General features: G+C 42.9%; 61 protein-coding genes and 3 tRNA genes (2 of these 64 only partly in view). 36 read left to right on the top strand and 28 right to left on the bottom strand.

Annotated features, from left to right (window positions below; genetic code table 11):
* From FLM48_RS11145 to FLM48_RS11125, 5 genes are all read left to right on the top strand, one after another.
* On the top strand, positions 1 to 656 hold the 3' end of the coding sequence (locus FLM48_RS11145) for a glyceraldehyde-3-phosphate dehydrogenase (protein ID WP_028775157.1). The gene continues 781 nt to the left of window position 1, outside the view; the window shows 656 of its 1437 coding nt (coding positions 782–1437); its start codon lies off the left edge, out of view; it ends in the stop codon at positions 654 to 656.
* Between the two features lie 409 nt (positions 657 to 1065).
* Positions 1066 to 1141, top strand: a tRNA-Gly gene (locus FLM48_RS11140).
* 9 nt (positions 1142 to 1150) lie between these two features.
* Positions 1151 to 1224 (top strand) — tRNA-Cys (locus FLM48_RS11135).
* 38 nt (positions 1225 to 1262) lie between these two features.
* Positions 1263 to 1348 (top strand) — tRNA-Leu (locus tag FLM48_RS11130).
* Between the two features lie 291 nt (positions 1349 to 1639).
* Positions 1640 to 2842, top strand: a complete 1203-nt coding sequence (locus FLM48_RS11125) for an amino acid aminotransferase (protein WP_179024690.1) — start codon at positions 1640 to 1642, stop codon at positions 2840 to 2842.
* 83 nt (positions 2843 to 2925) lie between these two features.
* On the opposite strand, the gene yvcK is transcribed toward FLM48_RS11125, so the two are convergent.
* Positions 2926 to 3822 (bottom strand): uridine diphosphate-N-acetylglucosamine-binding protein YvcK, encoded by an 897-nt coding sequence (gene yvcK, locus FLM48_RS11120; RefSeq protein WP_179024689.1) that lies wholly within the window; start codon positions 3820 to 3822, stop codon positions 2926 to 2928.
* Positions 3823 to 3982: 160 nt separating this feature from the next.
* Between yvcK and FLM48_RS11115 the strand changes: the two genes are divergently transcribed.
* Positions 3983 to 4807, top strand: coding sequence for a glucosaminidase domain-containing protein (locus tag FLM48_RS11115; protein WP_179024688.1), 825 nt, complete (start codon positions 3983 to 3985; stop codon positions 4805 to 4807).
* The gene (locus FLM48_RS11110; RefSeq protein WP_179026348.1) at positions 4785 to 5414 is read left to right on the top strand and encodes a DUF2987 domain-containing protein; all 630 of its coding nucleotides are present in this window, start codon (positions 4785 to 4787) and stop codon (positions 5412 to 5414) included. The genes FLM48_RS11115 and FLM48_RS11110 overlap by 23 nt, the downstream gene beginning before the upstream one ends.
* Before the next feature lie 69 nt (positions 5415 to 5483).
* Here the strand turns inward: FLM48_RS11110 and ttcA are convergent, their stop codons facing one another.
* The 11 genes from ttcA to ccoN form a co-directional block, all read right to left on the bottom strand.
* Positions 5484 to 6443, bottom strand: a complete 960-nt coding sequence (gene ttcA, locus FLM48_RS11105; protein ID WP_179024687.1) for a tRNA 2-thiocytidine(32) synthetase TtcA — start codon at positions 6441 to 6443, stop codon at positions 5484 to 5486.
* 74 nt (positions 6444 to 6517) lie between these two features.
* Positions 6518 to 7450, bottom strand: coding sequence for a universal stress protein UspE (uspE, locus tag FLM48_RS11100; RefSeq protein ID WP_179024686.1), 933 nt, complete (start codon positions 7448 to 7450; stop codon positions 6518 to 6520).
* Between the two features lie 92 nt (positions 7451 to 7542).
* Positions 7543 to 8292 (bottom strand): electron transport transcriptional regulator EtrA, encoded by a 750-nt coding sequence (gene etrA / locus FLM48_RS11095; RefSeq protein ID WP_028772235.1) that lies wholly within the window; start codon positions 8290 to 8292, stop codon positions 7543 to 7545.
* A 55-nt stretch (positions 8293 to 8347) separates the two neighbouring features.
* Complete coding sequence (locus FLM48_RS11090; RefSeq protein WP_179024685.1) at positions 8348 to 9040, bottom strand: sulfite exporter TauE/SafE family protein; 693 nt, start codon at positions 9038 to 9040, stop codon at positions 8348 to 8350.
* Positions 9037 to 9228: a cbb3-type cytochrome oxidase assembly protein CcoS gene (ccoS, locus tag FLM48_RS11085; protein ID WP_037470555.1), complete on the bottom strand. Its 192-nt coding sequence runs from the start codon at positions 9226 to 9228 to the stop codon at positions 9037 to 9039. The genes FLM48_RS11090 and ccoS overlap by 4 nt, the downstream gene beginning before the upstream one ends.
* A complete protein-coding gene (locus tag FLM48_RS11080) occupies positions 9225 to 11615 on the bottom strand; it encodes a heavy metal translocating P-type ATPase (RefSeq protein WP_179024684.1) in 2391 nt (796 codons plus the stop codon). Before FLM48_RS11080 ends, ccoS begins: the two co-directional genes overlap by 4 nt.
* A gap of 7 nt (positions 11616 to 11622) precedes the next feature.
* Positions 11623 to 12102 (bottom strand): FixH family protein, encoded by a 480-nt coding sequence (locus FLM48_RS11075; protein WP_028772232.1) that lies wholly within the window; start codon positions 12100 to 12102, stop codon positions 11623 to 11625.
* A 109-nt stretch (positions 12103 to 12211) separates the two neighbouring features.
* Positions 12212 to 13168 carry a cytochrome-c oxidase, cbb3-type subunit III gene (gene ccoP, locus FLM48_RS11070; RefSeq protein ID WP_028772231.1) on the bottom strand — a complete coding sequence of 319 codons (957 nt, stop codon included), beginning with the start codon at positions 13166 to 13168 and terminating at the stop codon, positions 12212 to 12214.
* Positions 13168 to 13338, bottom strand: a complete 171-nt coding sequence (locus tag FLM48_RS11065) for a CcoQ/FixQ family Cbb3-type cytochrome c oxidase assembly chaperone (RefSeq protein ID WP_028772230.1) — start codon at positions 13336 to 13338, stop codon at positions 13168 to 13170. Before FLM48_RS11065 ends, ccoP begins: the two co-directional genes overlap by 1 nt.
* Positions 13339 to 13352: 14 nt before the next feature.
* Entirely contained in the window at positions 13353 to 13979 is a 627-nt protein-coding gene (gene ccoO / locus FLM48_RS11060; protein WP_028772229.1) for a cytochrome-c oxidase, cbb3-type subunit II, read from the bottom strand.
* 12 nt (positions 13980 to 13991) lie between these two features.
* Complete coding sequence (gene ccoN, locus FLM48_RS11055) at positions 13992 to 15419, bottom strand: cytochrome-c oxidase, cbb3-type subunit I (protein ID WP_028772228.1); 1428 nt, start codon at positions 15417 to 15419, stop codon at positions 13992 to 13994.
* Between the two features lie 264 nt (positions 15420 to 15683).
* On the opposite strand from ccoN, the gene FLM48_RS11050 reads away from it, so the two are divergent.
* Positions 15684 to 16145: a hypothetical protein gene (locus tag FLM48_RS11050; RefSeq protein WP_218645336.1), complete on the top strand. Its 462-nt coding sequence runs from the start codon at positions 15684 to 15686 to the stop codon at positions 16143 to 16145.
* Between the two features lie 10 nt (positions 16146 to 16155).
* Here FLM48_RS11050 and FLM48_RS11045 read toward each other — a convergent pair whose 3' ends face one another.
* Positions 16156 to 17724 carry a DUF3369 domain-containing protein gene (locus tag FLM48_RS11045; RefSeq protein WP_179024682.1) on the bottom strand — a complete coding sequence of 523 codons (1569 nt, stop codon included), beginning with the start codon at positions 17722 to 17724 and terminating at the stop codon, positions 16156 to 16158.
* Positions 17725 to 18283: 559 nt separating this feature from the next.
* Between FLM48_RS11045 and FLM48_RS11040 the strand changes: the two genes are divergently transcribed.
* Positions 18284 to 19576, top strand: coding sequence for a site-specific integrase (locus FLM48_RS11040; RefSeq protein ID WP_179024681.1), 1293 nt, complete (start codon positions 18284 to 18286; stop codon positions 19574 to 19576).
* A gap of 1384 nt (positions 19577 to 20960) precedes the next feature.
* On the opposite strand, the gene FLM48_RS11035 is transcribed toward FLM48_RS11040, so the two are convergent.
* Complete coding sequence (locus tag FLM48_RS11035) at positions 20961 to 21260, bottom strand: hypothetical protein (protein WP_179024680.1); 300 nt, start codon at positions 21258 to 21260, stop codon at positions 20961 to 20963.
* A 332-nt stretch (positions 21261 to 21592) separates the two neighbouring features.
* On the opposite strand from FLM48_RS11035, the gene FLM48_RS11030 reads away from it, so the two are divergent.
* The 21 genes from FLM48_RS11030 to FLM48_RS10930 all read left to right on the top strand — a co-directional run bounded on the left by FLM48_RS11030 (position 21593) and on the right by FLM48_RS10930 (position 33465).
* Positions 21593 to 21979 carry a hypothetical protein gene (locus tag FLM48_RS11030; RefSeq protein WP_179024679.1) on the top strand — a complete coding sequence of 129 codons (387 nt, stop codon included), beginning with the start codon at positions 21593 to 21595 and terminating at the stop codon, positions 21977 to 21979.
* On the top strand, positions 21967 to 22176 hold the full coding sequence (locus tag FLM48_RS11025; RefSeq protein WP_179024678.1) for a hypothetical protein: 210 nt from the start codon (positions 21967 to 21969) through the stop codon (positions 22174 to 22176). The genes FLM48_RS11030 and FLM48_RS11025 overlap by 13 nt, the downstream gene beginning before the upstream one ends.
* A complete protein-coding gene (locus FLM48_RS11020) occupies positions 22176 to 22349 on the top strand; it encodes a hypothetical protein (RefSeq protein ID WP_179024677.1) in 174 nt (57 codons plus the stop codon). The genes FLM48_RS11025 and FLM48_RS11020 overlap by 1 nt, the downstream gene beginning before the upstream one ends.
* A gap of 3 nt (positions 22350 to 22352) precedes the next feature.
* Entirely contained in the window at positions 22353 to 22520 is a 168-nt protein-coding gene (locus tag FLM48_RS11015; protein ID WP_179024676.1) for a hypothetical protein, read from the top strand.
* A complete protein-coding gene (locus tag FLM48_RS11010; RefSeq protein ID WP_179024675.1) occupies positions 22513 to 23097 on the top strand; it encodes a hypothetical protein in 585 nt (194 codons plus the stop codon). The genes FLM48_RS11015 and FLM48_RS11010 overlap by 8 nt, the downstream gene beginning before the upstream one ends.
* The gene (locus FLM48_RS11005) at positions 23094 to 24974 is read left to right on the top strand and encodes a hypothetical protein (protein ID WP_256871120.1); all 1881 of its coding nucleotides are present in this window, start codon (positions 23094 to 23096) and stop codon (positions 24972 to 24974) included. Before FLM48_RS11010 ends, FLM48_RS11005 begins: the two co-directional genes overlap by 4 nt.
* A 10-nt stretch (positions 24975 to 24984) precedes the next feature.
* Complete coding sequence (locus tag FLM48_RS11000) at positions 24985 to 25170, top strand: hypothetical protein (RefSeq protein ID WP_179024674.1); 186 nt, start codon at positions 24985 to 24987, stop codon at positions 25168 to 25170.
* A 13-nt stretch (positions 25171 to 25183) separates the two neighbouring features.
* A complete protein-coding gene (locus tag FLM48_RS10995) occupies positions 25184 to 25504 on the top strand; it encodes a hypothetical protein (protein WP_179024673.1) in 321 nt (106 codons plus the stop codon).
* A 234-nt stretch (positions 25505 to 25738) separates the two neighbouring features.
* A complete protein-coding gene (locus FLM48_RS10990) occupies positions 25739 to 26113 on the top strand; it encodes a hypothetical protein (RefSeq protein WP_179024672.1) in 375 nt (124 codons plus the stop codon).
* Between the two features lie 3 nt (positions 26114 to 26116).
* The gene (locus FLM48_RS10985; RefSeq protein WP_179024671.1) at positions 26117 to 26710 is read left to right on the top strand and encodes a hypothetical protein; all 594 of its coding nucleotides are present in this window, start codon (positions 26117 to 26119) and stop codon (positions 26708 to 26710) included.
* Positions 26710 to 27411: a hypothetical protein gene (locus FLM48_RS10980; protein ID WP_179024670.1), complete on the top strand. Its 702-nt coding sequence runs from the start codon at positions 26710 to 26712 to the stop codon at positions 27409 to 27411. Before FLM48_RS10985 ends, FLM48_RS10980 begins: the two co-directional genes overlap by 1 nt.
* Positions 27412 to 27649: 238 nt before the next feature.
* The gene (locus tag FLM48_RS10975; protein WP_179024669.1) at positions 27650 to 28465 is read left to right on the top strand and encodes a major capsid protein P2; all 816 of its coding nucleotides are present in this window, start codon (positions 27650 to 27652) and stop codon (positions 28463 to 28465) included.
* A gap of 11 nt (positions 28466 to 28476) precedes the next feature.
* The gene (locus FLM48_RS10970; RefSeq protein ID WP_179024668.1) at positions 28477 to 28833 is read left to right on the top strand and encodes a hypothetical protein; all 357 of its coding nucleotides are present in this window, start codon (positions 28477 to 28479) and stop codon (positions 28831 to 28833) included.
* Positions 28834 to 28966: 133 nt separating this feature from the next.
* Entirely contained in the window at positions 28967 to 29176 is a 210-nt protein-coding gene (locus tag FLM48_RS10965; RefSeq protein WP_179024667.1) for a hypothetical protein, read from the top strand.
* A complete protein-coding gene (locus FLM48_RS10960; RefSeq protein WP_179024666.1) occupies positions 29146 to 29517 on the top strand; it encodes a hypothetical protein in 372 nt (123 codons plus the stop codon). The genes FLM48_RS10965 and FLM48_RS10960 overlap by 31 nt, the downstream gene beginning before the upstream one ends.
* Entirely contained in the window at positions 29510 to 30322 is an 813-nt protein-coding gene (locus FLM48_RS10955; RefSeq protein ID WP_179024665.1) for a hypothetical protein, read from the top strand. The genes FLM48_RS10960 and FLM48_RS10955 overlap by 8 nt, the downstream gene beginning before the upstream one ends.
* Positions 30319 to 31863, top strand: coding sequence for a sialidase family protein (locus FLM48_RS10950; RefSeq protein WP_179024664.1), 1545 nt, complete (start codon positions 30319 to 30321; stop codon positions 31861 to 31863). Before FLM48_RS10955 ends, FLM48_RS10950 begins: the two co-directional genes overlap by 4 nt.
* A gap of 230 nt (positions 31864 to 32093) precedes the next feature.
* A complete protein-coding gene (locus tag FLM48_RS22760) occupies positions 32094 to 32495 on the top strand; it encodes a virion protein (RefSeq protein WP_256871119.1) in 402 nt (133 codons plus the stop codon).
* On the top strand, positions 32449 to 32835 hold the full coding sequence (locus FLM48_RS10940) for a hypothetical protein (RefSeq protein ID WP_179024662.1): 387 nt from the start codon (positions 32449 to 32451) through the stop codon (positions 32833 to 32835). The genes FLM48_RS22760 and FLM48_RS10940 overlap by 47 nt, the downstream gene beginning before the upstream one ends.
* Positions 32835 to 33302: a hypothetical protein gene (locus tag FLM48_RS10935; protein WP_179024661.1), complete on the top strand. Its 468-nt coding sequence runs from the start codon at positions 32835 to 32837 to the stop codon at positions 33300 to 33302. The genes FLM48_RS10940 and FLM48_RS10935 overlap by 1 nt, the downstream gene beginning before the upstream one ends.
* Complete coding sequence (locus tag FLM48_RS10930; protein WP_179024660.1) at positions 33289 to 33465, top strand: hypothetical protein; 177 nt, start codon at positions 33289 to 33291, stop codon at positions 33463 to 33465. The genes FLM48_RS10935 and FLM48_RS10930 overlap by 14 nt, the downstream gene beginning before the upstream one ends.
* A 178-nt stretch (positions 33466 to 33643) precedes the next feature.
* Here the strand turns inward: FLM48_RS10930 and FLM48_RS10925 are convergent, their stop codons facing one another.
* The 4 genes from FLM48_RS10925 to FLM48_RS10910 all read right to left on the bottom strand — a co-directional run bounded on the left by FLM48_RS10925 (position 33644) and on the right by FLM48_RS10910 (position 38552).
* Complete coding sequence (locus tag FLM48_RS10925) at positions 33644 to 34156, bottom strand: phage protein (RefSeq protein ID WP_256871118.1); 513 nt, start codon at positions 34154 to 34156, stop codon at positions 33644 to 33646.
* Between the two features lie 1379 nt (positions 34157 to 35535).
* The gene (locus FLM48_RS10920; protein WP_179024658.1) at positions 35536 to 35679 is read right to left on the bottom strand and encodes a hypothetical protein; all 144 of its coding nucleotides are present in this window, start codon (positions 35677 to 35679) and stop codon (positions 35536 to 35538) included.
* A 5-nt stretch (positions 35680 to 35684) separates the two neighbouring features.
* Entirely contained in the window at positions 35685 to 35855 is a 171-nt protein-coding gene (locus tag FLM48_RS10915) for a hypothetical protein (protein ID WP_179024657.1), read from the bottom strand.
* A 435-nt stretch (positions 35856 to 36290) separates the two neighbouring features.
* On the bottom strand, positions 36291 to 38552 hold the full coding sequence (locus FLM48_RS10910) for a collagenase (RefSeq protein ID WP_179024656.1): 2262 nt from the start codon (positions 38550 to 38552) through the stop codon (positions 36291 to 36293).
* Positions 38553 to 38834: 282 nt separating this feature from the next.
* On the opposite strand from FLM48_RS10910, the gene FLM48_RS10905 reads away from it, so the two are divergent.
* Complete coding sequence (locus FLM48_RS10905) at positions 38835 to 41231, top strand: Lon protease family protein (protein WP_179024655.1); 2397 nt, start codon at positions 38835 to 38837, stop codon at positions 41229 to 41231.
* 52 nt (positions 41232 to 41283) lie between these two features.
* Here the strand turns inward: FLM48_RS10905 and FLM48_RS10900 are convergent, their stop codons facing one another.
* From FLM48_RS10900 to FLM48_RS10885, 4 genes are all read right to left on the bottom strand, one after another.
* The gene (locus FLM48_RS10900) at positions 41284 to 42204 is read right to left on the bottom strand and encodes a manganese-dependent inorganic pyrophosphatase (RefSeq protein ID WP_028772222.1); all 921 of its coding nucleotides are present in this window, start codon (positions 42202 to 42204) and stop codon (positions 41284 to 41286) included.
* 122 nt (positions 42205 to 42326) lie between these two features.
* On the bottom strand, positions 42327 to 44903 hold the full coding sequence (locus tag FLM48_RS10895; protein ID WP_179024654.1) for a M1 family metallopeptidase: 2577 nt from the start codon (positions 44901 to 44903) through the stop codon (positions 42327 to 42329).
* Between the two features lie 214 nt (positions 44904 to 45117).
* Entirely contained in the window at positions 45118 to 47004 is a 1887-nt protein-coding gene (locus FLM48_RS10890) for a S8 family peptidase (protein WP_179024653.1), read from the bottom strand.
* 443 nt (positions 47005 to 47447) lie between these two features.
* Positions 47448 to 47999 (bottom strand): GNAT family N-acetyltransferase, encoded by a 552-nt coding sequence (locus FLM48_RS10885; protein ID WP_179024652.1) that lies wholly within the window; start codon positions 47997 to 47999, stop codon positions 47448 to 47450.
* A 260-nt stretch (positions 48000 to 48259) separates the two neighbouring features.
* Here FLM48_RS10885 and FLM48_RS10880 point away from each other — a divergent pair, with 260 nt between their 5' ends.
* Positions 48260 to 49408 (top strand): serine hydrolase, encoded by a 1149-nt coding sequence (locus FLM48_RS10880; RefSeq protein ID WP_179024651.1) that lies wholly within the window; start codon positions 48260 to 48262, stop codon positions 49406 to 49408.
* Positions 49409 to 49443: 35 nt separating this feature from the next.
* On the opposite strand, the gene FLM48_RS10875 is transcribed toward FLM48_RS10880, so the two are convergent.
* Positions 49444 to 49617 carry a hypothetical protein gene (locus FLM48_RS10875; RefSeq protein ID WP_179024650.1) on the bottom strand — a complete coding sequence of 58 codons (174 nt, stop codon included), beginning with the start codon at positions 49615 to 49617 and terminating at the stop codon, positions 49444 to 49446.
* 406 nt (positions 49618 to 50023) lie between these two features.
* Here FLM48_RS10875 and FLM48_RS10870 point away from each other — a divergent pair, with 406 nt between their 5' ends.
* The gene (locus tag FLM48_RS10870) at positions 50024 to 51334 is read left to right on the top strand and encodes an amidohydrolase family protein (protein ID WP_372847461.1); all 1311 of its coding nucleotides are present in this window, start codon (positions 50024 to 50026) and stop codon (positions 51332 to 51334) included.
* Positions 51335 to 51524: 190 nt separating this feature from the next.
* The gene (locus FLM48_RS10865) at positions 51525 to 51704 is read left to right on the top strand and encodes a hypothetical protein (protein ID WP_028772216.1); all 180 of its coding nucleotides are present in this window, start codon (positions 51525 to 51527) and stop codon (positions 51702 to 51704) included.
* Between the two features lie 97 nt (positions 51705 to 51801).
* Here the strand turns inward: FLM48_RS10865 and FLM48_RS10860 are convergent, their stop codons facing one another.
* The gene (locus tag FLM48_RS10860; protein WP_179024649.1) at positions 51802 to 52287 is read right to left on the bottom strand and encodes a MarR family winged helix-turn-helix transcriptional regulator; all 486 of its coding nucleotides are present in this window, start codon (positions 52285 to 52287) and stop codon (positions 51802 to 51804) included.
* A gap of 223 nt (positions 52288 to 52510) precedes the next feature.
* On the opposite strand from FLM48_RS10860, the gene hmgA reads away from it, so the two are divergent.
* The gene (hmgA, locus tag FLM48_RS10855; protein ID WP_179024648.1) at positions 52511 to 53803 is read left to right on the top strand and encodes a homogentisate 1,2-dioxygenase; all 1293 of its coding nucleotides are present in this window, start codon (positions 52511 to 52513) and stop codon (positions 53801 to 53803) included.
* Between the two features lie 90 nt (positions 53804 to 53893).
* Here hmgA and FLM48_RS10850 read toward each other — a convergent pair whose 3' ends face one another.
* The 4 genes from FLM48_RS10850 to FLM48_RS10835 form a co-directional block, all read right to left on the bottom strand.
* Complete coding sequence (locus tag FLM48_RS10850; RefSeq protein ID WP_179024647.1) at positions 53894 to 54157, bottom strand: hypothetical protein; 264 nt, start codon at positions 54155 to 54157, stop codon at positions 53894 to 53896.
* A 220-nt stretch (positions 54158 to 54377) separates the two neighbouring features.
* A complete protein-coding gene (locus FLM48_RS10845) occupies positions 54378 to 55121 on the bottom strand; it encodes a tRNA-uridine aminocarboxypropyltransferase (RefSeq protein ID WP_179024646.1) in 744 nt (247 codons plus the stop codon).
* 108 nt (positions 55122 to 55229) lie between these two features.
* Positions 55230 to 56543: a CDP-diacylglycerol--serine O-phosphatidyltransferase gene (gene pssA, locus FLM48_RS10840; RefSeq protein ID WP_179024645.1), complete on the bottom strand. Its 1314-nt coding sequence runs from the start codon at positions 56541 to 56543 to the stop codon at positions 55230 to 55232.
* 11 nt (positions 56544 to 56554) lie between these two features.
* Complete coding sequence (locus FLM48_RS10835) at positions 56555 to 56887, bottom strand: DUF1904 domain-containing protein (protein WP_179024644.1); 333 nt, start codon at positions 56885 to 56887, stop codon at positions 56555 to 56557.
* Positions 56888 to 57113: 226 nt separating this feature from the next.
* On the opposite strand from FLM48_RS10835, the gene FLM48_RS10830 reads away from it, so the two are divergent.
* Positions 57114 to 57252, top strand: the 5' portion of a protein-coding gene (locus FLM48_RS10830) for a hypothetical protein (protein ID WP_169732690.1). It continues 38 nt past the right edge of the window; only the first 139 of its 177 coding nucleotides appear in the window; the start codon lies at positions 57114 to 57116; its stop codon lies beyond the right edge, outside the window.

Genomic DNA, 57252 nt, shown 5'->3' with positions numbered 1-57252 from the left:
AAGGCGCGATCAAAAACATCGTATACGGCGTTAACGAAGCTGACATCCTAGACGAAGATACAATTGTCTCTGCAGCAAGTTGTACTACCAACGCGATTACGCCAGTACTTAAAGCCGTTGATGACAAGTATGGTATTGAAAATGGCCACGTAGAGACCATTCACTCTTATACTAACGATCAAAACCTGATTGATAACTACCACAAAGCTGATCGTCGTGGCCGTAGTGCACCATTAAACATGGTGATCACTGAAACCGGTGCAGCTAAAGCTGTAGCCAAAGCGCTACCAGTGCTAGCTGGCAAACTAACGGGTAACGCTATCCGTGTTCCAACACCTAACGTTTCTATGGCGATTATCTCGCTTAACCTTAAAGGTGAGACCAGCAAAGACGATATCAATGAGTACTTACGTAAAATGGCACTGAACTCGCCGCTACGTAATCAAATTGACTTTACTGAATCAACAGAAATCGTATCGAGTGACTTAGTCGGTTCTCGTTATGCAGGTGTTGTCGATTCACAAGCGACTATCGCTGAAGGTAATCGCGCCATTCTTTATGTATGGTATGACAATGAATTTGGTTATAGCTGTCAGGTTGTTGGCGTAATGCAAAAAATGCTTGGTCTTAACTACCAATCACTGCCAGCACTATAAGCTCAATTTATAGTTGATGTATAAAGCCTCGCATTAGCGAGGCTTTTTTATTTGCATCCATATGCACGCTTGGGGTTATTAACCCATGCGTTAATCAAGCATCGTGGGTAACAGTAAGGGTACAAACCGCTTAGCGATTGACTATTTAGCTAGCAATCAAACAAATGCCAAATAAACAATGTATCATTACTGCGAATGTCTTCTAGATATTAATGGTTACGGTTTAAACGACTTAAGTGCCTTAATAATCAAAATTTGTACTTGTTGCTGTAATTAGCAGCAAACGGCCATATTATCGTAATTTTAGCGCTTTTGTTCGTTGACTCTTATGCATATTTCGGTAGAATGCCATTCCGCAGTCAGGGGAAAGCTTCTAGCAGAACACTGATTGCAAAGTTAGAAATGGCCTGCGACATTAGCTCAGTTGGTAGAGCGATACCTTGCCAAGGTATAGGTCATCGGTTCGAACCCGATATGTCGCTCCAATCTACTAAGGCGCGATGGCAGAATGGCTATGCTGCGGATTGCAAATCCGTCGATCTCGGTTCGACTCCGGGTCGCGCCTCCACTTTAATGTTTTAGTGCGTAAGCGGTAAAACACACTTTGCCCGAGTGGTGGAATTGGTAGACACAAGGGATTTAAAATCCCTCGCTGAATAAGCGTGCCGGTTCAAGTCCGGCCTCGGGTACCATCATTCGATGACAAAAAAGCCTCAACATATGTTGGGGCTTTTTTGTATCTGCAAACCCAATAATTACACAATATTTTAGAACGCTATACTAATCTGCTTTGTTAGTTGAATGATGAGCAGTAAACACTGCTATATATTGACAATTTGTCATAAAAATCGCCATAAAATTCATAATCGCTAGTTCATTGACTATTTTTTTCACTTTGTGGCAAAGTCGCTATGAAGCCTTGACTGACTTTGGTATAACTAGCATCGAACCCTACATATACGCTTATTTTTCAGGACAAAACCATGATATTTAACCAGGTAGAGCAGGCAAGTGCCGACCCCATCTTGGGCCTTACTGATGCATTCAAAGCTGATCCTCGCGCAGAGAAGGTCAACTTAGGAGTTGGGATTTATAAGGATGAGTCGGGTGCAACACCTATTTTGAAGTCGGTTAAACTTGCAGAAGAAAAATTACTTGATAGCGAAACAAGTAAAAGCTACTTGGGAATAGATGGCGTTCAAGCATATAACCAAGCGGTACAAACACTCTTGTTTGGCAAGTCTCACGATGTCGTAGTAAAGAAACGCGCCGCGACGGCACAAGCACCAGGTGGAACGGGTTCGTTAAGGGTAGCCGCAGAATTTTTGGTAAAAAATACCGCAGCTCAAACCATTTGGGTCAGTAACCCAAGTTGGGCTAACCACAATAATATTTTTAACTCGGCGAATTTAGCGGTTAAGCAATATGGCTATTATCGCCCAGAGACCCATGACATGGACTTTGACGCCATGTGTGCGGATTTAAATACCGCAAACGCGGGTGATTTGGTGTTACTCCATGGCTGTTGTCATAACCCAACTGGTATCGATCTTAACTCACAACAATGGGAAGCTATCGCCAAGCTGTGCTTGGATAAGCAATTAGTACCGCTGTTTGATTTTGCCTATCAAGGGTTTGGTGCTGGTGTTGAAGAAGATGCACAGGGCTTGCGTATCGTCGCTAACATTGTCCCTGAGTTATTGGTTGCTAACTCTTTCTCTAAGAACTTTGGTTTATACAATGAACGCATTGGGGCGGTGACTTTAGTTGCTGAATCATCAACAATTGCAAACAAAGCATTTAGCCAAGTAAAAAGCACGATTCGCGCAAATTATTCTAATCCCCCAGCCCATGGCGCGCTTATTGTAAGCACTATTCTAGCTGACGAAGCGCTGAGTGAACTATGGCAACAAGAGCTGCAGCAGATGCGCGAGCGAATTGCACAGATGCGCGGCCTGTTTGTAGAAAGCTTAAAAGCTTGTGGTGTTGAACAGAATTTTGATTTTATTAATGATCAAAATGGTATGTTTAGTTTCTCTGGTTTAACAAAAGATCAGGTTAATCAGCTTAAAGTTGACCACGGTGTTTATATTGTGGGTAGCGGTCGTATCAGTGTTGCTGGCATGACTAAATCTAATATGCCTGTTATTTGTAAAGCGATAGCAGCTGTACTTGCTAACTCATAAGCTTAAGCGGCGGTAGATGTAAGTCTATAATCACGATTAGTACAGTATGACTAACAACAAAAAGGAGCCTAACGGCTCCTTTTTTATTCCATATTAGCCATGATATTGGCCAATGCAGCAACAAGCGCTTGCTTGTCGTGCATAGCTAAATGCTCTTGGCTAATTAGTGGTGTGGTGTAGATATTACCGTCAATACTGCTTTGAGGACCATGGCGTAAAACCGCGTCAATTGGCTTACCATTGAGCACTTGCTGAAACCATTGTAGGCGTTTATCCAAACTAAAGTTAGCCGCTGATGTTGGCTCTTGAGTCAGATTATCAATATAAATGATTGGCGCGTTTGTTTGATTTATGGCGGTAGCGATGTCTTGCAATAGCAGCGGTGGCATAACACTAGTTAAGAAGCTACCAGGGCCTAAAATAATCAGATCTGAGCACTTGAGCGCACTAACAGCTTCATTAGTCGATTCAACTTGTGGCTCTAAAGCTAAAGCCACTGGTGGTTGATTCATGTCATCAACTTCTACTTCGCCATAAACTTTATCGCCAGCGCCGGCAATAGCCACAAGATGGGTAGGTTGCTCGGACATCGGGATAAGTTGGCAGTCGATATTAAGCATTTGGCGTATCAAATTCACTGCTTCTAGCGGCCGAACACACAGTTGATCAAGGGCCAATAACATAAGGTTGCCTAAATTATGACCGGCAAGCTCGCTACTGCCGCCATAGCGGTAATCAAACAACAAAGAGCCAACGGAAGGTTGGGCAACCAACTGTGACAAGCAATACCGTAAGTCACCCCAGGCAATGCAATCTTGTGATTGCCTAAGTCTTCCTGTCGAACCACCATTATCAGTCGTAGCGACAATGCCAGTCAGTTTAGGACCAAGAAAATTTAATGCTGCGAGTACTCGACCTAATCCATGTCCGCCACCGATGGCGACAATATGGTCAAATTGACTGATTATTTTCTGAGGCATAAAGCAACATGTAAAATCTTTGCGAGTTGGGCGGCAATTATACCTGAGATTAATGCATGGTTACCAAAAAAATGTTGCTTTAGCTTTACGGCGCTTTGCTCGCACTGGCGCCTTGTTTCAGTATATAATCGAGACTCATAATAGAATTAAGGGTGGCGATTTGAAGACAGGTAGAGTAGGTAAGTTAGTCGTGTCACTTGGCTTAGTCACACTTGCGCTGTTAACGAGTCGCGCTGTATTGATTCACCAAGTAGAAGACGGTACTACAGCCAAAGGCAAGGTAGTAGAGAATCAACTGCCTGCGAGTAAAATTCCTGATTTCAATGCAATAAAAGATGTGTCGGAAAAGAAGCAAGCTTTTTTCGATTACTTGCGTCCGGCTATCCGTCATCAAAATGCAATTATTGCTGATGAAAGGCAGTTTTTAAAACAGTCTTTACAGCACCTAGAGCAGCAAAATTTAACCGAAGCTGAGCGTTTTAGAATTGAAGGATTAGCCAGTAAATACCAATTGGCGATGCGTTCAATTAATCAAAATACCTTAACCCAACTTTTAGAGCGCGTTGATATCATCCCTGAAGATATGGTACTCATCCAGGCCGCTAACGAAACCGGTTGGGGGAGTTCTCGTTTTGCCAAGCAAGGTTTAAATTTCTTCGGTCAATGGTGTTTTAGAAAGGGGTGCGGCTTGGTACCCCAGTCTCGGACGGCGGGTATGAGTCATGAAGTCGCAGTGTTTGATAGTGTAGAGGACTCCGTCGCGTCATATTTGCGTAATCTTAATTCTAACGCTGCCTATTCGCTGTTACGTTCAATACGTGCTGACCTTCGTGCACAGAACAAGCAACCCGAAGCAACAAAATTAGTTTACGGTCTCATTCATTATTCTGAGCGACAAGAGGCCTATATAGATGAACTACTCGAAATGCTCAGACATAACAAAAAATATTTGGTGGACAATGATGCAAAAAGGCCTTCTGTTTAGTTGCCTTATTATGGCGTGTGGCGTGACTCAAGCGGCGCCAATCTCTTTAGAATATCAAGGTTTCTATCAGCGATTAAAACAGGTTAATAAAGGTCATTACCCGCTTATTGAAATAGCGTTTAGTGTGCCAAAGACAAAAGAGTGTGTGGTACTTGGTGGCTCTATTACGACTGAGAAAGAACAATTTCCATTGACTATCAGCGATACTCAGCGCCTTTATATCCCTTATGATGGCGCCTTAAAGTCAGATAGAGCTGTGATCAATCTTGATATGCAGGGCGATGGCAGCAGTTGTGGTATTGCAATGCAGATCAGGGCGAAGCAAACTAAAACACAATATAAGGGCAGCGAAGTCGTTGAAATTGATGAGCAGATGAATAGCTTATTGAAATCGATGCAGGGCTTTCCTATGCGTTACTTCAGTGAATCAACCAATGGCATCAATTTTGAGTTCGCCCATGATAAACAAGTGATGGTAACCACCGATGGCATCGAGCATAGAGTGCAAGGTGTGTATCGTCTTTCGACTCAGGCAATTACGGAGTTAGGCGACATTAGCTTCAGCGAGCAGCCATTGGTTGTTAGCCCGTGGACGGGCACAGAATAAAAAAAGGCCGTCAGGCCTTTTTTATTGCGTCAGTCTACAGACTGACAGGATCACAGCAAAGCCATCACATTAGGGCTGATAAGTGCTGACAATATCGATTTTGTGTTCCGGTTTAACATTGGCAGCAGCATCTAAATCGATATGTCCACTGTTGGCAATATCTAGAAAATCGAAAGCTGGTAGCTCAGCTTCAGCGACATCACCTGATTTCGGTGCATTAGGATCTTGCTTTAAACTTTTGAAATCAAACTGGTTTCGGTCAACACCTTGCGAAGGGGCGGTGTTCTGCATTGCGGTAAAGATGGTTTCAATACGGCCAGGATGTTCTTTATCCCAACTTTTGAGCATATCTTTTACGGCTTGGCGTTTTAAATTCTCTTGAGAACCACATAGATTACAAGGAATGATAGGAAACGCTTTCAGCTCTGCGTACTCAGCAATATCCTTCTCTCTGCAATAGGCAAGGGGGCGAATAACCACGTTAGCACCATCATCTGATAATAACTTAGGTGGCATGGCTTTTTGCTTACCCGCGAAAAACATATTTAAGAACAAGGTTTCCACTATGTCATCACGATGATGACCTAATGCAATCTTGCTGGCTTTAATTTGCTGTGCAAACCCATACAAGGTACCACGGCGCAAACGACTACATAGCGAACAAGTGGTTTTGCCTTCTGGAATCTTATCCTTAACAATGGAATAAGTGTCTTTTTCAAGAATGTGGTAAGGCACGTTCAGCGTATCGAGGTAAGCGGGCAAGATATCTTCAGGGAAACCAGGTTGCTTTTGATCTAAGTTTACTGCCACGATTTCAAAGTTAATAGGCGCACGTTGCTGCAGATTAACGAGGATGTCCAACATGGCGTAACTGTCCTTACCGCCAGACAAACAACACATTACCCTATCGCCATCTTCAATCATGCCATAATCTGCGATTGCACTGCCCACTTCACGGCGTAACTTCTTTTGCAGCTTATTTAATCGGGTAATTTGCTTTTTAGATAAAGTTTGTTGGTTATCAGACATAAAAAACGCGCCTAGAGACTCAAAATCAGGGCGCGTAGTATAGCGTATTAATTGTTAGCAAAGAAGTAACTAAATTAACTCTCTTCGAGAGGTGAACGATAGCCTTCGGGTTTAATTGCTAATAAATCACAGTTAATACTGTCGATGACATGCTCGGCGGTGTTACCAATCAATGCCGCTGAAAATCCAGTACGGCCAACGGTGCCTAATATGACTAGTTCAGCGTCTAGATGTGCTGCCACCTCAGGAATTACATCCTCTGGTAGTCCTTCTTTGACGTGACAAAAATCAGCTTGGATACCATAGCTATTTGCAAGGTAAGTGACTCGTTGTTCGTGCTGCATACGAATAGTCTCACTATAGGTATGTGCATCAAAATCCGGTAATTCAATAGCCAAATTGACGGGTGTGCCTGGGTAACCATTAACGAGGTGCACTTGTGCATCAAACTTTTTGGCTAAATCCAGTGCGTGATTGATAATGATGCCATTTAGTGCTTGATGATCATCATCTTCACTAGCAACGTTAACCGCACACAAGATTTTCCCTTGCACTGGCCAATCATGTTCTTTGACTAATAAGACAGGTACTGGCGCTTTGCGCATTAAATGCCAGTCAGTGGGGGTAAAGATGACAGATTTAAGTTTGTCGTGCTCGTGTGTACCTTTAACGATAAGATCATACTGACCTTCAATAGCATGCAAAATAATGCTTTCGTAAGGGCGGTTATGCCAAATCACTTCACTTTCAATATCAACACCGTTTTGTTGATAGTCCGATAATACTTCTTGTAGCCATGCTTGACGCTGTGCGATCACACCTTGACGCATTGCTTCGCGTTCTTGACCGGAAAGAATCGAGGTCATCTCATAGGAGAAGTCGAAAATGGATAAAAATACGGTGATTTTAGCGTTATTTTTTGAGGCTAATTCAACGGCACGTGCAATGGCCGACTGCTTATCATTAGTTGGATCTACTACCACAAGGATCTTTTGATAGTCCTTCATAGCTTACTCCTTTAAGTGATGCGATAACTTAATAATGAGCCAATCGGGGCAAATTGCTTTGTGTTAGATCAAATTTGCCCTGACAAACTAGGTTACCGACCTATCTTATTGTTTCCTGATAATTTAGACAAGGACTCAAAGTCAACGATAGTGATATATTTACCTTTAACCTCAATCAGTTCCGCTTTTTGAAAGCGGCCTAATAAGCGACTGATAGTTTCAACGGTAAGACCTAAATAATTACCAATATCGCCACGTGTCATGGTTAATCTAAATTCTTTAGGTGAAAAGCCTCGATTACCGAATCGTGTTGCCAAGTTACTGATAAACGCAGCTAGGCGCTCTTCGGCGTTCTTTTTGCTGAGTAACAAAATCATCTCTTGGTCAGATTGAATTTCATTGCTCATTAGGCGCATGATTTGCTGTCTAAGCTTTGGCATAGTGCCAGATAAGTCATCTAAAGTAGTGTAGGGGATTTCACACACCATAGAGGTCTCTAACGCTTGTGCAAAACTCTGATGCATTTGAGAATGGATGCCATCAAACCCTATTACATCACCAGCTAAATGAAATCCTGTGATCTGTTCATCACCTTGCTCGGTAATGGTATAGCTTTTGATTGTTCCAGAACGTATTGCGTAGAGAGATTTGAGAGGGTCACCGGATTTGAATATTTGCTCACCTTTTTGAATAGGTTTTTTGCGTTCGATAATATCATCAAGCTGATCTAGCTCGTTGGTATTCAACGTGAATGGAATACACAATGTTCCCATACTGCAGTCATGACAATGAATGGCGCATCCGGGTGAAGCCGAACGACGACTTTTAATGGTGTCTGTCATAATCTCTCTCAAATTTCACAATTACCCATATGTTAACTTAATTTAATAATATGGGCTAGTTTAGCTGGCCAAAACCTATGTACAAAGTATGGCAACCAAACGCTACTAATGCACTACCGCTGAGCCATTTTACCCATTTTGAGCGCACCCATCTGTTTAACATATCTGCGGCTAAGCCTGCACTAAGCAGGGCCGGTAAGGTTCCTAAACCAAAACACAGCATAATAGCCGCGCCATGTAGCGCAGAGTTGCTTGCCACTGCCCAAGTTAGCGTACTATAAACCAATCCACAGGGTAACCATCCCCAAATAATACCGGCTACACCTGCTTGTATTGGCGATTGAATGGGTAATAACCTTTGCGCAATAGGTGATAAAAAACGCCAAATCCATTGACCTAAACGTTCAATTTGTACAACACCAGACCATACTTGGGCGATATAAAGCCCGGTTATGATCATCATCACACCTGCAATGAACCTCAGTACCAGCAGATAAACATCGATATCGAACAACAAGCCGAGTAGGCTGGCTGAGCCGCCAACAAGCGCACCGGCTACGCCATAACTACTAATTCGGCCGATGTTATAAGCGAGTAGGAACCTAAGTCTATGGGCGAGTACGTTTCCTTGGCTCACCTTGGGGAGTTGTTGAGAAAATGCTCCCACTATTCCACCACACATGCCCATGCAGTGTCCCGCGCCCATTAGACCGACAATAAAAGCCGCTGTGTAGCTGTACTCGTTCAACTCGATTTCTTGCCGTTGTCTTTGTGTTTGTCTTGGGTGCTAGGTTTGATGTCGTCATCGAATAGTATCGACACACTTTGTCTGTCTAAGTCATCAAATTGCTCTGATTTTACTGCCCAGAAGAATATTCCCACCGCGATCAACACGAACAGCATAGCAATAGGGATCAAAACATAAATGATGCTCATAATTTTACCTTAAGTAATCTAAGACTATTGGCAACGACAATAAGTGAGCTCGCTGACATACCGATGGCTGCAATATAGGGGACAACATGACCAGTCACCGCTAACGGGATAATAAACAGATTATATCCTAACGCCCACCACAAATTCTGCTTAATGATCTGTTGAGTTAATTTGGCAATCTTAATCGCATCGGCAAAGCGTGCCAGTTGATTACTTAACAGGACAAGATCGGCACTGTTTTTAGTGACATGGGCGCCGCTGCCCATCGCGATAGACAAATTAGCCCCCGCGAGCACTGGCGCGTCATTAATCCCATCACCAAACATTGCCGTTGGCGATGTTTGATCGTATTGCTGAATCAAGGCTAGCTTGGCGGCAGGTGTCATATTCTTGTGCACGTCGGAGATATTCAGCGCTTGGGCCACTTGATTAACATGAGCGGAGCTGTCTCCACTGGCGATACTCGTGCTAATGCCTTGTTGGCGCAGCTCATTAACGGCTTTAAGTGCATCTTCTCTGAGTTGGTCAACTACCACAAAATGCGCCAGTAGACCGCTATCATTAGCTAAATAAACAGTTTGTTTATCCTTGACTTGATTTGTTTGCTCAACATTACAAAATGCGGCACTGCCCAGTGTGTACTGCAAACCATTTACTTTGCCGCTGATGCCAAGTCCAGGTAAATTTTTAGCTTCGGTTACCTTCAACTTACTGCTGTCACCGTTGAACGCCGCAGCCAATGGATGAAGCGATTGTGACTCAAGAGCGGTGGCAATATTAAGGGCTTCAATGTCGGTTAAAGACTGGTAGGACTGCATCGACTCAATGGTCAAGGCTCCGCAAGTCAATGTCCCGGTTTTATCAAACACCACTTGTTTGATTGCTGGCAGCTTTTCGAACACCCCAGGCTTTTTAGCAACAATCCCTAGGCGAGTAAACAAGCCTGTAGCACAGGTCACTGCCGTTGGCGTGGCTAAGGCGAGGGCACAGGGGCATGTCGCGACCAAGACTGATAATGTCACCCAAAACGCATCTTCTGGCCAATAGATACGCCAGATAAGGTAAGTTAACGCTGCAATGACTAAAATTGTCCAGGTGAAATAATTCGAAATGGTATCGATATACTCAGCGACTTTGGGCTTGTTATTGGCCGCTTCTTCTTGCATACGCATAATTTCGCTAACCAGCTGATCTTGGCCAACGGCTGTCACTGTGAAAGTGAGTGGATGATCGAGGTTAATGGTGCCAGCATAGACTTCGCTGGTCAGGCTCTTTATTACTGGGGTTTGTTCGCCAGTTAACATGGCTTCGTTTACGCCGGTCTCACCCTCTATAACGATTCCATCAGCGGGTATGGCATCACCAGGTTTAACCAGAACATGCATCCCTACTTTGAGTTGTTTGGCGGGAATTTCAGTAACAACACCACTGTCATCCACCATGTTGGCGGTTACTGGCACCAATTTGTGTAAGTTATTGGCGCTCATTGCTGCTTTTTGGCGTGCGTTTTGCTCTAGGTAGCGGCCGAGTAATAAAAAGAAGGTAAACATGGATACCGACTCAAAATACACCTCTCCGGTACCTTGAACCGTTGCGATACAACTGGCTATGTATGCGCCACATATTGCAATTGAGACTGAGACATCCATGTTTAAACGTCCAGCAAGCATGCCTCTAATGGCACTAAAATAGAATGGCTGCGCGGAATAAAACACCACTGGCGCAGCAAAAATCATACTTACCCAACGAAAATAGTCGCGATACTCAACTTCCAAGTCGGTAAAATATTCAGAGTAGAGGGCCAAGGCAAACATCATGACTTGCATAGTCGCAAAGCCGGCGAGTCCGAGTCTTAGCAAAAACTTGCGGCTGTTTTCTTTACTTTGCTTTTCTTGTTCATCGACTTGATAAGGGGAGGCTTGGTAGCCAATGGCGCTAATTTGACTGAGTATGGCGCTGAGGTTTATCTGGCTATTATCCCATTTGATTTGCGCCCGTTCAGTTGTACTGTTGACCTTTATGCTGGCCACACCTTCAACATGTTTAAGCTTGTGTTCTATCAACCAAGCACAGGCGGCACAAGTGATGCCATCTATCGTTAAGGATGTTGATGAGAGTTGGTCCTGTTGATGGACAAAGTCTTGTTGCACTTCTGGTAAGTCAAAAGCGCTGTAATGATTCAGCTCTTCTGGCACAAGGGCAGTTTGTTTACTGCCTGGCTCTGTACGATATTTGTAATAGTTTGTCAGACCGGAATCAATAATAGCCTGGGAAACTGCCTGACAGCCTGGGCAGCACATCAACTGTGCTTGGTTATCGATTAGCGTCGTAAATTGAGAGCCAGTGGTTACCGGCTCTGCGCAATGGAAACAGCTCGGATTACTCATAAAACGGTTAGTTTAACCAATACTGACTGTCGTCACGGATCTCTAATCGTTTCTGTATGCGCCACGACTTATCAAAACCTTCAATGCGAACATCCCAGGCGCCGGTTAAGGGTTGCTCTAGCGCGATTTGGTACTGTTGATTACCATCGGCGGTAACCACTTGATTAAAGTCTCTCTCTTTAATCGTAGGATGAAAAAATTGTACGGTTAACGCGGCGAGATAAGCTTCTCCGCCATGTTGAGTCAAGGTTAACTTGTTATCATCAACTAGCAATTCATATTGCATACCAAGCTGTTTAGCTTGTTTGATTGCACGCAAATCCATATTAATTCTTTTGCCATCTTTATAGTAATCTTCAGAGACTAACGAATCACGATTTTCAATCGCAAGATAGAGCAAATTAAAACTAGCAACAACAGCAATTAGTGGCAGTACGATGAGAAACCAAGGCCAGAATTGTTTATACCAGGGTTGAGGTTGATTCATTAACAATACCTATAGGATGAAGTAGCGCTATTTTACATGTAAAAGTGTGAGATGACACCTAAAAAAAAGGCCCCGATACGATCGAGGCCTCTTTGTTAACTAGATGTAACTACTTGTTTGACAAGCTATAAACGTACGCAGAGATAACATGAACCTTCTCTTCGCCTAGCATGTCTTTCCAAGCTGGCATTACGCCGCTACGACCTTGCATTAGCGTGTGTTCAATTGCGCCGCGGCTGCCACCGTATAACCAAATGTTGTTGGTTAGGTTAGGGGCGCCCATCATCTTGTTACCAGTACCGTCCATACCATGACATGCGAAACAACCTTTCATGAATGAACCTTGGCCTTGAGCGGCTAGGGCTTCATCGTGGTCGCGGCCAGATAACTTAAGTACATACTCAGTTAGGCCTTTGATTTCACTGTCTTCAATCGGTAAACCACCTTTTGGCGGCATCATACCGTGACGACCATTCATGATTGAGGCTTTGATGGTTTCTAGCTCACCACCATATAACCAGTCACCGTCTGTAAGGTTAGGGAAGCCTGTGCTACCACGGGCATCACTGCCATGGCATTGCGCACAGTTTTGTAGGAATAAACGTCCGCCTACTTTTAATGCTTCTTCATTGTTGACCAACTCTTCAAGCGGTGTTTCAGCATAGGCTTTGAAGATAGGACCGAATTTTTCATCGGCGCTCTTTACTTCTTGGTCATACTGCACCCAGCGGCCTTCTTTAGCAGCAGTTTCTACCGCTAATTTAGACTCTTCAAGGTTACGGATACTTTGGTTAGAACTTGTCCAACCTAGTAAACCTTGGAAGTTACCTAAACCAGGGTAAAGCGCTAAGTAAACCACACCGAAGACGATAGTTACGTAGAACATATAACTCCACCACTTTGGTAGCGGGTTATTGATCTCTTCAATACCATCAAAGCTATGACCCATAGACTTGCCTTCTTCAACACCTGTGGTGTTTTTAGAGACAAGTTTTAAAAGGATGAAACATCCTGCAATTACCACTAAGGTCAAAATGGTAATCCATAAACTCCAGAAGCTACTCATTACTTATGTTCTCCTGAGTCCTTGTTTTTGCTCTGTTCATCAGAGAAAACAAGGTTAGCGGCTTCGTCAAATTGATCTTTACGACGAGCGCTATAAGCCCACGCAAAAATACCGACAAACGTCACCATAACAACAATGGTAATAATCCCTTGTACTGTGCCGTAATCCATATTTATGCCTCCAATTATTTTAGTGCGTGACCTAGCGACTGCAGGTAAGCGATAAGCGCTTGCATTTCGGTTTTACCCTCAACTGCTTTTTGTGCGCCTTCTAACTCTTCCTGCGTATAAAGGTTGTTGCCTTTATATTCACCAGGGTGCATGTTGTTGAGTACAGTCATTTTCTTCTGAGTGTACTTACCATCTAAGGTATTCTCAGCTAGCCAAGGGAAACCTGGCATGTTTGACTGTGGTACAACGGCACGAGGATCGATTAAGTGCACTTCATGCCACTTATCGCTATAGCGACCACCCACACGGGCGAGATCCGGACCAGTACGCTTAGAACCCCACTGGAATGGATGATCCCACACTGATTCACCAGCTACAGAGTAGTGTCCGTAACGCTCTGTTTCAGCGCGTAGTGGACGAATCATCTGGCTGTGACAGTTGTAGCAACCTTCACGGATATAGATGTCTCTACCTTCAAGCTCTAAGGCTGTATAAGGACGTAAACCATCTACAGGTTCAGTGGTGTCTTTTTGGAAGAGTAGGGGGGTGATCTGTACCAGACCACCAACACTGATGGCTAATACAGTGAAAATACCCAATAGACCGATATTCTTCTCGACTATTTCATGATTGAATTTCATCTCATCTACCCCTTATGCTTCAGCTGGTGCTGGCAGTGATTCTTTTGGTGCTTTAACTGTCTTGATGACGTTGTATGCCATTAACAACATACCAGTCACGAAGAACACACCACCCAAGAATCGAACAAAGTAGAATGGGTAAGAGGCTTCAATACTCTCAACGAAACTATAAGTAAGTGTTCCGTCCGAGTTTACTGCACGCCACATTAGACCCTGCATAACACCACTGATCCACATTGATACGATATAAAGAACCGTACCGATCGTAGCCAGCCAGAAATGCACATTGACTAGATTGTTGCTATACATACGGCCATGACCATAAATAGCTGGGATAAGGTGATATAGAGAACCAATTGAAACCATCGCTACCCAACCTAGCGCACCAGAGTGAACGTGTCCTACTGTCCAGTCAGTGTAATGAGAAAGGGCGTTCACGGTTTTAATTGCCATCATTGGGCCTTCAAATGTCGACATACCATAGAACGACAAAGACACAACAAGGAAACGTAAAACAGGGTCGGTTCTTAGCTTATGCCAAGCGCCTGAAAGGGTCATAATACCGTTAATCATACCACCCCAAGATGGGGCAAATAAGATCAATGACATCACCATACCTAACGACTGAGTCCAGTCAGGTAGCGCGGTGTAGTGCAGGTGATGTGGACCAGCCCAGATGTATAGGGCAATCAATGCCCAGAAGTGGACAATAGACAAACGGTAAGAATAAACAGGACGACCCGCTTGCTTAGGTACAAAGTAGTACATCATACCGAGGAAACCAGCTGTCAACAGGAAGCCTACCGCGTTATGGCCGTACCACCACTGTACCATCGCATCGACGGCACCAGCATATAAGGAATAAGATTTCCAAAGGCTGATAGGGACAGACATTGAGTTAACAATGTGAAGCACCGCTACGGTAATAATGAAGGCACCAAAGAACCAGTTCGCCACATAAATATGTGAGGTAGTTCGCTTAATAATGGTACCGAAGAAGACAACGGCGTACGCTACCCACACAATGGTGATAGCAATATCGATTGGCCATTCAAGTTCAGCATATTCTTTACCGCTGGTGATACCCAATGGCAAGGTCACAACTGCTGACAGAATAATGGCTTGCCAACCCCAGAATGTAAATGCAGCCAACTTGGGCGCAAATAAACGGGTTTGACAGGTGCGTTGAACGATATAGTAGGATGTTGCGAATAGTGCTGATGTTCCGAACGCGAAAATCACGGCGTTAGTGTGCAGAGGTCTTAGACGACTGTACGTAAGCCATGGGGTTTCAAAGTTCAGTTGTGGCCAGATTAACTGAGCCGCGATCAATACACCGACTGTCATACCAATGATGCCCCACAAAACTGTGGTTAAAGCGAATTGGCGAACTACGGTGTAATTGTAATCAGCGCCTTGAGGCTGGGAATGGTTCATCATATTGCTTCCACTGCTTATTACTTATACTTATTGTTTGAGTAAAACTTGGTTTTACCCGGTATGAGGACACCATGAGCTACATTCCCTACGAAACATCGCTAAAAGTGTCAATGTGTCACCCTACATTAACGTAAATTAATCCAGAGCAACGCAATGATACTTGAGCGATATCAAAAAAGATAGGAATTATGCGGTCTCAAATATTGATCCAGATCAAGCTACATATATACAATGTGAACAAATTGCTTCAAAAGGTTGAAAATTGTGCTAATCAGACGTTCTTTAGTAGGTTTTAATGTGATATTTATCACACTTCTTTGTGTTTTGGTTGGCTGTGGGAAGGAAGATCAAACCGCTAAAAAGGTAGTGGAAGTAGATGAGAGTTTGTGCCAGTTTTCTCAAGGGCCATGCCAACAACAAATCGGAGAATTAGCCGTATCTCTTGAACTTACCCCAACCCACGCGCCAAGTGAAAAGCCTATTCATTTGATAGTCCGTACCAACCACATCGTGGATCAAATAGACATGCAGGTAAAAGGAAGAGACATGTTTATGGGGATTATTCCAGTAAATCTGCAGCAACAGGCTAAAGATGTATATCAAGGTGAGTTAATATACGGTTCTTGCAGCAGTAACTATATGGTTTGGCGAGCCCAGGTTAATGTCACCACCCAAGGGCAAACTATGAGTTTCTGGTTTGACTTTTTAGCGGATAATCCACTGTAAAAAAATTATGTTAGTCGTCCGAAAGCGTTTCCTTGACTTTATTAAACACGTCTATGTTGTCGATAAAAAGGTTAAGGAGATCAGGGTCGAAATGTAAACCAGAGCCTTTTTTCATTTCAACCAATACTTCATCAAGTGGCCAAGCGGGCTTATAGCAGCGCGCATGGGTAAGTGCATCAAATACATCGGCTATGGCAACTATTCTCGCGAAAATATGGATCTCATCAGCTTTTAAACCACTAGGGTAGCCAGAACCATCATATTTTTCATGGTGTTGCAGCGCAATAATGCTGGCAGCTTTCAAGATGGGTCGTTCAGAGTTAGCTAAGATTTGATGACCAACAGCAGGGTGCTGACGCATTATCTCCCATTCTTCATCGTTAAGCTTACCGGGTTTGAGCAACACCGAATCTGGCGTGGCGATTTTTCCGATATCATGCATGGGTGAGGCATGTTTAATTAGATCTGCTTGGTGCTCATCTAAACCGTAGAGCAGTGCCAACTGATAACAGTACTCAGCCATACGTTTTACATGGTTAGCTGCTTCTTTAGAACGGCTTTCAACAACATCACCCAAACGTAAAATAAGCTCTGACTGCGTATCTTCAAGCTCTTTGTTTAACAGTAGGTTTTCGAATGCCACCCCGACATTGATAGCAAAAACATCAATTAATTTTTTGTCTAAATCGCCTATGGCTGCAATATTGTCCATGTACAACAAATTGATCCAGCCACTTTTTGCCGGGAAGTAACCAATAAAACAATTGTTCTCATATAAGCAACGTTTTTCTCTTAACGCTTGCTTTAATGCTTTTTCAATATGATCAGGTACCGGTTTTTCATGATGTGCAGCAAACTGACCGGTTCCCGCTAGAATGTGCAGCTCTTCGCTGTCGACATTTTCGCTCATGGCATCAATCGAGTTACACGAAAGCAGAAGGGTTTCATTGCTTAAATTCAATAAGTTGGCTACTTGAAAAAGTAATCCGTCAGCAAAATTATGCAGGGTACGTAGCTCGAACAAGCCGGAAGTAGCCTTGACGACGCGCTCTAAACCCTGACGGTGCTGTATCTGTGCTTGTTTAGCTTGCTCTATCGCCATGATGTCACGGTAAGAGCGCAGCGCTGAGTATACGCTCGTGATAAGTTTTCTTGAATCTAATTCAGCTTTTGCTTTGTAGTCATTAATATCATAGTTAACAATGACATCTTCTTCTGGAGCTTGTCCTGGCTGACCGGTGCGTAAGATTAATCTGATGGACTTGTTGCTAGCGTCTTCACGGATCCATTTAACTAACTCTAAACCTGCATGATCACTTTCCATCACCACATCTACAAAAGCCATAGCGACGTCTTTCTCATCCATCAAAATGGATTTAGCTTCCTCTCCACTGTAAGCATTAATAAACTCCAAAGGGCGGTTATCTAACTTAAAACGTGACAGTGCAAGTTTGGTAACGGTATGTACATCTGGCTCATCATCTACAATTAAAATCCGCCACGCGGGGCCAGCAGCTTCTTCGGCAGCCTTTTTTTTACCTGAAAAGAGGGGGCTTTTCTTGGCCATGTCTATCAGCATCAGTCATCCTCAAATGGTTGAAAAATTCCCTACATACATGAGTGTAGAACAGCTTACGGATTTGACCTGTTTTTTTTGTACTATCGTGCCAATAATTTAAGTAAAGCCTTATGAAAAACTTCAACTTTATTAGTTGTTGATAATAATTCTCATTTAGGTATATTAAGCTTAATCGCTTTCAAATGAACAACGCAATGGCTAATCAAAAACTCAATATTTCGCTTTCTTACGATGTATTAGCAAACTTAATCAGAAGTGGCGGGCTTTGTGCTGCAGATTTTAGGTGCTTGGATCAGCATACCAAACAGCAAGTGTGGCAGATCTGCTTAACGAGTTGTAAACAACGCATACATTGTCAGGAGCAATCTTGCAGAGATTGTGATTTTCATAGTCAAGAGCAACAATATGAACCTGTGAGCGATCTTAATGATTACCCTACATTGGTTAAAATTCTAACAACCAGCAAATAACTGGATGTATATACAGTTTATTTTGGTCTAGCCCATTTATTAACGGCTTATTTTATTGCATGCTAAGCGAACGAATTTAGCGACTGAACATGCTTATGACATCGTTTGCTATGCCGTTATTCGAGAACGCGGCAACCATTTTAACGGGTAATCAGACCGTTAATGATCACATCACTCATATTTCCCTGAATCAAGTAGAAGATGCGGGGCTGATCTATCAATGTAGTTGCGAATTACTTTATTGTCAGAAAGACAATGAGAATAGCTTTAAAAGCTATCGCAGTGAATTAACGACATTTCTAAATTGGTGTTTTAGCGTCGCTAAATTGAGTCCTGCCGCACTTAAACGGCAGCAAATATCACAATATATCGATTATTGCCTTAATCCGCCGATTGAACTAGTCGGCTACTTCAATGTGGCACAATTCATAAAGTTCGATGTCTCCAGTCAGATCCCAAACCCAAAATGGAAGCCTTTTATTGGCAAAAAGCATGATGGTATCGCACTGCCTTATCAACTTAGTGACAACGCGCTAAAAACCAAAGTTGCCATCTTATCGTCCTTTTACAACTATCTAATAAGCGAAGAGGTAAGCGAACGTAACCCAGCACAGGCATGGTTGAATCATTCTAGATTCGCTAGCAAGGCTCGCCATAGCATTAGTAATGATGATAGTAATCAAATGGCATTTACTGAGCTGCAGTGGTCTTACATTATCGCTACTGCAGAGAAACTTGCTGTTCAGGAACCAGAGGCTCATCAGCGAAGCTTGTTTCTGATTAAACTGGTTTATAGTTGTTATTTGCGAGTATCAGATGTAAGCGCCAGAGCAGGGTATAGCCCAATAATGGGTCAGTTTAAACTGAATAAGCATTCAAATATCTGGCAATTTTACCTACCAAAGAGCAAAGGCCAAAAGTCCAGGTACATTTCGGTTTCCAAAGCGCTCTTGCAGGCGCTACAAGATTATCGTCGCTATCTTGGCTTGGATCCTTATCCAAGTCCTACTGATGAAACGCCATTATTCGTTCGCCATCGTCCGGCAGGAAGGGGCAGGGAAGCGGGAACAATTAATGCAAATTTAGGCATACGCCAGATACGCGATATTATCGAATTTGTCATCGAAAATGCAGCTAAAAGTATCGAAAGTGACGGCTTGTATGATGATGCTGTTTTTATGAGGAAGATGTCTGCGCACAGTATTCGACATACTGGAATTACCCACGATATTAATATTAATCAGCGTCCATTATCCCATGTGCAAGCCGATGCAGGGCATGAGAGCATCGATACTACAAGCCAGTATTTACATACTCTAGGTAGCGAAAGAGATGCTAGCGCGGCAAATAAACCATTGGATGTGCTAGCAGGAATTGAATAAAAAAACACACATAACAAGTATGTGTGTTAGCTATAATGCGCTAGCTAGAACATCAATTTGGCAAAGGCTGGTTCCAAAGTTTCAGGCTTTAGTTTAGATTTTTATTATTGCCACTTAGAGACATTTAGGTGTATTTTTGGTGACAAGTCACACAATATATATGACCGGGCATATCTTATGTAAATTGTATGAGTTAATGCCGATAAGTATCATTATCGGCATTAACTTACTAAAACAAATACCGTCATTTATTGTTTATATATGGCACAGAATGGTCAAGTAACTGAGCTGTTAAAGATTTACGAGGTTAACAGTCACAGTGGTTAAAGCTACTGTGATTGACCAACTGTATTTTCTAGTAAACGGCCGTTAGTCTTAATTATTGCTGTAGCTATTATTAAGAGTTAGCACAACACTGTTTAGTACGTTATATGGTGTAGAAAATGGTAAACACTTTCGGCGCAAAGTCACTTATGCGCTTAAGTTAACAACCAATCCCTGCAAAAATGGTGTGCAAGCTTATCCGCTCATTGCTTAGCTTACTAAAAATGAGTAATGAGTTTAGCGGTAACTGCATGTTGGCTATACAATGACTGGTTTTTGTATATGACGTGTTTAACAAATTAGCCTTGGCATAGAAATGTTACTGGTTATCTTTTAGCATCTTTGGGCTGATTTCGTTACTCATTTTTAAGAACTTGGCAAAATCCACGCGTCGCTACGTAAAATCTGCAGTACTAAGCCTAGTAAGAAATAATTTCGCGCACGTAGCGACGCCTATAAAAACAGCAATATTCAATTAAACTTGCTATATGGAATGAATAGCTACCAGGTGTAAGTTAGTGTGGATGCTTTGCCAATGCCAATAGCAATGACTGGAGGCGTAATGATATTGACGTTTGCTGAAGGCCGCTAGAAAAGTTGCTGTTTAAACTCGCTGTTGCCACCAAGGTAAATACTCAGTCTGATACTAACATTGGTACCGCAAGATTCTATACTGCTCAGTGCGGTAATGTTTGAACTAAAGTGATTGTTAAACTCGTGAGTTTAGTATGCACATTAGTTTTGTTTGTCAGCGTGACTGAGTGTTAGTTAGTCATGGTGTGCAATTTTTCGTTAAGCGAAGCGATGTATATTGCTAAGCACCAACTAAGCAGCATAATGGCCAGTAGCGCATTGCTTATTTATAGGCAGACCAGGCTTAGTTTATTGTCACATGATCAGTCACTAAGCTTCTAAAGCAATAATACCCATAATTGCGCACAATGTATAAAAGGGTAAGTTGTTAACTGTTGGTCTTGAAAGTGCTAAAGCCGCTTGACAAGCGGCTTAGGTAGGAATTACAAATAATATTAGATTTGGTAAATGTTTCCATTTGGTTAATTTAAACTTTGCTTAAATCTTCTGGCATTTGCACGTAGCCAAGGCAAGTTATCACACCCTCAAGTGCTTTCTTTGCTTCTGCGTTTTTCTGACGCCAAATCATTGAGTAAATAAGCAAAACACCTAAGTGCATATCTAACGCATCGGCAAATTTAATCAATACGTCATCTTTAGGAAAAGCGCGATTGCAACGCCATGAAGACACCCCGGACTGTGTAAAGCCAAATCTTTTCATTACTTGATAGTCAGATTTCAGGCCGTACGCCTGTTTGATAAGGTCGAGCAGTTCAGATGGTTGCATTTTTTAGTGTCCTTTCTATGTCCTACACAAATTGTAGTTGGTGCACCTAAACCTGTCATTACACAAATCATTATTGTTGTGAACAAATCGTAATTGTTCTATCGTTTTTCTGTCCTGAGTGGCGGGGGTACAGGATGTGCCCCTTAGCCACCAAACCAAACAGGCATAACAGGAGATAGAACAATGGCAATGAAGCAAATACCCAACACATCAATTAGTGTCCCTAGCTGGCAAGATACAACGGCCTTAATTCAAAAGCCCAGTGCAGAAAAGCGCAAACGCAATCAGTACCTGATCCGAAAACTAAAACAGAAGTTTTTCGGGGGTACGAAATGATTTATTCAGCAGCGATAAAAATTAGAACCCAATCGGGTGATCGTTATTTTTGCGGTCTAGGTAAGCGTGACAGTATACAAACAGCGTGGTCATTGGCTGGTGCAAAGCTGTTTCTAGTCGGTGGTTCCGTAGATGAGAAACTGGACGCAATCAAAGCCTTGCTGGCGGCGAAGAAAAAACAGTTTGAGATAATTAAAATTTGCGAGGCGACAGAAGTCAAAGAGCTGCAAGCCAGCGCGGCAGAGGCTCATGCACATATTCAGCATCTACATGATTTGTGGGCTGAATATAGCAAAGATGTAACTTTGGGCGGAACATTCAGATTAAGCAATAAGATTTGGGATGTTGTGAACAGCTGGGAGGCAGACCAATGTCCGTTTTAGTCGCTTCTTATGATGGTGTTATGCAGTTCAATGCAGAAGCCAAAGCCCCGCAGCACTTCTATGCAAAGCAGTTAAATAGCTGGCAAGAAATTACACTTTCAAACATAAAGCATGGTGATTTAATTCGAGCTAAACAAGCATTTGAAGTCGCCGCCGCTTATGGCCGTTTAACGTTGCAAAAAGTTAGGGGGCTGTAATGGCTAAAGATGATTTATTAAGTGCTTATGGTGATGGTTGGTATGATGGTTTTTTGGCTGCAACTAAGTTTGCTAAGACTAAGTATGATGATTTAGTAGAGATTACTACTGATGATGTTCTTAGAATGTCAGAAGATGCTGAATCAAATTGTCAGTTAGGTAGAAAGGCGTAGTTTATGACTGATTATGCCAACTCAATCTTAGATTACATCGAGCAACAAAACGGTAGCGGGCGAATGCTCGCTGAGCTGTTCGCAGATGAAAATTTTTCGCCGAATTGGCGTGAGCGCCAGCATCAACAAAGCGCCGAAGTTATAACGATTCAAGGTGGTGACGATGAATAACGTAGCCGTACTTTTTGCAAGAGCCGACAGCATATATAAAAGCTTTTCCGGTTGTGACGTATATGACATTAATCGAGACGCTTTGAATTTTAATGGCGGGTTACCAGTTGTCGGGCATCCCCCTTGTAGAGCTTGGGGAAAACTAAGGCATTTTGCTAAGCCGGTTGAAGGTGAAAAGGAACTTGCATTCTTTTGTGTAGACCAAATCAGACTAAACGGCGGAGTATTAGAACACCCTAAGCATTCAAAACTTTGGGACGAGTATAATTTACCAAATGGTACCGAAGTTGACGAATATGGAGGCTTTTCTCTAAATGTCGATCAGTTCTGGTGGGGGCACAAAGCTAGAAAAGAGACCAAGCTTTATATTTGTGGGGTTAATCGCCGTGACATACCTCAAATGCCTTTGGTTATTGGTGAGCCAGAATATGTTTGCTCAATGAGTAAGGCAAAGCATCGACCGGTTAAAAAGGAAATTTCAAAAGCTGATAGAGAACATACTCCACCAGAGTTCGCTGCCTGGTTAATACAGCTTGCAAAAAAATGTGTCGCTCCTGGTCAAAAGGGGGCTGCATGAAAATTAAATCAGGGAATTACGCGCCAGTTGGTCAAGTTGATAATTTTACGCCGCAGTTAGTCAAAAACCATGCGGCCAAGCAACCAAAGCCGCGCCAAAAACCAAAGCGCCAACGGGTAATTAATAGGGGGCTATCTACTGTCGAGGTGATAGAGGATGTGCTCCCGTTATCATTCGAGCCGCTTAACTTAACCAGCCCAAGGGCTGGTATTTTTATATCCGAAAATGACCAAGCCGAAAAAGCACGATTAGATGCCGATCTAAAACGCCGTGAACAACTTTATTTTGCATCAGCAAACCTAAGCCCCGCAGGGCGGACGGAGTCCGAAAAGGCTAGGCTAGTCAAGGATCGCAAAAGTCCGACACGGGATGCTAGAGTCGCTGAAAATGCGGCCAAGAGCCAAGCCTTAGCCGCTTTTTACAGCCATTTGCACCGTAAAGGGGTTTCGGTCAATAGTATTTCATCACGTGATGTGGTGCAGCCTGCGGCGTTGTACGCCGATACGGTTGGCAGAATTAAAACGCCAACCTTTGATAAAAGTACGGGCGAAGTGCTGAGTGTTGACGATTCCCAGAAAACCGCCGTTGCCCGGTTGTCTTGCCGTGATTGGTCAGACGAATATCGAATCCGTGTAACCACCAATATGAGTCCAATCGCACCACCACCCACGCAAGCAGGTGACAGGGTGACCAAATTCCTCACCACGCGCGGCGCTAAAAATATTTTAGACAGTGGGGCGTATGTCGCGGCGGTTCGCGGTGGGTACACCACGTTTTTAACACTCACCTTTAACACCGAATCACGCGAGCGCATTGTTAGTGGTGAATCAACCATTGGCGCTGAATGCTCTCGTTTCTTTGATGCCATTCAAAAGATGTATCAGCGCGGTTGGACTGCTGACAAAACAGTGATCTCACCTAAACGCAATTGCGGTAATTTGTTTTCGAGTGACTTTGAGTGTGTTGCCAATGATGAGCAAATGATTAAGCCAATCGGCGATAAATTAGATTATTTGTGGGTAGCCGAGGCACCGACTAAAAACGGCGTAGTTAACCCGCATTGTCATGTGTTGTTGCGCTGGCAAGTCGAACCGCATTTGTTCAGGGCGTGGGCTAAGCGTATCGAGTCTATCTGGGGTCATGGGTTCGCAAACCTTGAGCGTATTAAAAACGCCAACGCCGCCAGTGGCTACATGCTTAAAGCTTTGGGCTATTTGCTCAAAGGTGAGCAGTCCGAACAAAGCGACCAAGGCGAGATCCGAGGCAACCGCTATAACATTTCAAAAAGTGCTCGCGCGTTGCCATGGGAAGAAATCGCCGCCTTTCATGCTGAACACATGGCCTCAATTATTGGTGAAGTAAAAGCCAAGCTTGAGCGCAAAGCCGCGCCCACTGTGCAGTTAATCAAGCAATCGTATAAACAGCTAAATAAAGCCATTCGTGACAAATCCTTTTTACAGAATAACCGCCGCCCAGTGCACAAAGTGGATGCTCGAATCAAAGCGATTGAAAACAGCATTAAGCATTACAAAGCCCAGCTAAGGCAATCGCCAGTTCGTGCCCACGATTATTTAATCAACTTTAAAGGCAAAGAAGCGGTTAAAACTTTCATCAATTGGGCGGTAGGTGTGCGTTTTTGGTCGGCCAACGATGCCGCCAATCCAGTGTCAACAAGCCGGTTAAACCCTGATTTGCTCACCCGCGCGGTGAACAGTGCCCGCAAGACCTACAGCAAAGTAAGAAACCGATACATCGAAAGCGAATCATTGTGGGTGCAACGGTTGGCCGCAGTGTTGCCGCCAGTAATCGACTATGAAGCCAAACAGGCCGAAAACCTAAACGACTTTTTACTGTACGAAAAATGTTTATCAATCTAATGGGGGAACCATGCAAGAAATCATTAACAATCTAGATGAACTTAGACGAATCGTTCAAAAGGGGCAAAACGCCAGTTTAATCAATGCTGCACCCATCGCAAAAGAAGCAAGCGTTCAAACCGTAGTACTGCTTAGCCTGTATGCACAAAAGCTAAATGAATTAGAAAGGCGCGTTCGGATATTAGAGTGCCGATGATATTGGGGGCTAAATGGTCAACTTACGTTTAGAAACATTAGAAGCGATCAAAGAAAATGGTCAGCAGGTAGATAATATTGTTTTTATTGGCTCAGCTGAATCAGGCCATTGGTGTAGTTGGTCTGAATTTGAAAGGCTGGCCAATATTTATTATGACGATGGATTCTCTCCTGACGAAATCGCACCTGATTTAACCATCGCTTTTTCTAACGGCTCTAGATTAATTCGCTATGAGTATGACGGCTCTGGTGGTTGGGAGTTTCTGCACCCAATTCCCCAGAGCTCAGCGGAATCTTTGAACATTAAATCACTAATAACCAACGGGAAAAAATAGCACAACAACAGGGGGAATGATGGGAAATCATGCCGATAAAAAACGCCGCGCAGCAATCCACAATGCGCGATACGAGTCAATCAAACACCCAGATATCAAGGTGGGTGATTCAACAAAACGCCAAGTAAGCCACAAAAGGGAAATGCCTTTAGGCACTAAAAATCGACTAATCATAAATAGCATGATTGCGATGCTTACCTTTTTATTTATCTGTTATCAACAAGGGGGCTTGTTATGGCTGGCGAACCATTAGCACATATTGAATGTGATGGATGCGGTAACCAAGCCGCGATCAAAAAGTTGTCAAACTCACCCTTGCTGTATTTGCATTGCAAAAAGTGCGGTTGTGACCGCCGCAGTGGTGAACGTGTTCAGGCCAAATGGCAACAAGCTGTTGAAAGTCCGCATTCCTTAGATGATAAGCAGGAATCAGACTGGTCACCAAGTCGCGAAACACATAAGAACAATCCGGAAAATTCCGGTGATCTCGAACAAAACGAAGATAACCAAGATAACGGCACCGAGTCGTTTCAAGTCAAAAAGGTTATTACCGGTGTGTCGGTGTTTCTCGCCATATCCGGAATGTTATTCAAAGCCATTAAGGGGTAAGCCATGCCAGCCAAAAAAAATACCACTACTAAAAAGCCAGTAGAAAAAAAGCCAATAGATGCAGTAGAGCAACAATTGCAAGAAACCTTAGTTAATTCACAGGATGCAGAGCAATCTGCTATACCGGAAAATGCTGACAACAACGAAAGCTGGAAGCCGGAATTAAGCCCCGAATTGCTGCAAATGGATAAGAGCCAAGACCCGCTAGCCCCGCAGGATTCGCCCAAGGTTGCAGAGCCGGACTTACCCAAAACACAAGTACAACAAGCCCAGCAACTTGCAAATGAAATAGCTGGTTTTGTTGCCGCAACGGTTGAAGGGGTGACGGGGCGCAGTTATGGGCTTAGCCCAGCAGGTGTTAAAAAGTGGAGTGAAGGTGTCGCACCTTGCCTGGTTAAATACGGGTTAACCGATATGGGTGAAATCATGTCGAAATGGGGCGTTGAAATTCAGGCCGGCATATCAACTGCAACGTTAGGCTTTGGTGTTTATTCCGCCCATCGCCAATACAAAAAAGAGGAACTTGCAGCGGAGTTGAAAAGCAAAGTTGACGCAGGTGCCAGTAATGAAGGTGATCCAGAAGAACAGGCGGCATAATGGCGATTAATCCAAATAACTCACTTGATGCAAGGCATATTAGCTATTGCGGTGCAACGGGGGCGGGTAAAACCGCCGCCCTCAAGTGCCTAGGTTTTGTTGGCAATCACGCCGCAGGTTTTGATCCATACGGTGACTATCGCATGGGTAGTTTGCGCAAACTGTCTGGTTTGGGTAATGGTCGTCAAACTCACCACTACTCGACACGGCGAGGGTTTTTAAAAGCCTTTACTGACGCATGGGGCAGTGGCAAGCGTTTTGCTGTTTTCTATCAGCCCAATGTTGCAGAGCATCAACTAAGAGATGAAGCTATTTGGTTCGCTAATGTGATTTGGGCGGCGGCTGATGGTGATCGTGAACTGCATGTGATTTTTGAAGAATACGGGCTTTATGCTGAGGGCACTGCCGCCGAGCGGTCACGCATTGGTGAGATTGTCACTGGTGGCCGTAAGTTTGGCCTTATTGGTCACTATTTATATCAACGCCCGTCACAGGTTTCTAAAACGATTGTGGCTAACTGCGCTGAATACATCATAGGTGCTCAGCAGGCCATGATTGATGCTAAGCGTTGGGTTGAAGAACTTGATTGCAAAGTATCCCAAATAGCTGCACTAGGAGCATTGAACTCAAAGCGCCATAAGCACTACTTACACAAAAAGGGGGGGATTGGTAACTATAAACCAATAGAAATTCGCTTTTAATGCCGGAATTTTCCGGAATGTTTCCGGATTTATGTAGTGGTTAAGCAAAAAAATTGTATAAGGTTTGACCCGATACAGCTGTGAAGCTGAATAACAAATCACGCCGTGATGGCGCTATTTTCCTTAGAAGGATAAGACAATGAAACAATATCTACCTATGTTAGCAATCGCTGTCGCGATTACTTGGGCTTCTAACAATGTTCCGGCTATTCGCCGCATTATTGGTTAAGGGGGTCTTATGCGTCAGTTTAAATTACTCCCTTCATTTGCCAATGTTGCCGCAGGTAACACCACGACCCTAGAACTACCACTAGGCATGACATATGACCGAATTCATATGACCTATACGGGCGTAACACTTGCTCAACTTACCAACATTTTTGTAGAAGTGAACGGTAAATCTGTTATGCACTTTAAAGACGGTCAAGAACTACAAGACCGTAACAAGTACCTTGGCTTAAACGCTGTTGCTGGCACCCTTGATTTTCATTTCAAGCAAGATGTTTTGAAAACACTAGAAGAACAACGCATGTTTGGTCTTGGTACTGCTAACCGTGATGGTCATCCGGTTATTGAAAACGTAACTTTACGTATGGATATTGCCGCCGATGCTGCCGCGCCAAAACTATCTGCACATGCAGTTTTATCTGCACCTTCACCCATTGGTGTGATCCAGAAGGTGAAGCGCTTCCCTGATTCGGTTAATGCCGGTATTAACGAAATTGGCAATATTCCAAAGCCAGCTAATGCGCGAATTGCTCGCCTATTAGTTAAAACTGCTGCTGATATTGAAAAAATTGAGGTTGAAGTCGATAGCGGCAAAGCCTACGAATTGCCAAAGGTATTGGCGCAAAAAATCCAAGTTGATCATGGTCGTGCACCAGTTGCCGGTTACTACTATGTAGACATGGTACTCGAAGGCGACATGTTACAAGCATTGTCTTTGTTAGGTGTGCAAGATTTCCGATTACGCCTATTTGCGGCAGAAGGTACTGCGGCAAGTACAGCGTGTGACGTGATTGTCGATTATTACGATGGCTACGCAGGCATTTAAGGGGGCTAAATATGATTGGTCCAATTAATACTATTCAGCCAGTAGCACCAACTATCGCGGCCAACACGCCAGTAAACAATAGCTGGTTTAGTGGCACTCAAGATTTTTTAAAGTTCGGGCTTGATAGTTGGATGCAGTTTGAACAAGTGCAGAAGGTTAAAGATTCAGGGTCAATTGGCCGTGAAGAAGTATTAACCACTGTGCAATCACCAACTAAAAATACTACGACTAACGTTGATGAAAATGGTAATGCTCAAACCGGTTATGACCAAGCTAAGTTAACCGAACTTATGACAAAAGGTGGCTTAGTTTTGGGCGGGACTGTGGCGGCAATTGCAGTGCTCTATTTTCTCACTAACAAAAGGTAACAGCCATGAATTTTAATTATAAAGCGTTTGCTTTACAGGTTGCGGCTGCGGTTGTAGCGGGTCTTATCGTGATCAAAGCAAAAGATGTAATTGCAAAACGAGATGATGAGGCTGGTGCCTAATGTTAGGAGCAATGACAAGCCTTACAGGTGGCGGCGGGTTAAGTAACTCGTCCGCTGCTTCTGCAACTACTGGCGACCAAAGTCAAAGCGGTAATTTTCAAGGCGGTAATGTTAATTTTGGCGCCGGTTCGTCTGGCGTTGGTGTTAATACAACAACCTTGGCCGTTGGCGCTTTGGTATTGGTGGCGGTATGGATGTTTGCAAACAAGAAACGCAAATAAGCCGAGCATGGGAATTACTGGCACCCGCTTTAGGGGATGACCTGCGCATAATTCAAAGTGAGGTATGCCGAGGCGAGTGCCAGTTACTTAGTTGGGGAGGTGGCGAGTTTTTTACCGTATTACGTGAGGAACAGTTTACGGAATACCGCGAACTAGTTTTAGTCGCTGCTGCGGGTAAAAACTCAATGCCCTATTTGCACGAAATTCACCGCCGCGCCAAATTGGCCGGATTCAAATCAATCAGGTTACATACTAGCCGCCCAGCTTCAATGTTGCGTATGGGCAAAAGCTTAGGCTATGCGCCTGCTGAAACAATTTTAAGGGCGGTTCTAAATGGGTAGTAAATCGAGAAGCAACTCAAGCCAAACAACAAATAACACATCAACCACGTTCGGCATACAAGGACCGAACAACGGCATGATCTTAAACGGCAGCAATAATACCGTGACTGATGGCGGCGCATTTAATGTCATCGGTAAGTTTGTCGATACGATGCCGAATATTTTTAGCCAAGGTGCTGGCATGGTTACAGACGGTTTTAATGCTGTTACAGATGTTGCCCAAATGGGTGAGCGCCAGACCGAGCAGGCTTTTAACACGGCTGTTGATTTATACGGCGAAGCGTCCGACGCACAAGAGCGTATGTTTGAAATGGGTACTAATGTGCTCACCGAAGCAGGCCGCAACCAAATCAGAATGGTTGAAGAGAGCTTCGATTTTGGCCGCGACTCATTAGATTTTGGTCGTGATTCACTCGCTGTTGCTAATAATGCGCTTGATTCATCAATTGCAGGCAATGAGCGTGTCACCACGGAGGCACTTAGAAGCAATGCTGATGTAACGGCATTGGTTGCAAGTGCGCTGCAGAATGCCAATAACAACAATACTGATTTAGCGGCGCGTTCTCTCGATAGCAATGAATACATGTCAAAAATTGCCATGGAGAGCGCCAACGAAGCTAGCAAAGATGCGACCGGTCAATTAGTCGAAGGCTTCGATATGATGATGGATTTTGCCAATGACTTTAGCCGCAGTGATGGGGCAGCATTAGCCGAATCTAACAATAAAACGTTGCTATTTGGGATTGGTGGCGTTGCGCTAACCGTCATTGTGATAGCAATCATTGTCACTAGGGGTAAAAAATGATTATAAGTCAGGATATTAAAGGCGGTTTTGTTCGAGTAAAGCGCCAAGGTCATTACTTTAACCTGATTTCTGCCTCTGGCATTGTTCGGGTGATCTTACAGCTTAATGGTTCAGACGTGCTACGTTCTGACTTTTGGGTCGGTATGAGCATTAATGATCCGATTGAATACGACACCATTATTATTCAAGGTGATGATGCGCCTGTTGAATTTTGGGCTAGTAAGGTCGCGATGAGCAACCAAGGCAATATTAACGTGGTCGGTGCAAGTGCAATCAAAACCTCAAATAAAGCGGTATTGTCTAAAGCACTTATTGTTGACCCTAGTCTAACCCGTTCAGCCGTTCGATTACGTTCAAACAAAGAGGTGTATCTAGGCGGTGCAGCAATGAATGGTGACGGTTGGCGATTGGCCGCAGGCGTGACCGAAGAAATCCCACTACGTGGTTCACTGTATGCTTACAAACAATTACCTGAGCTTGATATCTCAAGTGCCGCAATCGTGAATAATTACGCTAATTTGCCAGCAGAACAATCATCAACATCTAAAGGAGAAGTACATGTATCTGATGATAATCAGACGATACTAGTGTTTAACTCATCAATTTTTAACGATGGGCACCGCTTTATCAGTACCGATGGTGGTGTCACGTTCAACGCCCCAAGCTGGGATTTAGATATTGAAATCAATATAGGCGCAAGTGCAAAGCTGTTATATCACAGCGCACGAAACGAATTGTATATGTTAGTAATGCAGGAGGATTCCCGCGGGGGCTTCCGTGTATTTAAGTCTTTAGATGATGGTCAAACATTCAACTATATCACTACGGCTAACGCCTCTACGTTAGTGGGTACCAGTTATCTAAACGCGCAAATAAAAGCACATTTTATTGGCGATACGCTTTGCTTTCATGTATCGAATGGTTGGTTTGGCCTAATGGATTTAGATACCTTGCAGTTTTCAAACTGTCAGCGTGAATCTAATTATGTTGACCAAGCTGTGATGGATGCTGTACCAGAATTATCAAGCCCAGCTACATATAATACGTTGATCCAAACGAGCCTAAGCGGTGACATGGTTGTGTCTTTCAGTTCGCCTGTAAAACGCACATTGCACAGCAGTGATTATGGTCGAACGTTCCGTATCGTGCTGAATGATTTCTTAGTGATAAATGAAGGCAAAGACTGTCATTACCTTTGTGGTCAAAACATCTATTCAACGATTTATCCGCATATCAGTACTGACTATGGTGCAACGTGGGAAAAAATTACCGAGCATGGCTCAGTAAAAAATCGTGCATTTTTTCAATATCTGGATGATAAATGGTTTCAGTTCTCAAGCAGTGCGATCAATCTCTGGTACAAAGTCGGTGACCAATGGCAAAAAGAAACCCAGTCTGTTTCGGGTGTCGAGAGTAAAGACGGCATAGCGTTAGCGTCAGGTGACATTCTACAGCTGGGCGATTCACTTAATCGTGTAAAAGTGGCTGTGAGTGGTGACTTATCGCCAGCGCAAGTACAAATTATGGAGCTGCTTAGCTAATGCGCCGGTTAGTGATAGTCCTAGCCGCTGTTGCTTCTCTGGGTGCTGTCTGGTGGATAACCAGAAAAGCTATCACGGCACCAGCAATTAATACATTGCCTGGTCAAACACCGGCAACAAATAACGGCCTCGATTATCTTAATTTTGACTTTGAAAAAATACTATTTCCTTGGTCGACTCCAGCCAATAACCAATCATCAACTAAACCTTATCTCGATATAGGGGGCACAATGGCACCAACAAAAGGTATCCGAAACAATAACCCGCTTAATGTTGAATACAGTGAGCGCAACCCTTGGCAAGGCCAATCTGGCACAGATGGGCGATTTGCCATATTTGAAACGGCTTTTTATGGTATACGCGCAGCAGCGCGAACAATGAAAACTTATCGCGATAAGCATGGTTTAAAAACCATTGAGGCCATTGTTAATAGGTGGGCACCGCCAAGTGACAACAATCCTACGCAAAACTATATCAACTTTGTTGCAAATAAAGCGGGGGTTACCGCCACTAAACCGCTATCAATGGCCGATTACCCGCGAGTGGTGGCCGCAATGATTCACTTCGAAAATGGGTACAATCCTTATGAACATAGCGAAATCAGTAGCGCAACTGCCGCAGGCTTTAAGTAAAGGGCAGGGGGCGCTAATCGCGGTAGCGGTTATTTACTCTTTATACACCTTGCACAAGATGTACGGCGCAGGTGATCGTTTGGCTAATGCCGCTACAAAACCCTTGGGTCAAATGTGGTCTGATGCAAGTGGTTGGTTAAATGGTTATAAGCCGGTTGAATTGACAGATTTAGTCATTCAGCCTTGGTATCTAGATGCTGATTATCATATAAGTGCTGAAGCATGGGACATACTAAGCAAAGATGCAGGTTACAAAGCTATCATGCTTAAAATTTTTGATGGCCGGACGTTAAAACCTGAATATCGTGATCTTATCGGCAAGCCAATTGGGGGGGTGTAATGGGCTGGCTTTCCTCATTATTCAGTTTTCTCACTAATCCAATTGCGGATTTAACTGGCGGCTACCGCGAGCGTAAAAAGGTTGCTGCAGAAATGGCCGCAGATATAGCAAGGGCTAAAGGTAATTTGAAAATTGCTCAATTCAATGCAAAAGCGGATAGGGCACGTAGAAGTGAAAACAATGACGCAGATTATGACCAAACAGTCTTAAATAACCGCCGTGATACCTATATTGATGAGTTTATCATTATCGTGTTTGTCGGTTTATTCTTGGCTCACTTTGTGCCGGAATTACAGCCATACATGGCAAACGGTTGGTTAGCGATGGGTTATGACGGTGCGCCGTGGTACTTCGAATTTGTGATTGTGGGTATATGTGTTAGCACATTAGGGCTAATGCGCTTATTTAGGGCATTTTGGCAAGTTAAACAAGGCAGCAAGCCGAGGGGGAACAATGAAACTCAATGACATAAAAGCATTAGGTGAAGGCGGCGCAGTAACAATTATCATCTACTTTTTAGCAAGCATGAACACTAACTTAAGTGAGTTAAATAAAACGGTATCAGATAATGACAGCCGTTTAGACGTGATCGAGTACCGGTTAAACAGTGGTGAGCGTCATGTTAAATGACTTGCCAACCAATTACAGCGTAGCAGTAAACACCCCAGACCCTGTAACCGTAAAGGTAGTGCCTAGTGATGGACTGTTGTTTATTCTAGGTTGTGGTTTGATCATTTGTGCTGCATGGGTCAAAAATCAAATCAATTAATGCCGATAAGTGTCATTATCGGCATTGCGTTTCATCAAGTTAGCGCTTTTTAACTGTCTTCTGATAGGTGAAATTAGCACTAATAATGGGTGAATCTTTCAGCTTGTTAAGCATCTTAACCATATGTTCAATCTCGTCACGAATCGCCGCCGCTTCTTCATCATTTCGCAATGAATTAACCTTGGTTTTTAAATTATCGCGCTCGATACGGTTTAAGCGGTCAAATTGTCTGTCGTAGTGGATTTTAAGCAATTGACCAGCGGTAAACGTCAAGTTTTGATAAGGGGTGTGCAGCTCGCCATTAACGAACTTAAAGCCTTGCCATTCTTTGCTATCTGGTATCGAACGTTTATAAACAGCGACATAGTTATCAACCCACGATGGACAAGAAAGCCGCCACCAGTTTCTAATAGTTCGCTCAGTTACATTAAAGTGTTTGCTAGCGGCATGAGTATCCATCTCGCCATCTTTATCGCCGAATAAAGACAAAAACCATCTACGGGTGCTAGGTTTCATTTCCAAAAACTCCTTTTTCTTAGTATTTTTTTTCATAAAGTCACCTGTACTAATGTTGATATGGTTATAAGTTCCAAAAATGCCAAAACCATCTAAAACAACGGCTTGATTGGCGATTCACTTTCAACATCCATAAAGCTGACCTTTGTATTGTATTGGAAAAATCTTCCTATGCGCACAATGTATATTATGTTAAATGTGATAACTGTAAGGTATTGACTTTCTGCGTTTTATTTTTCTCACTTAAAAACCCTTTGTACCACATTGAGTTAGTCACTAGAAATTTTATTACATCCCTTTGGGTATCATTACCTATTTTAAGCGTTGCAGATTCAACAATTCCAAGCGCTTGCCGAAATAACCCAATGACAGGGTTTGTCCTGTTTTATATGAAAAAATATCATATAAATGGACGTTAATAATTATGTTTTACTTTCGGAATACGCACAATTATCTGTACTCATATTCGCATGAAATCAAGTTTAGGACGCTATTTAAGAATGACCAACGACTGATTTGTGATTTTTTTAACGTGAATAAGGCCACTGCCTATCGTTGGATCCAGGCGGGTAAACCTACAAACAAAATAGCTTTAAGACTACTAGATATCGCTGCATCAGGCTTTATGCCATGCACAAATAAATGGGATGGATTCTTTATATTTAATGATAGCTTGGTGACCCCTAAAAGTTATGTACTTGAGTATTGGGAGATTGACCACCTCTGTGAACAGTTAGAGCGTTTACCTACTCCGGCAAATTAGTAGACCAGCCTCGTAACTTTAAACCTTGGCGTGATAGAGAGCCCGAATTCGTCAAAAACCTAAAGCTCTGATTGTAGGATATTCATTATTCCTACTGGATTTGTTAATCTGTACTTCCAAAGTTCTAGAGACTTTTGATATGGATATTTTGAGCAGTACCTTTTGGGGTGGATTGTTACTAGGTCTTTTAGTCAACTTCTTATCACCTTTCATAAACAAATTCGTAATTGAGTCAACCAGCCGTTTTGCAAAGAATGTAAGAGTTGAGATTTTTAGAAAAAACAGAAAGATAGTACGGGAAGCTAGGAGCTTGACGACAAAAAAGGAGTTTTATCGATTAGAAACAGAATTACAAGAATCACTCCAACGGTTGAATTTTGCATGGCTGCTAATGTTAGCTATAGTTATTTGTAGAACGTTGACATCTGTTATTTACGGCGTCAATTTGATACCTATAGAAGCAACCGATGTCATAGATAAAATTCAGATAAGAAAAGATATTTTTAGTTATTTTTATTTATTTTTACTCATTTGGTGTTTCCGAATAGTGTATGGATCGTGTAGACATTATGAGTTTATTAAAGCTAAATATATTCTTGTAAAATGTAGTGGCCGCTTCTAAATAGTTAAATTAAAGCCCCTTAAAGGGGCTTTATCTATTTTTAACCCATGCTGCAGCAACGATAACTACTAGCACAAACACCACGATTAATTCATTACTTGGTTGCAGTTTAACTACCATGGGATCAGGCGTTCGTACTGCAATATCAAAATCCGTTGGTAAGTCTCCAAGCATGGTTTTTACTCCTGGTTTAATCGGTACTCGATGACATCAAGACGGCTGTCATTGTCGGCCACGGTTTTATTTAAGTCGTTAATGCCAGTTTGAATGTTAAACAGCAAAACAATAACGGCTAGACTTACGCCTGACGCGCCCCTAATTTTGGCTAACTCTGGTACGTGTTTGTCCATTACCACCCGCCTTTGTATTTTGGTTTTTGCTTGCGCTCATTTCTGAACGCTTCCCAGGCACCAACCGCACAGAATGCAGCAACGCTTATTCCCTGCCCTGATACCACGGCATCACCCACAGTTAATATTGCGTTCGCTGCATCTGGGTGGACTCCTGCAGCTGCTACACCAATGAGTGCAACATGGCTCGTTAATAACTACCTAGCTAAATCTGTGTTCTATTTAGCCCTTTAAAACCTTGCTGATGCGGCAATATTCATTGCTATTAATCATCGTCGCCTTTAATAGCCTTTAATAAAGGGCCTACTAGATGTGCCTAGTGCCGACTATTTGATGCTAGTATCAGTGCTTTACTAATTTTATGAACAATGTTTATAAACAATAAAAAACCCCATGCAGTTACCTGCATGGGGTTTGCACAACAGATTTAAATTTTTAGTCTAAGACAAAAATGTTACTGGTATCATTAAGGTCCAGTACGCCAACGCACTCATTATTGCTATCAGCTACCATCATTCGGTCACCAATAGCCCAGAAGTCTGCGGTGTACATTTCATTCTGTTCTAGTGTGGCGTATACGTTATCTAAGTATGGCTCGCCGGTTGAATCACTAATCCAGTAAAGGTTGTAACTGTTGGTCGAAGCATTCGCTACGATAAATTCTGGCGCATTACCGCTTTCACGAGTATATGGCTGAACTAAATCACAGCTACCCATCTCAGCTGTCGATTCCGGTAACTCCACTTCAGTAGCGGCATTTTCAACATGTTTAGCTTCAATCTCAAATACATTGGTTTCGTCATTTAAAATAGCCACTGCAAGACAATTATCAACAATGTCGGTTAGCATGATGCGCTCTCCAACACGCCAATTATCAGGAGTAAAACTATCGCCCTGCTCTAGGGTCATGTACGACCCACCTGCTCTATTGCCTTTAGATGTGCTTAACCAATAAACCTTAACAGGAGTGTCAGTTGTGTTGGTAACCGATACAGCATCAGCAATATCATAAGATGTACGGTATGTTTCAGCTAAACTACAAGTGCCTAATACACCCTTATTTGGCCAGTGAGGTAAATAGGGTTCAGTTATCATGGTTAAGGCCATAGGTTCCGGCAGATCAACACTACAATCCTCACCGATACAAGCGCTTACATATAAATCAATGATATCTGCGCCAACAAAATCTGAGCCAATTGTCACGTAGTAATCACCGGCTATAGGGCTGTCGATGGTGCAGCTCTCGCTGTTGCTATCTGAAATCGAACTACAAGTGACCTCAGTACCACCATATGGGTGGATTGGACTACCTTGATTGACCCATAAATCTACATTGCCTGAACCACCTTGGGTCGCAAAGGTGACTGCAGGTGAGTTCTCGGGCACAGATACGGAGTATAACCAACCTCCTCTGCCATTGATTTGTTGATAGCTGTCCACTTCCAGTGTTGTAGCACTAGCCGCAAATTGTTGCGGTAAAGTCTGCGTGTACCACGTTTCAAAGCTAACTTGTTCATTGCTGGCTATATCGGCTAGTAGCAGATCAAATGCATCCCAGTTACCCGCTCGCATTTCAGTTAGCATGTTAGTGACAAGTTCTGGGCGTTGCTCTATCAAAAAACCTACCGCTAACTCGCCCCACGAATAGGCATTACTTTCACCATTAAAAATTTGAGCCAATGTATAAGGCGAATCTTCGCTTGCTGTCACTAAGGCTTGATAACTGCGCTGGTAGAAGGTACCTAGGTACTCTGCTAAACCTTCAGACCACCAACTAAGGTTTTCTTTATAGCCGCCTTCTTTATTATAACGACCATCTAGAGCATGCAAGTATTCATGGTCTAATGAACGAATTACATCTCTTCCGCCACTCCACTCAAGGGCATTAAAAGTGAGAATGGTAGAGTCATGCCACCAATCTGTTGGTGAGGTTTCAAAATAAATCCCACTGGTATTACCGGTATCAAACAGATGCTCTGCCCAAGCAGCATGGTTAGATAGGCTACTGAATATATTGAGATTAGTGACTTCGTTTAGATCGTTTTCTACGGGTAGGTCAAAAGCAGGACTGATAGCTTCAAAGGCATTGTCAAAGCGCACCTTAGTATCTGCAAGCACATCACAAGCGCTTTGAACTTGCTCTATGGTCATTGATTGTGCGCGTATTTGAACCGGAACGTCACACATTACACTTTGACTAAACAAACTAGTGGTGGCAACAATTGAAGCATCTACCGTTGCACCTTCAGCATAGGCATCTACCAAAATATGGTAGCGTCCTGGCTCGGCATCATCGATTATGCAGGTTTCGTTATAATTAGTTCCGTTATAAGAAACACAATCAAACTCTCCGGTTTCGCCACTGGTTGCGATGCCCTCATAGCGAACGTAAACATCAGGATCGCCAAGGTTTTTATTTGCTTCACCACTAAATAAACTCACGACTAATGCCGGTGCGGCCTCGGTCACGTCAATGTAAAAAGAGACAGGTTCAGCAGTATCAATATGTTGGTGTACGACATCAAGCGTCAATGCTTCACCTGGAATTTCTTCTACCACAGGGGGTGGTGTAGGCTCAACAACTGGTTCTGTTTGATTATCATCATCGTCACTGCTACAAGCTGCTAATGAAAGCGCTAATGCAATGCTAATACTGATTGGTTTCATGCGTATGTTTAAAAATTTCCGGTTTTGCATATCAGCTCCTGAAGGGCTCTTTTTGTTTTTTAGCTATTGAGTAGAGTTCACAAATCACGTTGCTAAGCTTTTGTGACATTAAACCTTCAAAAAATTAACAAATTGCATACAATATTCATATTGAAAGAAATTCATGTTGGCGATAGTGCCATGAAGTGACGGATTTTTAAGCAGTTAGTCAGTTAAATCACTGGTATTGCACTATTGCTTAAATAAACTACTGAAATATTTAAAACTCATGCATACACTGGTTTTAACTTCTGTCATACGAGGATTTGCCCTATGCCTATAACTTCCCTTACTCGTGACAAGATTTACCGAGAGTCTGATCTATCCGGACTGGACGCTAATTGTAAAACCACTAAGCATTTAACACCGCTTGATGAAATCGTCGGTCAAGAACGCGCGCAGCAAGCCGTAGAGTTCGCCATGTCGATGAAAGACAAGGGCTACAATATTTATGCGATTGGCCGCAATGGTTTAGGCAAACGCACTATGGTGATGCGCTATCTAAATCGCTATCAGCCAAATGGTACCAAGCGTTATGACTGGTGCTATGTGGTTAATTTCGAGGAGGCAAGAACGCCCAAAGTGTTGAAGCTGCCCTTGGGCAGCGGTTTAGCATTTAAGAAAAGCATTGAAAAATTAATGCAACGGCTAAGTAAGGCGTTACCGTTAGCTTTTGATAACGAGATGTATTACACCAGGGCTGAAAAACTAAAAACTACATTGGCACAACGCCAAGAAGAAGCACTAGGACAAATTACTGCAGAAGGCGCTGCCAATAGCATTAGTCTATCTATCTCAGCGCAAGGAAGTTATGAGCTTGTCGCGATGAATGGCGAAGAGCCGCATACAGAAGACTCTTTTCTCAATCTACCTGAACAAGAGCAAGCAACATTAGAAAACAGTATCAGTGAGTTGGAATCTAAGCTCAGAGAAGTGGTGCGTAAGTTTACTACTTGGGAAGAAGAGTATTCTGAGAAACAGCAGAAACATGATGAAGAAGTCGCACAAGAAGTACTTAGTCATTTAATCGAACCGTTAAAACAGCAATATGCCGAAATAAAAAGTGTCACACGCCACCTTAGTGCGATGCACAAGGATATTCTCGACAACCTAGATATCTTTTTGGAGCAAAATGATGAGCAGATCGCCCTCTCCTATGCTTCGTTAGAAAAGAAGATGCCACGACGTTATCAAATTAACGTGCTAGTGAGTCAGCAAGAAACAATTCCAATTGTGGTAGAAGAGAGCCCTAACTACCATAATATTTTTGGCTACATCGAAAATGCCACTTATAAAGGCACCATCTTTTCCGACTTTTCGCTCATACGCAGTGGCAGCTTACACAAAGCCAATGGTGGCGTGTTAATGATTGATGCCATTAAAGTACTAGAGCAGCCCTATGTATGGGATGGACTAAAACGGGCATTACGGTCAAGAAAGTTAAGCTTGAGCTCGCTAGAACGCGAGGTGACTTTGTCTGGCACAATTTCACTCGACCCTGAGCCTATCCCGCTTAATGTCAAAATCATTCTGTTTGGTGATTATCAGACTTATCAACTACTACAGCATTATGATTCTGAATTTAAAGAGTTATTTAGAGTCACTGCAGATTTTGAAGATGTCATGCCGCGAACTCAACAGTCAGAAGCTCATTATGCTCAGTTTATCTCTAGCATAGTACATGGCAATAAGATGCTTCACTGCGATCGTGGTGCAATCAAACGCATTATCGAGTTCAGTTCTCGCCAAGCTGATGATCAAAACAAGTTGTCGTTACACAGTGCAGACATTGCTAATTTACTGCGCGAGTCAAACTATGTGGCAAGGGCTGCTAAAGCCAATTTAATTCGTGCAAGTCATGTCAATCAAGCGCTTGCAAATCATGAACATCGAGTCTGCCGCCTTAAAGACAATGTGATGCAGAGCTTTATTAACGGCACAACCTTACTTAATACCCAAGGTAAGGTTGTTGGCCAAATAAATGCATTGTCTGTTATTGCTACTTCAGATCATCAGTTTGGCGCGCCAAGTCGAATCACCGCAACGACTGCCTATGGTGATGGCACTGTATTTGATATTGAGCGAAAAGTAGAATTAGCTGGTAGTTTGCACTCTAAAGGGGTGATGATTTTGAGCGCTTATTTAGCAACCATATTTGGCCAAACGGATAATATACCGCTCTCAACTCATATTACATTTGAGCAAAATTATGGTGGGGTTGATGGTGATAGCGCCTCTATGGCGGAACTGTGTGCAATTTTGTCAGCGTTTTCAAAAATCCCACTAAGGCAAGATATCGCAATTACCGGCTCTATGAATCAATTTGGCGCCGCGCAGCCGATTGGTGGCGTCAATGAAAAGATAGAAGGTTTCTTCGATGTCTGCCAAATTCAAGGCCGCCAAGCGAGCCAAGGCGTGATCATCCCTGCTTCTAACGTGCAGAATCTGATGTTGAGGCAAGATATAGTGGACGCGGTGGCCAAAGGCCAATTTACCATATGGGCTGTAGAGCACGTAAATGAGGCACTTTCGCTGCTAACAGACCATGACGTTGGCGAACGTGATTTTGAGTTTGAAGACTACCCTGCCGATACTTTATTTGCCAAAGCAGAAGTGCGACTAAATAAGTTGCGGCTACATCAACAGCAACAATTAGCTAAAAAGTCATAATAAAAAGGCCGCTTAAAGCGGCCTGTTTTATACTGCGAGTTAGCCGAAGTGGCTAAGCAAAAGCCGCTTGTAAAGGAGGCACGACCTGTTTTTTACGGCTTAATACGCCATCTAGCCACACTTTGCCATCGGTAGATGCTTTGTCGTAAGCTCGTTCGGTAAGGTTTGCATCATCTGAAATAATTAAGACTTCTGATCCTTCTTTCATAATATCAGTAAGTAATAGCATCACAGTGTGACGATTGCCTTCTTGTTTCAGTTTAGCAATATCAGCAACCAAATCAGCTTTGATAGCATCAAAAACTGATAAATCAATCACTTCAAGCTGGCCGATACCGACTAGATTACCGTTCATATTAAAATCTTTAAAATCACGCATCACCAGATCTCGAGCCGGCGTACCTTCTACTGCAGATTTAACTTTGAACATTTCCATGCCGAGCGCTTTATAGTCTTCGATACCAGCGATTTCAGCGAGTACTTCAACACAACGAATGTCTGCGGTAGTACAAGTTGGTGATTTAAAGATAACTGTGTCACTTAAGATAGCGCACAACATGATACCCGCGATGTCTTTAGGGATTTCTACATTGTAAAAATCGTACATCATTTTAATCACAGTATTGCTGCAACCTACAGGACGTATCCAGCATTCTAGTGGCGTAGAGGTGGTTAGATCACCAAGTTTATGGTGGTCTACAATACCAACGATGGTCGCTTGCTCAATATCGTCTGGTGCTTGAGTAAGCTCAGAGTGATCAACAATATAGACCTGCTCACCAGCATAACTTTCTTTAAAATCAGGGGCATCAAATCCAAAACGATCTAGAATAAACGCAGTTTCAGGTGAAACATCACCAAGGCGCGTAGCGACAGCACTCTCACCAATTTGATTTTTTAAGTAAGCTAATGCTATTGCACCACAAATAGAATCAGAATCAGGGATCTTATGTCCCACTACATACATTGGCATAATCAAGTCTCTTTAAAAAAATTGGCGGCATTTTACCAAATACAAAACAAATTTACATTACTCCTTTTGTCTTGATTGCCAAAGAAAAGGCACCTTGCGGTGCCTTTAATTGGTACTAGTGTTTAAAATTGTCTAAGGAAGCCATCAACACTGGCCTTTTCTCTAAGGCGTAAACGCGCACAGTTCTGCACGCTTTCTTCCAATTTAGCTAACGCTCGGCCATATCCTGGCACCTCGTCCAGCTGCTGCGTGAAAAAGCGATTAGCTTTATTAAACACCTCTTCATCACAACCACCACCATACAAAGCTGGCAGCCTCGGTAACGCGAAAGGTGGCACTTTTGCGGCAATAGTTTGGTAGTTTAAATACGCCCAATCACGGAAATCGTTGGCTCGTGATTTTGTATAGGTTTGCCCTGAATAGATATAGCTTAAATCCGGCGCTTTAACGGTATCGGTTAACGAATAGGCTAATACTTGTTGCTGTAATTTACCTTGCGGTGCGTAGCCCATTGCTAACATAAGATGGGTACGTTTAGTCGGATCTTTAGTTTGCTCAAAAGCTTGTATAACTTGTTTGAGCAATGCTGCATCGCCATTATAAACTGCGATTTGCAAATATGTACCAATGAGGTAGGGATCGACATCGGTACTGCCACTCAAATAACGCTTACTTTGCTCCAATGCCACCTTAATGATATTGCTATCTTTTGCTTCAAAAGCCAGCAGCTTTACAAACCTAGGGCGTAGCTGACTAATTTGTGCATCTTCATCTGCCTTAGCAATAACACCATAGCGCTCAACTAAAGGCGCAACGCTTTGGCCTATAAATTTGGCCCACTGTTGCTCATTGTTTTCATCGACAAAAGGTTGCTTTTGAATATTAATATAAGCAATCGCACTTGCAATAATGCCAGCGTGTGGATCTTTAGTAAATTGCCCTAAAACTGAAAGTAATTCCCCGGCTGATAAAAAGCCACCGTCTAATAGCGCATCAGCCGATGAAATCATTGCTTTTCTTTCTCTATCCGATAGTTGCTGAACATTTGCTAGCAAACGTTCAAAGCCAGCACCATCAAGTGCCCAGCGGTAGTAACCCATTGCATTGCTGTCAGGGTAAACCCAATCAGCACTAACACCTAGGTCCACGATTTGGGTTCTTTCGCTTAACAAAATCGACTTTTCAAACGTCTGACCGTTAACGCCATACTTAAACACTACTGGTACTGTCCATGATTGCTGCGGTGCGTCTACTTCGGCATAAACGAATCGTTGTTGAGAGACATTGAGTTTCTCACCCTGCTGGCTGACCTTAATTAACGGGTACGAAGACTGCTCAATATAAGACTTCAACACACTCGGTACATCTTTACCTGAAGATTTGGCTAGCGCATTCCACAAATCGCTTGCTTCTGTGTTTTTGTAACTATGGGTGTTGATGTAATTGCGAATACCTTGCTTAAACTCCTCTTCACCTATCCAATTCTCCACCATAGCAAGCACAGCTTCACCCTTGCTATAAGCCAGCCCCAACCCATCCATAATGTCTGCTTCAGTGCGAATAGGTTTACGAATCGGTTTGGTTGATAGTCTCGCATCAGCTGACATGGCGCGATTTTTTGACAGATTAAGGTGAGATTCAAATTCTGGATGAGTCTGATGGGTAACCTTTGCTGCCATCCAACTTGCAAACGCTTCATTTAACCAAAGATCGTTCCACCAAGCCATGGTGACTAAGTTGCCGTACCATTGGTGTGCGAGTTCATGTCCAATAATTGACACCGCTCTGCGTTTACTTACATCACTGGCATTAGCGCTATCTAATAGCAGGATATCTTCGCGATAAGTAACGAGTCCGGCATTTTCCATTGCACCAAAAGGAAACTCAGGTACCGCGACAGAATCTAACTTTGCAAATGGATAATCTGAACCGAAATAGTCTTCTAACGCCTTAAGCACGATGGGCATTTGCTCTGCGGCATACTTGGCTAAATGAATTTTGCCTTTAGTTGTGATGACTCGGCCAGGAACACTCATCCCTTTAACCGGTATCTCTTCAAACTGCCCTACTGCTAACGCAACTAAATAGCTAGAGATCGTTTTAGTTGGCGCGAAAGTATGGGTAGTCCAGCCATCGTTATTTTCTTCACTGACCACCGGAGTGTTGCTGTAAACTTTATTAATTTGTGGCGAAGCAATGGTTAACTGAAACGGTACCTTATATTCTGGCTCGTCAAAGAGTGGAAATGCGCGACGTGCATCACTCATTTCAAATTGGGTAAATAAGTACGGTAGATCGCCATCGATGGTTTTATAAAGCCCAACCGAATTACGATTATAGGGGGCAGTAAAATCAATATCTAATTGGTAACTGCCAGGTTTTATAGTGCTGGCACAACTAAAGCTAACAATACCTTTATCATTGGCTTGGCTGGCAAGATCACAATCGGATTGCCCGGACAACAATGCTTCAGTCACTTGATAGTCAACACCATTTAATTCGATGACATTAGTGGCTTTAAGCACTTCTATTTTTATGTTGGTTGAACCAGAAAAGGTTTCTAGATTGGGATCCAGCTTAAGGTTGACAGATTGCGACGTGGGTTTGGCGACTTTTTTTAGTACATATTCATTAGCGTGAGAGGCAGCGCTGCTCACCAATGCCAGCGCTACCACGCTGGTTCTGACTAGGAGTGACATGTATTTTCCTTATACTTATAGATTTTATTAGCTACTTGTCGTTGGTGATGCACAGCTGCAATCTACTAATTGCCGTAGCATTTTAATTACCTAAACAGCAAAAATTGTAACAAGCTCTACATGCTAAAAGCCAGTTAATACATATCTACTTACGTTTTACAGGCAAAAAAAGAGAGGCTGTTAGCCTCTCTTAGTAAACAATCATTAAAACCAATTAGTAACTTGCTGTAACGCTTACACCACTATAAGTACTGTAGGCTCTAAGCATAATATGAAAAGTACCGCCACTACCTGAGTTTATGGTACACGTTTCATTATTACCATTGAGATAAGGTCGGCAATCATAACTCGCTGTAGTGGGTTTACTCCCCGCTCTTACATACAAGTCCGCATCGCCACTGCCGCCTGACATAGACACTGTAAGGGTTTTATTGGCAGGCACATCTATCTTATAGAAATCCTGCGAAGAGGTAGAAGCAGAGAGGTTAGTCTTCGCCACCCCATTTTCTAAACAGTCACTAGTCGTGCATGTTCCACTGCCGGTGGTATAACTTGCAGTCAATGTTGCATTGCTATAACTCGAATAGCCTCTTACCATCACATACCATTTGCCTGCTGTAGGTGAAGAGAAACTGCACGATTCATTATTACCGTTTTTGTATGGTCTACATTGATAGCTAGATTGCGTTGGTGCACTGCCTTGCTGCACATAGATATCCGCATCCCCGCTACCGCCCGCAAGGTTAACCGAGAAGTTACTTGCACCTGCCGGAACATCAATAAAGTACATAGTTTCAGAGCCAGCCTGTCCGCTAACCGTCACAGCGGTATTATTGCTAAGTTCTGTTTCGTCAACCGGACAATTACTACCACAACCGCCGCCATCACCGTTAAGGCTAAACAACAATTGATTGGGTGAACCCGCTTTAGCGTCTGATACTTTATTGCTCGATGACTGAGATATTAATTTTGACTCAACTTGAGTGGGAGAAGAACTTGGTGTTTCATCCAGATAGAGTGCTGCAACACCTGCAACATGAGGCGCTGCCATCGATGTACCGCTGATAGTATTCGTTGCACTATTAGAAGTGTACCAAGCTGAAGTAATGCTAGAACCTGGTGCATAGATATCTAGACATGAGCCGTAATTAGAAAAACTCGAACGACTATCGCTGCTAGTGGTTGAACCAACAGTAAGTGCATCACTCGCTCTGGCCGGTGAATAGTTACAGGCATTGCTATTGTCGTTACCGGCCGCCACTACAAAGGTAATCCCTGCTGCTACCGCAGCATTTACCGCATCATCAGTCGCTTGTGAAGCGCCGCCCCCTAAGCTCATATTGGCGACGGACGGCCCGCTGGCATTGTTCTTTACCCAGTTAATACCGGCGATCACACCGGAATTAGAACCTGAACCAGAACAGCCCAATACTCGAACGCCGACAATATTAACGTTTTTAGCCACACCATAAGTCGCGCCGCCAATGGTGCCTGCGACGTGAGTACCATGGCCGTTACAGTCAGTTGAATTGCTGTCATTGTCTACAAAGTCGTAACCACTAGTAGAGCGACCGCCAAATTCACTGTGACTGTTGAGTACGCCAGTATCAATAACGTATGCGGTTACGCCGCTACCATCAAAGTCATAGTGGTAATTGTTATCCAATGGCAAGTCACGTTGATCAACTCTATCTAAGCCCCATGTAGGGCTAACCTGGTCGGCATTGGTTGCCGCTAAAGGTGAAATCGACATAAGTTGGTCTTGTTCAATGTACTTTACACTGCTGTCTTGCTGTAAAGCCTTGAGCTGATGTTTGTCAGCTTTGACTAAAACACCATTAAGGGTATTACCGAAAGTTCGTTTAACAGTAACATCATATTTATTAGATAGCGCTTTAGATTGTTGCACAGCAAAATCAGCGATAGCTGCGCTATTATTAATGTTAAGTACACTGGGTGTATTGAAAACAACGATATAATTATCTTCAATTGCATTTTCACTTGGTGCAGGTATGAATTCGGCCTGATATTCCGCTGCGCTCAAACCAAACTGACTTAAACTTGCTGCGACCGCAAGTGCTGTTAATTGCTTTTTATACATGTTAACTCCATTTATTATATTATTAGTTTTGCCTCAGGGCTGAATTAACTTAGTACAAATACAATTAATAAAAAATTAGACTAGTTCGATCTAATAATCTTTATAGATACGTTTTGTAACACATGATTTACAAATAGGGGTGAATCGACGTACAAAAAGGCCGTGAATTGACTATTTAGAGGAATCTTCTTGAAAAGGTTGTTTTTTATAATGCATATGTCGGTAATCACTATAAAACTGCATGATAACAGTGAATACCGCCAAAGCTATAAGAGGCAATGATCAAGGATTTAAAGTTTGACAGCTTACATTGGTAATACTTTAGTATCGTTAAAATTGACAGTTTATCATCAATAAGTGTTATTTGTTAATGTAAGCGCTATCAGGTGTAATAAAACCATTTGCTTTCACAAAATTGAATAGTCGCCAATATTAACATTCAATCAAATCGACTTAGAATATAAGACTACTTTAACTGGTTTTCCGTCAAATGGTCCTTGTTCTTGTTGATAGCTATCAAACTCCATACCTAATTTGGCCATTATATTAATAGAACCCAGATTATCTGGCTCAGCGATTGCACTGATAGTGGTTATATCTTGCATACAACATAAATTATTTAGAGTGTGTTTAGCCGCTTGAGTCGCTATTCCTTTGCCCCAACATGACTCTTTAAACCGCCAGCCAATTTCTAAACTATTAAAATTCGGCTTTGGGCCAAAAAAGTGCATGGGCCTTATTAATATCCAGCCAAGAAAACTGTCTCTTTGTTTTTCTAACTTTGTAAATACGCCCCATAACCCCCAGCCTTTATCTGCATTACGATATGCATTTAACCTTGGTAGCATCAACTGTGTGATATCATCCATAGTAGAAGTACGTCCACCGGTAATATAGTGCATCACATTGGGGTTACTGTCTAAGTCATACATCAGCAAAGCATCACTGTCATCAAGCAGTCGATAATGCAACGTCTGTTTGTTGATTGTTGGCATAATTCCCTCCTTTCGAGCCAAAGTATTCGCCGAGCCTATGTGCAATAAAGTCGATAAAATGACAAAAACTGGCGACAAAATCGACGTATTATGCCCAGATTAAGGAATTATTAAAATAGCGCTTACATCCTTAAAGTGACTTGGTTAAGATAGTTGCCGGTTGCAGATATATTTATCACATCTGCAGTTTGTCTAGCAGATGATTTAGCATAATAAGATAAGAATAAGGGTGCACTGCGCCTAATCAGTACGGTATTTTCATGTCATTAAAGTCAATAATATCAATAGTTGGTCTAACGTTAGCTGCTGTACCTCAGTTTTCCGAGGCAACGACCTACACAGGTATCAGTGATCGATTCAAAACCGAATTTCATAAACAGCTTAAAGCCAATAATGTTCCTGGTGGGGCTTTTGTTATTGTTAAAGACGATAAGATCATCAAACTGAGTACCTACGGCAAGCGCAAAAAAGGCGGTGATCTTAATGTTAACGCTGACACGGTTTTTAGATTAGCATCCGTATCTAAAACATTTGCGGGTACCCTAGCAACTATGCTGGTACAAGAAGGTAAGTTTTCCTGGGAAGAGCCGGTCAATAAGTATGTACCTGACTTTACACTCGCCGGACCCACTGCAGGCAAAGACATTAACTTAGGCCATGTGATTGGTCAAAGTACCGGCTTAATGCCCAATAGTTACGACAACATCATTAATGCCAATGGTAAGTTGGAAAAGATAATCCCCAAGTTTTCTAAATTAACCCCAATGTGTACGCCCGGAAAGTGCTATAGCTATCAAAATATTGCTTTTTCACTTATCCAAGAGCCTATTGAAGAGACAACGGGTAAATCCTATGAAACATTAATCAATGAGCGCATCTTTACGCCATTAAAAATGACCAGTGCCTCTTTAGGAATCGATAACTTTCTTACCACCAAAAATCGCGCTGAACCTCATGTCAAAACCAAATCAGGGTTTAGGCAAGTGACCGTAAAGCCAAACTACTATCAGTTGGCACCGGCAGCAGGTGTTAATGCCAGCATCAGCGATATCTCTAAATGGCTTATGGCAAACATGGGGAATAGACCTGATGTACTTAGCCCAATACTTCTGTCAGATATTACGGAACCTGGGGTCCGTACCCGAAAAGAATTACGCCGTAGAGATTGGCGAGAACATTTAAATAACGCGCATTATGGCAAAGGCTGGCGCGTGTATGACTTCAATGGTAAAGAGCTTATTTATCACGCTGGTTGGGTCGCCGGATACGTTGCTGAAGTGGCTTATTCACCTGAGCTCAATGTTGGTATGGCGATACTGCTCAACGGGGAGTCTCGGGTCATTGCGGAACTCGGTTCCCAGTTTTGGTCGGACGTATTTGAGCAATATGAAAAGAGTCATAAAGGGTGATAGTAAAATATCACCCATATAATTTTGCTTGATGTTTAACGACAGCGCGCTTTGCAAGCTTGAAATTGCTCACCACAATATTGTGTGTTACCACATTCGCGATAAGTGTCATGGCAATCATAAAAACAAGCCGTATCAATCGCGATAGCAAAGTTGGACAATCCAACACTGATCCCGAATGCAAGCGCGACTAAGTGCGTTTTTTTCATTTTTAAAGTTCCTTTTTAATTTTTGTGCTTACCGCACCCCATCAACTTAGCGCAAACCACTGTATATACAATAACCCGAAAGCGTTAAAAAAATGAAAGGGTACTAAATGGGTGTACCCTTTCAACAGAGGGATAAACTTAAAGGTAAAGTTCATCAAGGCAGGTGATGTACTAAGCAAACTGGTGAAGTTTGCTTAGTAGACGATGGTGAAACAATGTCTGTTTCAGAATGCATTACGTGGGTGCGGTTCAAAAGGATCATTTTCATCGCAAAATATTATTTCGCTTATTAACTACTTCCCCTACTGTTCCTTAGTTGCTAATTGCTCTTGGTAAGCAAGTGATGCTAACGTAGCATATTGACTGCCTTACAAGTTTTAACAATTACAATAAGGAAACCACTAAGATGGTTAAGCCACCACTATCGCTGCGCAAGTTGATGCAGTTCACCTCAATAATGACCTTTTATACTGTTTTTATTAGCCCACAAACCTTAGCCGCAGAAGCCCAACATAAGGTACTTATTGCAGACGCCTATGTAGATGTTAAAGCGGGCAAGGTAATAGACGATGTCGCGGTTTATATCGATGGTAATACCATTACTAAGATAGAGAGTTATAAAGGTAAACCTATAACTGACCATGCTGAAGTTATCGATTTGTCAGGCAAAACATTGATCCCCGGTGTGATGGATATGCATGTGCATTTGACCGGAGATGCTGAGGATAACTTTCTAGCCTCTAGAGAGTACTCACTACCTAGACAAACTGTTAAAGCTGTAAAAAATGCCAACAAAACCTTAATGGCTGGGTTTACCACAGTGAGAAACCTTGGCGCGTCAGGTTATGCCGTTATTGGTGTACGAGATGGAATTAATGCTGGTGAGATAGCCGGACCACGAATATGGGCAACTGGCCATTCTATCAGTATTACCGGCGGTCATTGTGATGACAATTTTTCAGCACCTGAAAAAGCCCAGAAAGCAAAAGGTGTAGCAGACGGGCCTTGGGCTGTGCGGGCAAAAGTGAGAGAAAATATTAAATATGGCGCCAATGCCATTAAAGTATGTGCAACGGGTGGTGTGTTTTCTAAGGGCACGAAAGTTGGCGTACAACAGTTAACCTACGAAGAGATTAAATCTGCCGTAGATGAAGCGCATATGCGTGGCTTAACAGTTGCTTCCCATGCCCATGGTACCAATGGCATAAAAGCGTCTATTAAAGCGGGGGTAGATAGCATAGAACATTGCAGTTTTATGGATGATGAAGCCATCAATATGGCGCTCAAAGCTGGCACCTACTTGTCCTGTGATATCTATAATACCGAGTATACATTGGCTTTTGGTGCAGCGAACGGCGTACCAGAAGAGAATATTAATAAAGAGAAGTTAGTCTCCAAAGCACAGCGAGAGAGTTTTCGGTTAGCGGTCAATGCAGGCGCCAATATGGTATTTGGATCAGACGCTGCTATTTACCCTCACGGTGATAACGGTAAACAGTTCTCCAGAATGGTTAAGTTTGGCATGACTCCAATGCAGGCGCTGCAATCAGCTACAATCAACAGTGCGGCACTATTGCAACAGGACAATCTAGGTCAAATCAAAGCGGGTTTTCTCGCAGATATCATTGCTGTCGATGGCAACCCTATCTCCAATATTGCTTTACTAGAAAGTGTCAGCTTTGTAATGAAAGACGGCAAAGTCTATAAAAATCAGTAATGGTTACACAATTTCGTCCTTTAACCACTTAACTCAAACAGCCTGGTTAGCATTCAATTTGCTAACCAGGTTTGTAGGGTAGTAACTAAGTTTCTATCATTTTCAATATTCAATTAAGCCCCAACTAAGCCTCTCTTGTGATAATAACCACTACTAAACAGTATGTCTTCAGTCGGAGTGTCAGTGGGTTATGAAGCAAAACATTTTGTTAATCGTGGTGGCAACAGTTTTAGCATTTACCGTCACGACTTATATGCTGATCCCGCTTACTAAGCTGTTATTTAATATCTCCATTATTTTGATTCCTACAGCGATTATTGCTGTTGGAAGCTATTTAGCTTTAAAACAAATCTTTCAACGAGGTAAGTAATGAATAGTATTATTGTGATTGGAACAATTATCGTGTGTGCCGTTGTATTGGTAATGGCGACACCCAAAAAGTAATAGCGTTACATGGCTAATGAATGTTAGATATCATTGAGTTTCCGGCTCAGGATATCTAACACTTGATTAAAATCTTCCAATTGCTTCGAGCTTAGTTCTTGCAGTAATGCTTGTTGCCATTCTATGGCTAGCGGCATAATGGTTTGTACCAGCCTTTCCCCTTCTATTGTTAATGATAGCAGCGCCGAACGTTTATCGGCCGGATCTCGATGTTTTATCAAATAAGCTTTGTTCACAAGCGATTGTACCGCCCTAGACGCGGTAGACTTGTCTAAAGATGCTGCTTGAGTGATCTGTTTACCACTGACATAACTACTTGTGCGGGCTGCCATATCGGCCACATGCACCAATATTCGCCACTCCGGCACCGATAAGCCAAATTGTTGTTGATATTGCTTAGCTAGGCTATCACTTATCTGATGGCTTAATTTTGCTAGTTTATAAGGCAGAAACTCTGCCAAAGACAGTTGGATGTTTGCAGCGCTAAGCGGTGGGAGATTGTTATCCATAAATTGTCTATTCTCGTTGTTTACTTAAGCGCATCGAAAGCATTCGTTGTCTGCAAAGGCGTTTGTAAAGTTTAGCTGCCACTGTGGGCGTATATCTTGCCAGCCGCTAGGGCCTATTTCCTGTTGTTTTTGTCGGCTCTGACTTGAATCTATTCTCACGTGAGAGTAGTTTTAAAGCATAACACAAACAATTAGCACTGTAACGGCATAAGAGGATGAGGCAATGGCAGGCAATATCGAATACATGACAGGCTTTGGCAATGAGTTTGAAACCGAAGCACTGCCTGGAGCACTACCAATTGGTCAGTTTAGTCCGCAAAAGGTCAAATACGATTTATATGCTGAACAATTTAATGTTACCGCCTTTACAGCCCCAAGAGCGGATAATCGTCGTAACTGGTTCTATCGAATCCGTCCATCTGTGGTACAGGGAGAATATCAGCAAATAGATAATGGTTTACTTCGCAGCGCGCCAATTACGGAAGCGACCCCACCGCCTACCATGTTGCGTTGGGATCCTGTTCCCTTACCTACTGAAAATACAGATTTTGTTGATGGGCTAGTGACGATGGCTGCTAATGGTAGCGTAACTGGGCAAGCCGGGATTGGTATCCATATTTACGCTGCTAATCGCTCTATGACAGATCGCTATTTTTGTAATGCCGATGGCGAGCTGTTATTCGTCCCAGAACTAGGCGAGCTCATTCTTCACACCGAATGCGGTAAACTGTCACTATCAAAAGGCGAAATAGCGGTAATTCCAAGAGGAATTAAGTTTTCAGTTGAACTATTAAGCGAACATGCACGTGGTTATATTTGTGAAAATTATGGTCACCCCTACGTTTTAGCTGAACGTGGACCCGTTGGCGCTAATGGTTATGCTAATGATAGAGACTTCCAATACCCAGTTGCGGCTTTTGAAGATCGTGAGGGTAACTTTGAACTAGTAACAAAATTTGCTGGTAATCTATTTCGTTGTGATTTGAACCACTCACCGTTGGATGTTGTGGCTTGGACAGGAAACAGCGCACCTTACAAGTATGACCTTTCCCGTTTTAATGTGATGAATACCGTCAGTTTCGATCATCCTGATCCATCGATATTCACCGTTTTAACCTCGCCGTCTGGTACACCAGGTGTAGCAAATATCGATTTTGTTATTTTTCCGCCGCGATGGATGGTTGCAGAGAACACGTTCAGACCGCCCTACTATCATAGAAATATGATGAGTGAGTTTATGGGACTCATTGAAGGTGTATATGATGCGAAGGAGCATGGATTTGTGCCAGGAGGTGCTAGTTTACACAATTGCATGTCACCTCATGGTCCTGAAGCCGAAGTATTTGATAAAGCCTCTAATGCTGAGTTGGCCCCACAGCGATATGAAAACACCCTCGCCTTTATGTTTGAGTCTCGTTATATTATCGAGCCTACTCACTATGCGCTTAATGGTGAAACCCGCCAGCCTAATTACAGCGACTGTTGGCAAGGAATACGTAAACTGTTTAAGGCTTAATAGAAAGGTCTAAAACGACAAAAGGGGCTGATAGCCCCTTTTTGTCACGCTTACCGTCTTAAATGTCGACATTAAGTTGAAGCTGTTTGGCTAAGCCACGAGGCGGTAACGGTAATCTCGCCAGGTTTGGCAAAATTCCCAACGATTCTCTTTACAGACTTTACTGACTTGATAGCGATTGAATGCGGCTATTTCTAGTTTGCCTGCTGCCTCGGACTTATTGGACAGGCGATGATCTAGCTTATCGCTATTAATTGATACGGACACGCTATGGGTTAGTATCACCAGACCTATCACATAAGACCATCGGTTTAATGGACGCTTAAAAGCATGCTTGAGTGGTTTTAGTATCACGCTCATCGCTCCTTAGCATCACTAGTTATGCAAATTAAATGGCTGTTCTATTCAATATAACCACTACTGCAGTATTTTGCCAACTTATTGTCTAGTGCTGTTCTGGTAAATTGATCACTGAACCTAGGCACCGAGCGCTACAACAAGCCATGTACATTTTATATCAATCATCACGCGAGCTACCGATTCTAAAGAGATTGTCACTATGTGGTTGGTGTGTCTACTGCCGGGCGCTAACGACAAATTGCTGCTCTAACTCATCTAATATCGATGTGTCGTGAGTACTCTTACGGCTGCGGCTAAATAGAGACGATTGAATAAATAAGTCAAACCACGCACTAAGGGCCTGTAAATTGTTAACCTCTCCTGCTGCCCCCAGTGCTAAGCTGGCCACTTCAGCGGTCCCGAGCTGAAAGTCGCGACTGCCTTTACGTAACCCATAGGTTGCCACGGATTCTGGCGTAAATGAAAGCATAGGAAGCTGATGAAGATAAGGCGACTTACGAAACATTTTAATTGCCTCGCGCCAACTTCCATCAAGTAAAACAAACAGCGGCCTTTTATCTGAATCAGCATGGGGCTGAATTTCAGTTAAGACCAGTTGGCCTTTCTCGGCATATTCACTGGGAAATATCAGATAGGGTTGGTATTGCGGATCGCTAAGCAATTGCAGCACTTTACGATTCACATGGGTTCGGGACCAAATATAGGCATGGGTATCTTCGATTAAGTCTGCGATTAAGCGGCCTGAGTTACTGGGTTTAAGCACTTCATCGTCGTACATAATCAGTAAAAAACTGACCTTTGAATCAAGCACCTTTCTAGCGTGACAGGTACAGAACTTTTGCGCCAATAGACAAAGCTCACAACGCACTAAGTTCTTACCCCGCGCCATGTAAGGGCGACTGGATATGGCTTTTCGATATTGGTACAAACGATGCACAGCGTGTTGCGGCAGCGACATAGAGATTCCGATTGATAAGAACGTTAGATGGCGGTGTGTTGTTAAGTATACGATGCTTGAATCGATAAGGTGGCAAAGGATTCCCTTTACCACCTTATTAAATTGCAACTATAGGATCCTGCGGAGCAAGAAATCGGCTTTTAAACGCCGGATTCGGGTCATGATTTTGCGAACTGGTGCCGGATAGGTGGTTAACGTCTCTATCTGACTATAATGGTACAAACGTTCAGTATGCTCGAGTATATGTTGCTGCTCTTGCTCAAAACTGTCTTTCCAGGCACCGCATTCATCTTGCAATAATAGGCCGTTTTCTAAATCTAGTGCCCACGCGCGAGGGTTGAGGTTACTCCCGGTGATTAGATGCTGCTTGCTGTCAGCACTAATCCCTTTTAAATGATAGCTATTTCGGCCATGTTTCCACAAATGTATATTAAGCTGGCCACTTTCAATTGCCCATTGCTGCCTTTTAGCGAATTTACGTAGCGATTGCTCATACATATAAGGCAAAGCACCAATAGTAGAAAACTCTTCTTCTGGTGGAATATAAAAGTCATTCGAGGTTTTATCGCCTACCACAATATCAATACGCTTACCGTCTCGTAAATGCTTAGCGAGTGCTCTTGCTAAAATGTAAGGCGGATTAAAATAAGGAGTGCAAATAAATAAGTGTTGACGTGATTGCGATACCATATCAACCACTAACTTATTGAGTTTGTTCTTCTTACGCCCAAGACCCACAATGGGTGTGACACGGTTACCAATACTGGTTGATTCGAATTTGTATTGCGCTTTACCTAAACGTAGCTTTAAGCTGCGAACATCATTTTTCTCTGGTAACGTTTCACAGTCTTTATCTTGTGATAAAGAGCAAACGGCAATATCGTCAACCAAATAGGTTTTGATCATCTGCCGCATACTTCTAGCAAGTTCAGCCGATTCAATGACATGATAACGATCAAAACGATATTTTTCATTTTGATGCAGATAGATGTCGTTAATGCTGGCACCGCTATAGATCACTGTGTCATCAATCACAAAACCTTTTAAGTGCAACACGCCCATAAATTCGCGAGACTTAACCGGTACACCTAAAATATCGATAGGGTTCTCGGTCTCTGCATTCGCTTTACGGTACATTAAGTAGTTGCCACTATCGCCTTTATGACCGATCAGGCCGCGTCTAGCACGATGAAAATCTACCAGTACTTTTACGTCTAACTGCGGATTACGGTTTTTGGCATCGATGAGGGCCTTTAAAACTTCTCTACCCGCTTCATCATCTTCTAAATAAAGTGCCGCAATATAAATAGAATGCTTTGCTGCATTGATTTGCGAGATCAACTCTGACTTAAGCTTTTCTGGGGTGTGTAACCAGCGTAAAGCGTCAGGTGATAATGCTATTCCACCAAGCTTATCCAGCAAGGTATCCTCCTTTAAAAATGGGTCCCATTACGATAGTAACCGCGTGGTTCAAGTGCGGTAAACAAAATGGCAATATGAGTAGCCTGGCTGTAGACAGCCAATAATTGTTTGCGAATCGTTCGCTCTACTTCGTCTTGGATTTCGGGTGCTTTTGGAAACCACAGGACTTCGACCTGTACGACTGATATGTCAATATTCCCGCCACGGTAACTGATACTTGGCACCCAATCTAACGTAAAAGCGTCAGGTTTTATCTGGGTAACACTGGCTAAATCTTCTAATAAGGTCTGACTTAGCTGAGCGACTATATGTTCTGGTAGCCCTCTCATCCGTATGTGTGGCATAGCAATCCCGTGCTTTCTTTATAAGGCTTAAGAAACTACCGATTTAACGGCGATTGGGCAAGGTTTTTCTGTTAAATTGGTTAACAGTGCCCATCAATTTGACTTAATTGTAACCAATTGAACAAGAGCGAATAATTTTGTTTGAAAATTCTAACATCCTCACGTTAACCGCAGGCTATACCTGTTAGATTAGCAATATAGAAACTTAGATACTTGCCTTACCCTAATGAATATAAAACTGCTACTTACTCTTGCTGGTACCCTGCTCGCGGCTTGGTTAATTTTTCACTTTAAAGCTGAACTTGGATTATTGGTGTTACCACTATTTTTTGGCTTAGTGACCTTTGTGACCATCAAACTATATC

Origin of the sequence: Shewanella sp. Scap07 (genome assembly GCF_013394145.1) — a bacterium.
Classification (GTDB): Bacteria; Pseudomonadota; Gammaproteobacteria; order Enterobacterales; family Shewanellaceae; genus Shewanella; species Shewanella waksmanii.
This window is presented reverse-complemented; position numbering and strand designations above follow the sequence as displayed.

Excerpts from the sequence above, each read along its gene's own strand:
- FLM48_RS10835 (WP_179024644.1), bottom strand. The coding sequence starts at position 56,887 with ATGCCACACATACGGATGAGAGGGCTACCAGAACATATAGTCGCTCAG.
- ccoS (WP_037470555.1), bottom strand. The coding sequence starts at position 9,228 with ATGAGCATCATTTATGTTTTGATCCCTATTGCTATGCTGTTCGTGTTG.
- ccoO (WP_028772229.1), bottom strand. The coding sequence starts at position 13,979 with ATGAAATTCAATCATGAAATAGTCGAGAAGAATATCGGTCTATTGGGT.
- FLM48_RS10875 (WP_179024650.1), bottom strand. The coding sequence starts at position 49,617 with ATGAAAAAAACGCACTTAGTCGCGCTTGCATTCGGGATCAGTGTTGGA.
- ccoN (WP_028772228.1), bottom strand. The coding sequence starts at position 15,419 with ATGATGAACCATTCCCAGCCTCAAGGCGCTGATTACAATTACACCGTA.
- FLM48_RS11040 (WP_179024681.1), top strand. The coding sequence starts at position 18,284 with ATGCTTATGACATCGTTTGCTATGCCGTTATTCGAGAACGCGGCAACC.
- FLM48_RS11030 (WP_179024679.1), top strand. The coding sequence starts at position 21,593 with ATGATTTATTCAGCAGCGATAAAAATTAGAACCCAATCGGGTGATCGT.
- FLM48_RS10905 (WP_179024655.1), top strand. The coding sequence starts at position 38,835 with ATGCCTATAACTTCCCTTACTCGTGACAAGATTTACCGAGAGTCTGAT.
- etrA (WP_028772235.1), bottom strand. The coding sequence starts at position 8,292 with ATGACAGACACCATTAAAAGTCGTCGTTCGGCTTCACCCGGATGCGCC.
- FLM48_RS10980 (WP_179024670.1), top strand. The coding sequence starts at position 26,710 with ATGGCGATTAATCCAAATAACTCACTTGATGCAAGGCATATTAGCTAT.
- FLM48_RS10935 (WP_179024661.1), top strand. The coding sequence starts at position 32,835 with ATGGGCTGGCTTTCCTCATTATTCAGTTTTCTCACTAATCCAATTGCG.
- FLM48_RS10970 (WP_179024668.1), top strand. The coding sequence starts at position 28,477 with ATGATTGGTCCAATTAATACTATTCAGCCAGTAGCACCAACTATCGCG.
- FLM48_RS10940 (WP_179024662.1), top strand. The coding sequence starts at position 32,449 with ATGAACATAGCGAAATCAGTAGCGCAACTGCCGCAGGCTTTAAGTAAA.
- yvcK (WP_179024689.1), bottom strand. The coding sequence starts at position 3,822 with ATGCCTCAGAAAATAATCAGTCAATTTGACCATATTGTCGCCATCGGT.
- FLM48_RS11025 (WP_179024678.1), top strand. The coding sequence starts at position 21,967 with ATGTCCGTTTTAGTCGCTTCTTATGATGGTGTTATGCAGTTCAATGCA.
- FLM48_RS10960 (WP_179024666.1), top strand. The coding sequence starts at position 29,146 with ATGGATGTTTGCAAACAAGAAACGCAAATAAGCCGAGCATGGGAATTA.
- FLM48_RS11005 (WP_256871120.1), top strand. The coding sequence starts at position 23,094 with ATGAAAATTAAATCAGGGAATTACGCGCCAGTTGGTCAAGTTGATAAT.
- FLM48_RS10885 (WP_179024652.1), bottom strand. The coding sequence starts at position 47,999 with ATGCCAACAATCAACAAACAGACGTTGCATTATCGACTGCTTGATGAC.
- uspE (WP_179024686.1), bottom strand. The coding sequence starts at position 7,450 with ATGAAGGACTATCAAAAGATCCTTGTGGTAGTAGATCCAACTAATGAT.
- FLM48_RS10965 (WP_179024667.1), top strand. The coding sequence starts at position 28,967 with ATGACAAGCCTTACAGGTGGCGGCGGGTTAAGTAACTCGTCCGCTGCT.
- FLM48_RS10925 (WP_256871118.1), bottom strand. The coding sequence starts at position 34,156 with ATGAAAAAAAATACTAAGAAAAAGGAGTTTTTGGAAATGAAACCTAGC.
- FLM48_RS10880 (WP_179024651.1), top strand. The coding sequence starts at position 48,260 with ATGTCATTAAAGTCAATAATATCAATAGTTGGTCTAACGTTAGCTGCT.
- FLM48_RS11000 (WP_179024674.1), top strand. The coding sequence starts at position 24,985 with ATGCAAGAAATCATTAACAATCTAGATGAACTTAGACGAATCGTTCAA.
- FLM48_RS11045 (WP_179024682.1), bottom strand. The coding sequence starts at position 17,724 with ATGCTGATAGACATGGCCAAGAAAAGCCCCCTCTTTTCAGGTAAAAAA.
- FLM48_RS10860 (WP_179024649.1), bottom strand. The coding sequence starts at position 52,287 with ATGGATAACAATCTCCCACCGCTTAGCGCTGCAAACATCCAACTGTCT.
- FLM48_RS10950 (WP_179024664.1), top strand. The coding sequence starts at position 30,319 with ATGATTATAAGTCAGGATATTAAAGGCGGTTTTGTTCGAGTAAAGCGC.
- FLM48_RS11075 (WP_028772232.1), bottom strand. The coding sequence starts at position 12,102 with ATGAATCAACCTCAACCCTGGTATAAACAATTCTGGCCTTGGTTTCTC.
- FLM48_RS10910 (WP_179024656.1), bottom strand. The coding sequence starts at position 38,552 with ATGCAAAACCGGAAATTTTTAAACATACGCATGAAACCAATCAGTATT.
- FLM48_RS11015 (WP_179024676.1), top strand. The coding sequence starts at position 22,353 with ATGACTGATTATGCCAACTCAATCTTAGATTACATCGAGCAACAAAAC.
- FLM48_RS22760 (WP_256871119.1), top strand. The coding sequence starts at position 32,094 with ATGGCACCAACAAAAGGTATCCGAAACAATAACCCGCTTAATGTTGAA.
- FLM48_RS10870 (WP_372847461.1), top strand. The coding sequence starts at position 50,024 with ATGGTTAAGCCACCACTATCGCTGCGCAAGTTGATGCAGTTCACCTCA.
- FLM48_RS11010 (WP_179024675.1), top strand. The coding sequence starts at position 22,513 with ATGAATAACGTAGCCGTACTTTTTGCAAGAGCCGACAGCATATATAAA.
- FLM48_RS10895 (WP_179024654.1), bottom strand. The coding sequence starts at position 44,903 with ATGTCACTCCTAGTCAGAACCAGCGTGGTAGCGCTGGCATTGGTGAGC.
- FLM48_RS10955 (WP_179024665.1), top strand. The coding sequence starts at position 29,510 with ATGGGTAGTAAATCGAGAAGCAACTCAAGCCAAACAACAAATAACACA.
- FLM48_RS10920 (WP_179024658.1), bottom strand. The coding sequence starts at position 35,679 with ATGCTTGGAGACTTACCAACGGATTTTGATATTGCAGTACGAACGCCT.
- ccoP (WP_028772231.1), bottom strand. The coding sequence starts at position 13,168 with ATGAGTAGCTTCTGGAGTTTATGGATTACCATTTTGACCTTAGTGGTA.
- FLM48_RS11035 (WP_179024680.1), bottom strand. The coding sequence starts at position 21,260 with ATGCAACCATCTGAACTGCTCGACCTTATCAAACAGGCGTACGGCCTG.
- FLM48_RS10900 (WP_028772222.1), bottom strand. The coding sequence starts at position 42,204 with ATGCCAATGTATGTAGTGGGACATAAGATCCCTGATTCTGATTCTATT.
- FLM48_RS11080 (WP_179024684.1), bottom strand. The coding sequence starts at position 11,615 with ATGAGTAATCCGAGCTGTTTCCATTGCGCAGAGCCGGTAACCACTGGC.
- FLM48_RS10990 (WP_179024672.1), top strand. The coding sequence starts at position 25,739 with ATGGCTGGCGAACCATTAGCACATATTGAATGTGATGGATGCGGTAAC.
- FLM48_RS11125 (WP_179024690.1), top strand. The coding sequence starts at position 1,640 with ATGATATTTAACCAGGTAGAGCAGGCAAGTGCCGACCCCATCTTGGGC.
- hmgA (WP_179024648.1), top strand. The coding sequence starts at position 52,511 with ATGGCAGGCAATATCGAATACATGACAGGCTTTGGCAATGAGTTTGAA.
- FLM48_RS11020 (WP_179024677.1), top strand. The coding sequence starts at position 22,176 with ATGGCTAAAGATGATTTATTAAGTGCTTATGGTGATGGTTGGTATGAT.
- FLM48_RS11065 (WP_028772230.1), bottom strand. The coding sequence starts at position 13,338 with ATGGATTACGGCACAGTACAAGGGATTATTACCATTGTTGTTATGGTG.
- FLM48_RS10995 (WP_179024673.1), top strand. The coding sequence starts at position 25,184 with ATGGTCAACTTACGTTTAGAAACATTAGAAGCGATCAAAGAAAATGGT.
- FLM48_RS10890 (WP_179024653.1), bottom strand. The coding sequence starts at position 47,004 with ATGTATAAAAAGCAATTAACAGCACTTGCGGTCGCAGCAAGTTTAAGT.
- ttcA (WP_179024687.1), bottom strand. The coding sequence starts at position 6,443 with ATGTCTGATAACCAACAAACTTTATCTAAAAAGCAAATTACCCGATTA.
- FLM48_RS10915 (WP_179024657.1), bottom strand. The coding sequence starts at position 35,855 with ATGGACAAACACGTACCAGAGTTAGCCAAAATTAGGGGCGCGTCAGGC.
- FLM48_RS11110 (WP_179026348.1), top strand. The coding sequence starts at position 4,785 with ATGCAAAAAGGCCTTCTGTTTAGTTGCCTTATTATGGCGTGTGGCGTG.
- FLM48_RS10985 (WP_179024671.1), top strand. The coding sequence starts at position 26,117 with ATGCCAGCCAAAAAAAATACCACTACTAAAAAGCCAGTAGAAAAAAAG.
- FLM48_RS10975 (WP_179024669.1), top strand. The coding sequence starts at position 27,650 with ATGCGTCAGTTTAAATTACTCCCTTCATTTGCCAATGTTGCCGCAGGT.
- FLM48_RS10930 (WP_179024660.1), top strand. The coding sequence starts at position 33,289 with ATGAAACTCAATGACATAAAAGCATTAGGTGAAGGCGGCGCAGTAACA.
- FLM48_RS10865 (WP_028772216.1), top strand. The coding sequence starts at position 51,525 with ATGAAGCAAAACATTTTGTTAATCGTGGTGGCAACAGTTTTAGCATTT.
- FLM48_RS10845 (WP_179024646.1), bottom strand. The coding sequence starts at position 55,121 with ATGTCGCTGCCGCAACACGCTGTGCATCGTTTGTACCAATATCGAAAA.